The sequence below is a fragment of the Acidovorax sp. Leaf78 genome, from assembly GCF_001422735.1.
GTDB lineage: Bacteria > Pseudomonadota > Gammaproteobacteria > Burkholderiales > Burkholderiaceae_C > Acidovorax.
The window spans coordinates 1-56,785 of sequence record NZ_LMLZ01000012.1 but is presented as its reverse complement, the minus strand read 5'-3'; the positions used below and the strand labels follow the sequence as shown (position 1 = coordinate 56,785).

Below are 56,785 nucleotides of genomic sequence, written 5' to 3'. Positions count from 1 at the left end.
GGGCGTGCACGCCGCCACCCGCGCCCTGTGCGCACCCAACGTGTTCCGCACTTCGTTCAGCAACTCGCAGCCCACGCTGGCGCTGGGCAAGGCCATGGTCGAAAAGGGCCACAAGAAGGCCGTGTGGATCACCTGGAAGTACGCAGCCGGCGACGAAGCCTTCGAGGGCTTCAAGCAAAGCTACACCGCCGCCGGCGGCACCATCGTGAAGGAACTGGGCCTGCCCTTCCCCAACGTGGAGTTCCAGGCGCTGCTGACCGAGATCGCCGCGCTCAAGCCGGACGCAGTGGCCTGCTTCTTCGCGGGCGGCGGCGCGGCCAAGTTCATCAAGGACTACGCGGCCGCAGGCCTCAAGGACAAGATCCCGCTGTACGGCTCGGGCTTCCTCACCGAAGGCGTGCTCGATGCGGCGGGCCCCGCGGCCGACGGCATCATCACCACCATGCACTACAGCGATTCGCTGGACACGCCGCGCAACAAGCAGTTCCGACTGGAATACGCCAAGGCCTTCCGCAGCCAGCCCGACGTGTATGCCGTGCAGGGCTACGACACCGGCCTGCTGCTGGTGCAGGGCGCCAATGCCGTGAAGGGCGACCTGTCTGCCAAGCCCGCCGTCATCAAGGCGATGGAAAGCGCCACCATCGACAGCCCGCGCGGCAAGTGGACGATGAGCAAGTCGCACAACCCCGTGCAGGACATCTACCTGCGCCGCGTGGAGAACAAGGAAAACAAGGTGATCGGCGTGGCCGCCAAGGCGCTGGCCGACAGCGGCGCCGGCTGCCGCATGGGCTGAGGTGGGCGGACACGCTGCCCGACGCAGCGGCCCCGCCCTTGTTCTTCGGCACGCTGCGTGCACGACGGCACTGCCTGCGCGCGGGCGTGGCCCATGCGCGCAGGCGCTGAGCCAGGGCGTCTACCTGCCTTGCGCGGGACACACCGCACCATGACACACTCACCCGTGGATGACTCCACCGCGCAGGCCCGCAAGCCGCCCGCCGCACTGCACCCGCCGCCACCCTCACCACGCCCATGGACTTCGCGACCTTTCTGATTCAACTGCTCAACAGCGTGCAGTACGGCCTGCTGCTGTTCATGCTGGCCGCCGGCCTCACGCTGATCTTCGGGATCATGGGCGTGGTCAACCTGGCGCATGGCAGCTTCTACATGCTGGGGGCCTACCTGGGGTATTCGCTGTCGGGCTACTTCGGCAGCCTCACGCTGGCCATCCTGGGCGGGGCGGTGCTGGCCGTGGTGTTCGGCCTGGCGCTGGAGTGGCTGCTGTTCCGGCACTTCTACCACCGCGACCACCTCGACCAGGTGCTGCTGACCTTTGGCCTCATCTACATCTTCGAGGAGCTGCGCTCCATCCTGTGGGGCGACGACGTGCACGGCGTGGCCATCCCGAAGATGCTGGAGTGGTCCATACCGCTCACGGACACGCTGTCCTACCCGGTGTACCGGCTGTTCATCTCCGGGGTCTGCATCGTGCTGGCACTGGGCCTGTACCTGCTGATCTCCAAAACCCGGCTGGGCATGAAGATCCGCGCAGGGGCATTCAACCGCGACATGGCGGAGTCGCTGGGGGTGAACATCAAGCTCATCCATGCCGTCGTGTTCGCGATCGGCGTGGGCCTGGCCGCCGTTGCGGGCATGGTGGCAGCGCCCATCTCCAGCGTCTACCCCAACATGGGTTCGTCGGTGCTGATCATGTGCTTTGTGGTGGTGGTGATCGGCGGCATCGGGTCGGTGCGCGGCGCGCTGATCGCGGCGCTGCTGGTGGGCCTGGTGGATACGTTCGGCAAGGTCCTGCTGCCTTCGGTGGCCGGGATGCTCGTCTACATGCTGATGGCAGCCGTGCTGCTGTGGAAACCTGAAGGCCTGTTCAAACAATGAGCACCCCCCGCACCAACATCGAGGTGCTGCCCCGAAGCGCGCAGCTCGTCCTGGCCATGGGCCTGGTGGCGCTGCTGGCGTTTCCGTTCGTCGGCAGCGACTTTTATGTGCAGATGGTCACGCGCATGATGATCATGGCCATCTTTGCGATGAGCCTGGACCTGCTGCAGGGCGTGACCGGGCTGGTGTCGCTCGGCCATGCGGCGTATTTCGGCGTGGCCGGGTATGCGCTGGCCTTCCTCACGCCCGCCGATGCCCCGGTGAGCCTGTGGTGGACCCTGCCGCTCGCCGTGGCGGGCGCAGGTCTTGTCGCGCTGATCATCGGCTTCTTCGTGGTTCGCACCCACGGCATCTACTTCATCATGGTCACCATGGCGTTCGCGCAGATGGTGTTCTACCTGTTCTTCGACAACAAGGTGCTCGGCGGCTCGGACGGGCTGTACATCAACTTCCGGCCCGACGCATCCATTTTCGGCTGGCTGCCGTTCGACCTGGAAGGCCGCAAGACCTTCTACTACTTCACGCTCGCGCTGGTGGTCATCGTCTACGTGCTGCTGCGCCGCCTGCTGTGGAGCCCGCTGGGCCGCGCGCTGGCGGGCGTGCGCATCAACGAGCACCGCATGCGCGCCATGGGCTTCGGCACGCGGGGCTACAAGCTCACCGCGTTCACCGTGGCTGGCGCGCTGGCCGGGCTGGCGGGCTACCTGTGGGGTGCCCAGACGGGCTATGTGAACCCCGAGCTCATGGGCTTTCACATGAGTGCGCACGCGATCATGATGGTCATCCTGGGCGGCATGGGCAACTTTGCCGGGGCCATCGTGGGCGCGTTTGCTTTCGAGATCCTGCTGCATGTGTTCAAGGACATCACCAAGCACTGGCAGTTGCTGATGGGCAGCTTCATCGTGCTGGTGGTGCTGGCCGCGCCGCGCGGGCTGCTGGGCATGCTGAATTGGCGCCGGGCTAAGGCACAAACCGATGCACCGGAGGGCACGCACCATGGCCGATGACGTGTTGCTGTCTGCCCGCAACCTGACCAAGCGCTTCGGTGGCCTGGCTGCCGTCCACGGCGTGTCGGTGGACCTGTGGCGGGGCCGCATCCACGCGGTCATCGGCCCCAACGGCGCGGGCAAGTCCACGCTAACCAACCTGCTCTCGGGCGACTTGCCGCCCACGTCGGGCCAGGTGCAGCTGGGCACCACCGACGTGACGGGCTGGGCGCCCGAGCGCATCTCGCGCCAGGGCCTGGGGCGCAGCTACCAGAAGACCAACATCTTCATGCCGCTGACGGTGCACGAGAACGTGCGCCTGGCCGCACAGTCGCGCGACCCGCAGCAGCCCTGGAACCCGCTGCGCTGGTGGCAGGACACGCGCCACGCCGCTATCAATAACAGAGCGCTTCACGCCCGCCTGGAAAGCGCTATGGAGCTGTCGGGCCTGAAAGACCGGCGCACGGCCATCGCAGGCACCATGAGCCACGGCGAGCAGCGCCAGCTGGAGATCGCGATGACCCTGGCCACCGAGCCCCAGGTGCTGCTGCTCGACGAACCGCTGGCCGGCATGGGCGTGGCCGAGGCCGAGCGCATGGTCGGCCTGCTGCAGCGCCTCAAACCCGCGCACGCCATCATGCTGGTGGAGCACGACATGGACGCCGTATTCGCGCTGGCCGACCGGCTTACCGTGATGGTCAACGGCGAAGTCATCGCCCACGGCACACCCGCCGAGGTGCGCGCCGACGCCGGCGTGCAAGCCGCCTACCTGGGCGAGGACCACTGATGTTGAAACAACACCCCCCTGAGTCGCTTCGCGCCCTCCCCCCGCTCTCGCATTGCTGCGCAATGCGGGCAGGGGGACGCAGCCAGCGCGGCGGGGCGGCCCTTGCGCGGCTGCCCGCGCATGGGCCGCGCCAGTTTGGCGGGCTGCGGGTAGTGCGCCGCGCAATGGGATCAATGAGATGAGCAACATCCCCTGGATCGATGCCCGCGGCATCCACACCTTCTACGGCCCCAGCCACATCCTGCACGGGGTGGACTTTTGTGTGGGCCGCAGCGAGACCATCGGCCTCATGGGCCGCAACGGCATGGGCAAGAGCACGCTGCTCAAGTCGCTGATGGGCCTGGTCCCGCCGCGCTCGGGCAGCGTCACCGTCGCCGGGCGCGACATGACCGGCCGGCCACCCTACGAAGTGGCGCGCCTGGGGATCGCCTACGTGCCCGAAGGCCGCGGCATCTTCGGCAACCTGAGCGTGGTGGAGAACCTTCAGATGGCCGCCCGCGCCGGCACGCGCGGCCAGCGCGACTGGACCTACGACCGCGTGCTGGAGACTTTTCCGCGCCTCAAGGAACGTCTAGGACACGGCGGCCAGCAGCTGAGTGGCGGCGAGCAGCAGATGCTCACCATTGGCCGCGCGCTCATGACCAACCCCGACGTGCTCATCCTCGACGAGGCCACCGAAGGCCTGGCCCCGCTCATCGCACGCGAGATCTGGCGCATCTGCAGCCTCATCAAGGACAGCGGTATCAGCAGCGTGATCGTGGACAAGAACTGGAAACACGTCACGCAGATCACCGACCGCAACGTCATCCTGGTCAAGGGCCAAGTGGTGTTCGAGGGCAGCTCCGACGCGCTGCAGGCGCAGCCTGCGCTGCTGGAGCAGTACCTGGGCGTGTAATCGTTGAGCGGAGTCCGGGCGTGTAGCATCCGGCGCTTCGGCCTGCGGCCCCACGCCAAAGGCGCACACACTCCATCGCCCAACCGTCTGCGCTGCCTGCGCTGCCTCATGAGCACCACCATCTTCTTTGCCATCGCTCTTGCCGCCCTGGTTCTGGTCAATGCCGCCGCCACGCGGCGCGTGCTGCGGTCCGACGAGTTTTCTCACAGCAAGGCGCTGCTCGTGATGGGCGTGTGGATCGTGCCGTTCATGGGCGCATTCCTGGCCTTTCACCACCTGCCCGCACCCGCGCAAGCTGCGGCGCGCCGGCAGGCGGCAGCAACGCCAACCACAGCGGCACACGCCACCGTGGCGCCCACCAGCATCGAGCTCGCGGGCAGCGCGCCGTTTGACGTGCTGGCCCACCTGCACACCGTGCCTGGCGGCTTCGTGCAACTGGACTGGCAGGCCGTGGACGAATGGGCCACCGGGCCGGGGGCCGCCGAGCCTGTGGTGACCGAGGCGATCAACCAGGTCCGCCGCGCATGGCTCCTGCACTTGCGCGACGCGCTGGGCGGCCGGGTGCAGCCCCATCCTCACCTGCACGAGAGCGAGGACGTCTACATCCTGTCCGCCCTGGAGCCTGCCGTGGCGCGCGCCACCGCGCAGTTCGTGAGCAAGACGCGCCAGCGCATCCTCAAGGTGCTCGACGGCGTGGCCCACTTTCATGCGGGCGAGAAAAGCGTCGTGCTGGTGCTGGACAGCGAAGACACCTACTACGACTACGTGGCCCAGTTCTACCCCGATGCTGGTGAGTTCGCGTTCAGCGGCGGCATGTTCATCCACCACGGCTGCCCGCACTTCGTGGTGGTGCAGGCCGACCTGGCGGCCATCGAGCCCGTCATCGCCCATGAGCTGACCCACAGCGCCCTCTCGTATCTGCACCTGCCCACCTGGCTGGACGAAGGCCTGGCCGTGAACACCGAGCAACGCCTGGCCGGCGCCGCACGCGGGCAGCAAACGCCCCAGGCCATGCACCAGCGGCACCAGCGCTTCTGGACCGCCGAGCGCGTGCAGGAGTTCTGGACGGGCGACTCCTTTCACCGCACGGACGACGGCAACCAGCTCTCCTACGACCTGGCCCGCATCGCCGTGGCGCAGATGGCAGCCGGCGATTGGGCCGCGTTCACCCAGTTTGTGACGACCGCGAGCCGCAGCGATGCCGGGGCGGCAGCGGCGCGTGATGCGCTGGGCTTGGACCTGGGCGAGTACATCGGCACACTGGTACAGGCCGATGAACCCGCCCGCTGGGCGCCCCGCCCCGACGCCTGGCATGCCGCCCAACCCGCGACGGCAGTCGCATCCCTCTCCCACCAACCGGCCCCCGTAGAATGGCCCGCTCTCTCCCATCAAGGAAGTCCATCCCGTGTCTGACCGCCTCGCCGTTCTTCCGCAGTACCTCATCCCCAAGCAAGCATTGACGGCCCTGGCCGGCAAGTTTGCATCGGCGCAGCTCGGGGGCCTGACAACCTCGGTGATCCGCCGCTTCGTGGCGCGCTACAACGTGAACATGGCCGAGGCTGCGAACCCCGACATCACGAGCTATGCGTCGTTCAACGACTTCTTCACGCGGGCATTGAAAGACGGGGCACGCCCGCTGGCCGATGCCGACCTGATCTGCCCGGTGGATGGCGCCATCAGCCAGTTCGGGCCCATCGCCAAGGACCAGATCTTTCAGGCCAAGGGGCACTCGTACTCCACCACCACGCTGGTGGGCGGCGACGCAGCCCTGGGTGCGCGCTTCGAGAACGGCCACTTCGCCACGCTGTACCTGAGCCCGCGCGACTACCACCGCATCCACATGCCCTGCGCGGGCACGCTCACGCGCATGATCCACGTGCCGGGCGACCTGTTCTCGGTCAACCCCACCACCGCGCGCGGCGTGCCGGGGCTGTTTGCGCGCAACGAGCGCGTGGTGTGCGTGTTCGAGTCGGATCGCGGCCCGTTCGTGCTGGTGCTGGTGGGCGCCACCATCGTCGGCAGCATGGCCACGGTGTGGCACGGCCAGGTGAACCCACCGCGCCCCGGCAAGCTGCGCCAGTGGGACTATGCGGCTGGCCAAGTGAACTTGAAAAAGGGCGAGGAGATGGGCCGCTTCCTGCTGGGCTCCACCGTGGTGATGCTGTTCCCGCAGGGGCCGCTGCAGTTCAACCCGCAGTGGGCACCTGTACGGCCGATTCAGCTGGGCGAAGCGATGGCGCAGCGGGCCGCGGCCTGACCTGTAGTGCCGCCACCGTGTCTGCCATGGACACGGTACGGCGCAGACATCAATCCGGTACGCGGTTCAACTGGAATGCGCTGGGCTCCAGGCTCAGGGTGTCCGGATGCACGGGTGATTCGTGCCCCACCAGGTGCACCAGCAGCCCGCCGCGGCGCACCACCACGTGGCTCACCGTCTCGCGGGTTTGGCCCACGTGGACGATCGCGCCGGGTTTGAACAGGGGCATGTAGTAGTAAGCCGCAGTCTCCATCAGGATGCGGCTCCTTCCGCAATGGTGGCCAGGTGGCGCACCCCGCGGCTCGCAGAGAGCCGCTCGGCCCATACTAGCACCGATAAACGCCCAGAAGCACCGGCAGCCTGTAACACCGCCCTGTCGCAAGGTAAAGCTGGGCGTGACTGCACCACTGCTCAGCGCGCGGCTTGACGCAGCGCAAAAGCCAGAGCCGCCTGCAGCATGCGCTGCAGGTGTGGCTGCACGCCGGCTGCCACATCGGGCAGGTAGTCGAACGGCAAGGCCTCCTGCATGTAGCTGCACTGGGTCATCTCCAGTTGCACCGCGTGGATGTTGCGCTCAGGCTGGCCGTAGTGACGCGTGATGTGGCCGCCCTTGAAGCGGCCGTTCAACACGCCGGTGTACCCGGTGGCGGACTGGGCGATGTCCAGCAGCTCGGCGGCCAGCGCCGGGTCGCAGCTGGCACCCTCGGCCGTGCCCAGGTTCAGGTCGGGCAGCTTGCCGTCGAAGAACCGCGGCAGCACCGAGCGGATGGAGTGGGCGTCCCACAGCACCGCCACGCCGTGTTGCGCGCGAATGCGGTCGAGCTCGGCGCGCAGCTGCGCGTGGTACGGCGCCCAGACCGCATCGCGGCGCGCGGCGACTTCGGCGTCATCGGGCACGTCGCCATGCGCGTAGATGGGCGTGTCGTCGAAGGTGTCCACCGGGCACAGGCCCGTGACGCTCTGGCCGGGGTACAGGCTCGCGCCGTCTGGCGGACGGTTCAGGTCCACCACGTAGCGCGAGTGCGTCGCCACCAGGATGGACGCTCCCATGTCGCGCGCAAAACCGTACAGGCGCTCCATGTGCCAGTCGGTGTCGGGCACCTGGCGGGCTTCGTCGGTGAAGCGCGCGGCCAGTTCAGGCGGCACGTAGGTGCCTGCGTGGGGCATGGAGACCAGCAGTGGCTGGGTGCCTTGGTGGAACAGGAAGGGGGGCGGTGGTGTGGTGGTGGTGGTGGTGGTGGTGGTCATGGTGTGGAGTGCGGTGGTTGCGGTGAGGTCGATAGGTGTTGTGGCGAGCACCCTGGCTTCGACAAGCTCAGCCCGAACGGTGGGGGGAGAGAGGCCGAACGTGACTGCCCTGGCTTCGACAAGCTCAGCCGAAGCGGTCTGAGAGCATCGACAGCGCATCCCATCTCAGGCGTCCGTCGCAATGGTGGCGGACCGGGCGGCCACAAACGCGTGAGCGGCGGCTTCATGCAGTGCGTGGCGGCCTTGCGCGACGCGCTGCACGCCCGCCACCCACAGGCTGTCGATGGCCGAGGTGCGGTGGCTGCCGAACACATGTGCCGAGAGCATGCTGTGCGAGGGCAGGTCGCGCAGCGCCACGTGCTGCGCGTCCAGCACCACCAGGTCGGCCTGCTGGCCCGCAGCCAGCCCTGCAACGGCGCGGCCCGCGGCCTGCGCGCCGCCGGACACGGCCTGCAAGTTCATGGCCGTGGCCACCTCGGCCTGGGTGTTGCTGGCCAGCACGTTGCGCTGGCGGCGCGACAGGCGCTGGCCGTACTCGAGCATCAGCAGCTCTTCGGCCGCGTTCACGCACGCATGGCTGTCGGAGCCCACGCCCCAGCGGCCGCCGTGCTTCAGCCACAGCGGCATGTCGAAGATGCCGTCGCCCAGGTTGGCTTCGGTGGTGGGACAGATGCCGGCCACGGCGCCGGTGCGCGCGGCGGCGGCGTATTCATCCGGTGTCATGTGCGTGGCGTGCACCATGCACCAGCGTGCGTCCACAGTGGCATGGTCGAGCAGCCACTGCACCGGGCGCTGGCCGCTCCAGGCGATGCAGTCGTCGACCTCCTGCGTCTGCTCGGCGATGTGGATGTGGATGGGCGCGTGCGGGTTCAGGGCGGTGAGGCCCTGCACAGCGGCACGCAGGCTGTCGGGCGGCACGGCGCGCAGCGAGTGCGGCGCCAGGCCCAGGCCGGCCCCTTGCGCTTGTGCAGCGGGCGCCAGGCGCTCCAATAATAAGAGCATGCTGTCGGTGCTGCGGATGAAACGGGCCTGGTCCGCCCGCGGCGGCTTGCCACCGAAGCCGCTGGTCTGGTACAGCACGGGCAGCAGCGTGATGCCAATGCCCGCGTGGCGTGCGGCGCGCAGCAGGGCCAGTGACATTTCGGCATCGGTGGCGTACGGCGAGCCGTCCTGGTTGTGGTGCACGTAGTGGAATTCGCACACCGAGGTGTAGCCGGCCTCCAGCATCTCCACGTACAGCCAGGTGGCGATGGCCTCCAGCGATTCGGGCGTGATGCGGGCGGCAAAGCGGTACATCAGGTTGCGCCAGCTCCAGAAGCTGTCCTGGCTCTCGCCGCGGTACTCCGTCAGGCCGGCGAACGCGCGCTGGAACGCGTGCGAATGCAGGTTGGGCATGCCCGGTATCACCGGGCCCGCGGCCACCGGCGTGCCTGCGGGCGCCGCAGCATCGGCGGCGATGTGGGTGAAGCGCCCTGCCCCATCCCACTGCAACAGCACGTTGCGCGCCCAGCCGGTGGGCAGCAGCGCATCGGCGGCGAAAAGGCTGCGCGGTGTATCAGGCGCCATGGGGTGCCTCCTGGTGCGTGTGGATGCCGAGCCCGTCGGCCGCCACGCGCCCCTGCCGCACGATGGTGCAGGCAGGCTTGTGGCCGTACCAGTAGGCCAGCTCGGCAGCGTCACCCAGCGGCCACAGCACGAAGTGGGCGGGCCGGCCGGCGGCGATAAGGCCGTGCGTGTCCTGCAGGCCCAGCGCGCGGGCGGCGTGCGTGGTGATGCCGGCCAAAGCCTCGGGCACCGTCAGGCGAAACAGCGTGCACGCCATGTTGGCCATGAGCAGCAGGCTGAGCGCGGGGGATGTGCCGGGGTTGTGGTCGGTGGACACGGCCATGGGCACACCGGCTTCGCGCAACTGCGCGATGGGTGGCAGGTGCGTGTCGCGCAGCGTGTAGTAGGCGCCGGGCAGCAGCACGGCCACGGTGCCGGCGGCCTTCATGGCGGCGATGCCGTCCTGCGACAGGTGCTCGATGTGGTCGCACGACAGCGCACCGTAGCGCGCGGCCAGGGCCGCGCCGCCCATGTCAGAGAGTTGCTCGGCATGCAGCTTCACGGGAATGCCGAGCTTTTGCGCAGCCTGAAACACCTGCTCCGTTTCGGCCAGCGTGAAGGCGATGCGCTCGCAGAACACATCCACCGCATCGACCAGGCCTTCGCCCGCGAGCGCGGGCAGCATCTCGTTGCAGACCAGGTCGGTGTAGTCGCCACTGCGGCCTGCGTATTCGGGCGGCAGCGCATGCGCGCCGAGGAAGGTGGTGCGCACCGTGACGCCGAAGGCTGTGCCCAGGCGGCGGGCCACGCGCAGTTGCTTGCGCTCGTGCTCCAGCGCCAGGCCGTAGCCGGACTTGATTTCGATGGCGCAGACGCCTTCGTCGAGCAGGGCTTGCAGGCGCGGGGCTGCCAGGGCAAAGAGTTCGTCTTCGGACGCCTCGCGCGTGGCCTTGACGGACGACACGATGCCGCCGCCGGCCTGGGCCACTTCTTCGTACGTGGCGCCCGCCAGCCGCATGGCGAATTCGTTGGCCCGCTGGCCGCCATAGACGAGGTGGGTGTGGCAGTCCACGAGCCCGGGAGTGACCAGGGCACCGCGGGCATCGTGGCGGGGGAGGTCTGCGTAGGGGGCGGGCAGCGCAGATGCGGGGCCGACCCAGCGCACCGTGCCGCCTTGCACCACCACGCAGGCCGGCTCGCCGGGGGGCAGCGGGGTGTCGAACACGGTGAGTTCGGGCACGGGGCGCAAGTGGTGCCAGATGCCGTCGGCGCTGGGAGGTGGAAGCTGGGTCATGGTTACTATGTTTTTGATAGCTGCTAGCGCTTTACCATCAAGCGGTAGAAGCTCATTTAACTCAATTTTTGACCTGTGAAGAGCGTTCAGGCTGGCTTTGCAAATGCCTTGCCGTTTGCAGAGAGGGATCGCCCCCGCCACCGTGTTCGAGTGCTATCCAGGCCAGTACCGGCTCGGCACCCTCGCCGTGATGCACAGGCTCGACGCACGCGCCCTGCCCGGCCGTCCACCAGAAGCCCTGCCCCGCTTGCATCACGCGCGGACCTTGCCAGCGGCCCTGCAACACCATGCACAACCCAGCCGTTGCAGGTGGTGGTGGCGCTTCAAGCAGCACCCGCAAAGAGCCGCTCCACACGCCTCGGCGCAGCATCAGGTTGAAGTCCTTGGACGTGCCCCCCAGCATGGCTCCGTCCACCGCGTCATCGCCAGAAAAGGCAAAGGGCTCCCAGCGCTGGTCCAGCGACTGCTCCCAGTCGGTACTGCGCAGGTGCAGCCCGTCCCCGCCGAGCAGCATGATCTGGCGGTCCATGCCCGGGAAGACCGAAAACGGCCCGGGCTTGTCGACGGTGGCCAGGCTCACGCGCCACTCGAAGCTGTTCATGTCCGCGCCGGGCGGCCAGCAGGCCAGCTCTTGCGTGCTGCCGCCGCCGTTCTTCCAGGGGGTGCTGGGGGTGGTTGCGAGGTCAAAGAAGTTCATGGGCAGATTGTGTGGTGGTTAACGATGGGCCCTGGCTTCGACTGGCTCAGCCCGAACGGACGGGCGCCTGCACGGCCCCCGCACATTCCCTCACTTCACCATCGGCAGCTTCAGCCCCTGCTTCTTGGCCGTCTCCACCGCCAGTTCATACCCCGCATCGGCATGGCGCATCACGCCGCTGCCGCAGTCGTTGACCAGCACGCGCGCCAGGCGCTCGGCTGCGGCTTCGGTCCCGTCGGCCACGATGACCATGCCCGAGTGCTGCGAGTAGCCCATCCCCACGCCGCCGCCGTGGTGCAGGCTGACCCAGGTGGCGCCGCCCGAGGTGTTGAGCAGCGCGTTGAGCAGCGGCCAGTCGCTCACGGCATCGGTGCCGTCCTTCATGGCTTCGGTCTCGCGGTTAGGGCTGGCCACGCTGCCCGTGTCCAGGTGGTCGCGGCCGATGACGATGGGGGCCTTGAGCTCACCGCTCTTGACCATCTCGTTGAAGGCAAGGCCCGCGATGTGGCGCTCGCCCAGGCCCAGCCAGCAGATGCGTGCGGGCAGGCCCTGGAAGGCGATGCGCTCGCCGGCCATGTCGAGCCAGCGGTGCACGTGCTTGTTCTCGGGGAACAGCTCCTTGATCTTGGCGTCGGTCTTGCGGATGTCCTCGGGGTCGCCCGACAACGCCACCCAGCGGAACGGGCCCTTGCCTTCGCAGAACAGGGGGCGGATGTAGGCAGGTACGAAACCGGGGAAGTCGAACGCGTTGGCCACGCCTTCGTCGAAAGCCACCTGGCGGATGTTGTTGCCGTAGTCCACCGTGGGGATGCCCATTGACTGGAAGCCGAGCATGGCCTGCACGTGCACCGCGCACGAGCGGGCTGCGGCCTGCTTCAGGGCTTCGTGCTGGGTCACGTCCTGCTGCGCGGCGCGCCACTGCTCCACCGTCCAGCCTGCGGGCAGGTAGCCGTTGACCAAGTCGTGGGCCGAGGTCTGGTCGGTGACCAGGTCGGGCTTCAAGCCGCCGGCCCGGGCACGTTTGACCAGCTCGGGCAGCACGTCGGCCGCGTTGCCCAGCAGGGCGATGGAGATGGCCTCCTTGGCTGCCGTGTGCTGCTGGATCAGCTCGAGCGCATGATCGATGTCGCGCGCCTGCTTGTCCACGTAGCGCGTGCGCAGGCGAAAGTCGATGCTGCTTTGCTGGCACTCGATGTTGAGCGACACCGCGCCCGCGAACGTGGCTGCCAGCGGCTGCGCGCCGCCCATGCCGCCCAGGCCCGCGGTCAAAATCCACTTGCCTTCGAGCGAGCCGCCGTAGTGCTTGCGGCCGGCCTCGGCAAAGGTCTCGTAGGTGCCCTGCACGATGCCTTGCGTGCCGATGTAGATCCAGCTGCCGGCCGTCATCTGGCCGTACATGAACAGGCCCTTCTGGTCCAGCTCGCTGAAGTGCTCCCAGTTGGCCCACTTGGGCACCAGGTTGGAATTGGCCAGCAGCACGCGGGGCGCGTTGGCGTGGGTCTTGAACACGCCCACGGGCTTGCCGGATTGGATGAGCAGGGTTTCGTCGTCGTTCAGGTCCTTGAGCGAGGCGAGGATCTGGTCATAGCACTCCCAGTTGCGCGCGGCGCGGCCGATGCCGCCGTACACCACCAGATCCTGCGGGCGCTCGGCCACCTCGGAGTCCAAGTTGTTCTGGATCATGCGGTAGGCGGCCTCGGTGAGCCAGCTCTTGCAGGTGAGCTGGTTGCCGCGCGGCGCGCGGATCACGCGGCTGGCGTCGTGACGGGGGTCGGTGCTGGAGGAAGCTGCGGCAGCAATGATGGCGTCGTTGGCGTTCATGGTGGGCTCCTGGGTGAATGGGGATGGCGGTGAACGGTGGATGGGGTTTGCAGGGGGTCGGTGAGGTGCTTGGCGCGTGTCACCCACCCCGTTCGCCCTGAGCTTGTCGAAGGGCTCGCACAGGCAGGGCCCTGGCTTCGACAGGCTCAGCCCGAACGGTTGGGAGAGTGGATACGCGCATGAGGCTCAAGCAAAGCTGGGCAGGCACTGCGTCAGCGCTGCGGGCCAAGCGGACTGCTGGGCCCAGTCGCGCATCGCCTCGATGTCCGTGGCGAGGTAGCGGTCCTGCTCCAGGTAGGCCACGCGCTGGCGGATGGCGGTGAACTGGTCTTCCACCAAAGGCGATGACTTCAAGGCACGGTCGAATTCCATGCCCTGGGCAGCGGCCATGGCCTCGATGCCCACCATCACCGCCGCATTGCGCACCATGTCGCCCAGGCGCCGCGCGCCGTAGGTGGCCATGGAGACATGGTCTTCCTGGTTGGCCGATGTGGGCAGGCTGGTCACGCTGCTGGGGTTGGCCAGGCATTGGTTCTCGGCCGCCAGCGCGGCGGCGGTGACCTGCGCGATCATGAAGCCCGAGTTCACGCCGCTGTCGCGGATCAGAAATGCGGGCAGGCCCGAAAGGCCCGGGTCCAGCAGCAGCGACAGGCGGCGCTCGGAGATCGCACCGATCTCGGCCACGGCCAGCGCGATGATGTCGGCCACAAAGGCCACGGGCTCGGCGTGGAAGTTGCCGCCGGAGATCACGTCCCCGTTGTCAAACACCAGGGGGTTGTCGGATGCCGCGTTGGCCTCGATGGTCAGCACGCGCGCGGCGTGGTGCAGGTTGTCGAGGCACGCGCCCATCACCTGTGGCACGCAGCGGATGGAGTATGGGTCCTGCACGCGGCCGCAGTTCGGGTGCGAGGTGTCGATGGCGCTGCCGTCCAGCAAGGCGCGCACGGCGGCCGCCACGGCGATCTGCCCGGCCTGGCCACGCGCTTCGTGGATGCGTGCGTCAAACGGCTTGACCGAGCCCTTGATGGCCTCGAGCGACAGGCAGCCCGCGACCAGCGCGGCCGCGAAGACGCTTTCTGCGCCGAACAGACCGGCCAACGCGAGCGAGGTGGACACCTGCGTGCCGTTGAGCAGCGCCAGCCCTTCCTTGGGGCCCAGCACGAACGGCGCCAGGCCGATGGAGCGCATGGCGTCAGCCCCGGACACCACCGTGCCGTTGACCTTGGCCTGGCCTTCGCCGATCAGCACGCAGGCCAGGTGCGCCAGTGGCGCCAGGTCGCCCGACGCACCCACCGAGCCCTTGGCCGGGATCACGGGCAGCACGTTGGCATTGGCCATTGCCAGCAGCGCATCCACGATCTCGGGCCGGATGCCGGAATGCCCGCGCGCCAGGCTGATGGCCTTGGTCGCGAGGATGAGGCGCACCACATCGTCGGCCAGCGCATCGCCCGTGCCCACGCTGTGCGACAGCACCAGGTTGCGCTGCAGTTCGGCCAGGCGCTCGTGGGCGATCTTGGTGCTGGCGAGCTTGCCGAAGCCGGTGTTGATGCCATAGACCACCTGGTCTTCGTCCACGATGCGCTGCACCGTGGCCAGCGATGCCTGCATGAGTGCGCGTGCGGACGGGTCGAGCGACAGCTGCCCGGGCGCAGCGTAAATGCTGCGCAGCGCGGCCAAGGATACGTGGCCAGGGTGCAGGGTGATGGAGGCCGAAGCGGTTGTTTTGGTCATTGGGATCATCCTGTATATACAAGTAGGTACAAGCGAAAAATCAGTCAGTCAGTCAACGCTGGTCGGTCACTCAGCCCGTTCGCCCTGAGCTTGTCGAAGGGCTGCGGTGTTCGCGCCCTGGCTTCGACAGGCTCAGCCCGAACGGGTTGGGGGTGCGTGGGCTGGGGAGGAACATGGGCATCTCGTTCACCCTGCGACAGGATTACCGTCAGCCCGAAAGCGGCTGCCCAGGCGGTAGCGGGTGGCGGGGTGCAGGCAGCGCACCACGGTGATCGGCACACCACGCGACCAGGTGCGGCGGGTGAGCAGCAGGCAGGGCTCCTGCGGCGACATCTCGAGCAGCGTGGCCTGCTCGGCAGTGGGCATGACGGCGTCGACCACGTGCTCGATCTGGTCGAACGGCACGTTGCGCACCAGGTATTCGGAGGGCTGCAGCAGCGTGAAGTCCTGCGCGGCGAACTGGGGCACCTGGCGCGGGTTCACGTGGCGGTCTTCCAGTTGCACGGGCACGCCGTCTTCGCGGTGGATGCACAGCGAATGGAACACCGACTCGCCCGTGCGCAGGTCCAGCGCGGCGGCCACTTCCAGTGTGGCCGAGATGCGCTCCACCGCCAGCACGTCGCAGCGGTAGTCATGCCCGCGTTGGCGGATCTCGCCGGCCAGGTTGGCGATCTGCAGCAGCGTGGACTGGGGCTTGTCTTCGGCCACGAAGCTGCCCACACCGGCCACGCGCACGATGCGGCCCTGCTCCACCAGTTCGCGCAGCGCGCGGTTCACCGTCATGCGCGAGATGCCGAACTGGGTCACCAGCTCGTTCTCGGACGGCAGGCGGTCGCCCGCGCGCCAGATGCCTTCCTGGATCTTGCGCGAGATGTGGTCCTTGACCTGCTCGTACAGCGCCATGGCCTGCGCGGGTGCGCCCACGGCCACGACCGCCTTGGCTGAGGCGGCACGGGGCCCGCTTCGCGGAGCATCTGCGGGACGGCGGGAAGGACGGGCGCTCATAAAGCCTTAATGCAGGTCCGCCGCCATGGACTCGGCGCGGATCTCTTCCGTCAGGCGCGCCTTGAGGTCCATGAACTCGGGGCTGGTCTTGATCGTGTAGTGGCGCGGGTGCGGCAGGTCCACTGACAGCTCGGTCTTGATGCGGCCGGGCCGGGCGCTGAACACGGCCACGCGGTTGGCCATGAAGATGGCCTCGTCGATGTCGTGGGTGACGAACAGCACGGTCTTGCGCTCGGCCTCCCAGATGCCCAGCAGCAGCTCTTGCATGAGCACGCGGGTCTGGTTGTCGAGCGCGCCGAAGGGCTCGTCCATCAACAGGATTTTGGGGTCGTTGGCCAGCGCGCGCGCAATGGCGGTGCGCTGCTGCATGCCGCCCGACAGCTGCTTGGGAAAGTGCTGCTCGAAGCCGCGCAGCCCCACCTTGGCGATGAAGTACGCGGCGCGCTCTTTCTGCTGCGATTCGGGCATGCCGCGCTCGCGCAGGCCGAAGCGGATGTTCTGCTCGATGGTGAGCCAGGGGAACAGCGTGTAGCTCTGAAACACCATGCCGCGCTCGGGCCCGGGGCCTTCGACCGGTGCGCCATCGAGCAGCACGCGGCCGCTGGTGGCGTGGTCCAGCCCCGCCACGATGCGCAGCAGCGTGGACTTGCCGCAGCCCGACGGGCCGAGGATGGTGACGAAATCGTTGTCCTTGACCTCGAAGTCGACCGGCTGCAGCGCCTGTGTGCGCTGGCCCTTGGCGGTCTCGAAGACGCGCGAAACGGCTTGTATGGAAACGCGGCTCATCGCACAAAACTCCAGGCAAACAGACGGTGGTTGAGCGCCTTGAAGGCGAAGTCGGACACCAGCCCGATGAGGCCGATGATGATGATGCCGAAGATGATCTGGCCGGTGTTGAGCAGCGACTGGCTGTCGGTGATCATGTGGCCGATGCCGCTCGACGACCCGATCAGCTCGGCCACGATGACGTAGGTCCAGGCCCAGCCCAGCACCAGGCGCAGGGTCTCGGCGATCTCGGGCGCGGCGCCGGGGATGAGCACGCGGGTGACGATGCCCTTGTGGCCCGCACCCAGCGTGTACGCAGCCTCCACCAGGTCGCGCCGCGCGCCACCCACGGTGACGGCGACCATGAGCGTGATCTGAAAGACCGAGCCGATGAAGATGACGAGGATCTTCTGCGTCTCGCCAATGCCGGCCCACAGGATGAGCAGCGGAATGAAGGCCGACGCGGGCAGGTAGCGGCAGAACGAGACGAAGGGCTCGAAGAACGCCTCGATGCCCTTGTATGCGCCCATCGCGATACCCAGCGGCACGGCGATGACGGCGGCCAGGATGAAGCCGCCGAACACGCGCCACACCGTCATGCCGATGTCCTTATGAAAGCCGTACTCGCTGAACAACAGCCAGCCTTCCTTGGCCATGGTGACAGGGCTGGCCAGGAAGGTGGGCGACACGAAGCCGCCCAGCGTGAAGAACGCCCACACCAGCACGAACAACACAAAAAAACCGAAGCCCAGCAGCCAGCGGGCGCGGGCACTCACAGGCTCCAGCGGAGCGAGCGAACGCCGGCGCACAGGGGCTTGGGGCTCGGTGGCGGACAGGGGTTGCACAGCAGACATAGCGCAGTTTTTCTAGGGTGTGGAGTGGCCAAGACAACTCAGCGAAGCGGCTCTGGCTAGGCGCAGCCTCGCAGGCAGTACGTTAGTACGACAAGAGGTTGCAACGACGCCAGAGGAGTTGTGTTGGCCGCGCCTGTTACTTGATGAAGCTCGCGTCGAACGTGACCGCCAGATCCTCATTCGCCTTGCGGATGATGCCGGCCTCCAGCAGGATGGCCGTGGCGTCCTTCATGAAAGTCTGCAGCTCGCCAGCAAAGAACTTCTGGTTGGCAGCCTTGTCCTGCCAGCGCAGGAAGGACGACGACTTGGCGAACTGCTCGCCCGTCTGCTTGACGGCCGCGCCCATGATCTCGTTGGACTTGGTGGGGTCGGCCTTGATCATGTCGAGCGCCTGGAAGTACGAATTGGCCAGGGCCTGCGCGGCCTTGCCGTTGGCCTTGAGCCAGGTGGGGTCGCAACCCACGGTGTCCATCACCATCGGGTAGTCGAGCGTGGTGGCCAAAATCTTGCCCGACGCAGGGTTGTCGCGCACGGTGGAGAGGTAAGGCTCGTACGTCATGGCAGCGTCGTTTTGCCCTGCCACGAAGGCCTGCGCAGCCGCCTGGGGCGACAGCGTGGTGGTCTTCACGTCCTTGAGGCTCATGCCGTTCTTGCTGAGCATCCAGGCCAGGCCAAAGTACGGGGCGGTGCCGGGCGCATCCACGCCGATGGTCTTGCCCTTCAGGTCTGCAAAGCCCTTGATGTCGCCGCGCACCGCGATGCCGTCGGCGCCGTAGGACTTGTCCATCTGGAAGATCTGCACGATGGGCACGCCGTTGGCGTTCCAGGCCACATGCGTCTCGACCGTGGTGGCAGCGCACTGGATGGACTTGGACGCCAGGGCCAGGTGGCGGTCCTTCTGCGGGATCATCTTGATCTCCACATCGAGGCCGTTCTTCTTGAAGATGCCCGCCTTGTCAGCCAGGGTGAGCGGCGCAAAGCCCGTCCAGCCGGACATGCCCAAAACAATCTTGGTCTCTTGCGCCTGGGCCGGTGCAGCCAGTGCCATTGCGCAAGTCGCTGCCGCTGCCAGCGACGTCCATTTCACAACCGATCGAGTCATCATCTGCTCCTGTTTGAAGAAAGTACCTTTGCCCACTCCGGCCGGGTCGCACCCGCTTCCAGCCGCCATGATGACAGTCCGAGCATACCTGTATATACAGGGTAAACGCTAAAACTGCGCCTCAAAACAGCGGGGTGCTTTGTCTCAGCAAGAACGAGGCCAGGTGGTTAAGAAAGCATGCGCTGGTGCCAGGAATTCGCAATGCTATTTTATTGATAGCAATAAAACCTATGCCAGAGAGCGGTAGGAGGCATTTTGTTTGCATTCACGATTTGCGCATGGGCGGGCACTGGGTGCGCGGACCTCGCGCTGTGGCGCACCAACACCGCGCAAAGCCAGGCGTTTTGGCCAGAGGGAAGGCCAAGCCGCACAGGTGTTGTGCTCTGACGGGTATGCCTGTCTATGCGACGCCGCGCAGCGCGCCACGGCGCACCTGTCTTGCCTCGCCTTTCCTCGCATTGGTACAGCGCCGGGCCTCTTCGCTGACTAGGACCGCAAGGAGTTCGCAAGGCCGCTCTGCCCCGGTGCCTCACCCTTTGGCCCCGCCCCGCTCAGTCCACCACCGGCAGACGCACCGTGACCGACAGACCCGGTTCGGCATTGCGCATGTGCAGCGTGCCGCCGTGCGCCTGTGCGACCAGGCGGCACAGGTACAGGCCCAGCCCCACGCCGCCCGTGGTGCGCTGGCGGGCCGTGTCGGGCCGGTAGAAAGCCTGCGCCAGGTGGGGCAGGTGCTCAGGCGGAACGCCGGGGCCGTGGTCGCGCACTTCGATCTCGATGGTGTTGTCCACACGCCGCAGGTAAAGCTCTGGCGGCGGTGCCGCAGGGTCGCTGTGCCGCAGGCTGTTGTCCAGCAGGTTGCGCAGCAGCAGGCGCAGGCGGGATCGGTCGAGCGATAGCGCTTGCAGGGCCTCGTCCGGCCCCCCAGCATGCAGCACGATGGACGCCGCACTGGCATGGCGCCTGCCCAACTCGCCGATCACTTCGCGCGCCAGGGCGGGCAGGTCCGTGGGCTCGCGGTGCAGTGCGGCGTGGCGGCCGGCCAGGCGTTCGCTCTCCAGCAAGTCGGTGATCAGGCCGGCCATCTCGCCCAGGTCGCGCATCAGCGCCAGGCGCTGGGTCTGCACCTCGGGGCTTTCGGGCAGCAGTTCGGTGTTCAGGCGGGCTCGGGTGAGCGGGCTGCGCAACTCGTGGCTCATGGCCAGCAGCAAGGCACGCTTGGCCTCCAGCATCTGGTGGATGTCGTCGCCCATGGTGTTGATGGTGGCGGCCAGTTGCCCCAGTTCGTCGGGCCGGTGGGCGTGCCGCACGGGGATGGCCTGCGCGAAGTTGCCCTCGCCAAAACGCTGGGCGCCCATGCGGATGTCGTCCAGCGGCCGCAGCAGGTGGCGCACATATACATAGGCCAGCGCGGTGAGCAGCAGCAGCACGGTGAGCGTGCCCCATGCGATGCGCGGGCGCTTGTCCCAAGACAGCGCGTTGAGCCCGAATTCGATGCTGTGCCCGTCGGCCGTGATGCGCTGCAAGAGCCGCCGGCCCTGGTCATCGCTGCCGTGGCCGTTCCAGTGGTCTTCGCGCTGGAACTTGTCGCTCATCCAGTCCGGGCGCGGCTGGTCGGGGTGGGATTCCCAGTGGACCACGGGCCCGTCGATGCGCAGCGTGATGGGCAGGCGCTTGGCAATCGCCTGCGCGCGTTCGATGCTGGGGGGGTTGCCGATCTCGGCGGTCAGGCGGTCCACATAGTCCATCAGCAAGGGGCGCGCAGCCTCGCGCCAGCCGACCGACACGGCTTTTTGCACTCCGCCCATGAAGGCGATGGCCACCGTCACGGCCAGTGCCATGAACACCAGCACCAGCCGGATGCGCAGCGAATACCCCACCGCCCGGCTCGCGCGGCGGTGCCAGGGGCAGTCGTGCTCCACGCCGGGGATGTCTTCTGCCCTCAGCCGTCGCCGCCACCTCATGGCGCGGCTGCCCGCCGCAGGGCCAGGGAGTAGCCGGCGTTGCGCAGCGTCTTGATGCAGTCGAGCGGCTCGAGCTTCTTGCGCAGGCGGCTGACCACGATGTCGACCGCACGGGTGTACAGCTCGGCCTCGTGCCCGCGCAGCTGGTTCAGGATGTCGTCGCGGCTGAAGACCTTGCCGGCGTCGCGCGCCAAGAGGTGCAGCAGGTCGAACTCCGTTCCCGTCAGTTCGACGACGGTGCCCTGGCGCTGCACGCTGCGGCGAGCCGCGTCGATGACCAGGCCTTCGAACTCCAGCACAGCCGTTGCGCCCCCCTGCCCCGGTGCGCGGCGCCGCCGCAGCACGGTCTGCAGCCGGGCCACCAGTTCGCGCGGCTCGAAGGGTTTGGGCAGGTAGTCGTCCGCGCCCAGCTCCAGCCCGACCACGCGGTCCATCACCTCGCCGCGCGCGGTCAGCATCACCACCGGCAGGTCGCCCTGCTTGCGGATGGTGCGGCACAGCTCGAAGCCGTCCATCTCGGGCAGCATGACATCGAGAATGGCGGCATCAAAGCCGCCGGCTGCCAGGCGCGCAAGCCCGTCGCTGGGCCGCAGCGCGTGGATCAGTTCCAGCTCGAACCGCTGGAAGTACACCGTGAGCGGCGGCCCGAGCTGTTCGTCGTCGTCGATGAGGAGGATGCGGTGCATGCGCGATTCTTACATTGGCAGGGTGCGTGCAGCCAGAGGCTGGTGGCCGCTGGGCGCAATGCTCCAGGGTTGCGCAGCTTCCTCGGCCATGCCCCAGTCCTGGCGCTCGCTCCCGCGCACGGCGATGGCTGGCTGCGCCGGCGCTGAACCGTGGCCCTGCCAGGCGGTAGGTGCGTGGTCTGCAGATGCGTCCAAATCTGCATCGGCATCTGTATAGGCGTATTCGTCCGCAGTTGGCGGCACTGCACTCAATGCGCGGTGCCGGCGGATGAGGTCACGCAGCCGCCGCTGCACCGGAATGTGCAGCGCGTCGAAGGCGTCGGCCGCGGCCAGCAAGGCGGGCAGCGCACCGATGGCACTGCCGGGCTGGCGGGCCACCAGGCCCAGCGCGTGCTCGCGGTCGAAGCGCGGGCCCCACACCAGCGACATCAGCTCGTCGTGCGGCTCGGGCATGCCGCCCAGCAGTGCCGGGCCGTGCTGGCGCAGTTGTCCTGCAAGTTGGTGGATGGGTTGCAGCAATGGAGACATGTCGAAGCCCCTTGTCTCAGCCGCGGGCCATCCAGCCCTTGCGCCGCTGCATCAGATCGCGCACTTTCTGCTGCTGGTCGGCATTCAGGCTGTCGTAGAAGTCTGCCAGCGCGGTGATCACCTCGGGGCTGTTGGCCTGCACAGCGCGGGTCTTTTCGTCCATCAGCGCCTGGGCACGGGTGCGGTCGAACTTGTCGCCCGCCATGATGGCCTGCACTTCGGCGCGGGGGTCCGACGTCTTGCCGACGAAGGCGGTACGCTGCGCCTCCAGCTTGTCGGCCAGCACGTTGAGCTTGAGCTTCTGTGCGTCGGTCAGATCGAGCTTGCTGCTCACACGCTCTACCACCTTGCCGCGCATCTCGGCCATCTTTTCGGGCGTCATGGCACCGTGGCGGTGAGGGTGACCACTGGAGCAAGCCGTGAGCCCACCCACCATGATCGACGCGCCGAACAATCCCACCAGGGTTTTCTTGATCCAGGGTTTCATGATGCAGTCCTTTCACGGACGGTGTTGAACATGACCCTGATGGTGCCGGGGCAGCCAGCGGAGGTGGTCTCGGCGCAGTTTCGGTTTATTTCGCTTTGTATCTGGGGCTATTTGAAAGCCCGGAGTCGGACTAACGGCAGAAAAGTCTGCGTAGCCGTCAGCCCATGAGGCTTGCACTTGCTTGCAACAACCGCGAACGGGTTGTCTATGTCTTGCAGTTGATATCGCCTATCGCATCACAGCAGTGAGCACGGCCAGCCTTTGGGCGATGCTGATGGCATCACTGCGCATCTGGGCCAGAGGCACCGCACCGACCGTGCAGCCTTCGAACCACACGTGAAAGCCTGTCACCCCAGACGGCTCCGTGCAGGCACCATATGCCTCTATGGCGTGCTCGACGCTGGGATGAAGGCTGGGCTCGCCCAACAGTTCTTTGCCTTTGAAGACCCGGGCCTGGTATTGCGCTGCACCGTGCGCCCGGATGTGGAGAGTGGGAACCAAGGAAGATGTTGCACTTCAGCCGTCAGGCGCTGGGTGAGTTACCCCATCGCCTGGGTCTGGCGGCAGCCCAGGTCAGAGAATTGAAGCTCGCGCTCCACGCCGTGGCTGTCACCGTAATACGACGGCAGATCGTCGGTCTGCTGGCGTTGTTGAATGACGTCGGAGGGCTGGCCCATCTGAAACGATGGCAACTCAGGCCAGGCTTCCAGATGGTGGGAGGAGGAGAAGGCAGAGAACGACATGGTGAAATCCTCGCAATGAATTCGTGCTGACTTCGCAATCAGATCGATTGCGTCGCGGTTCAACCATTGGCGCACCGGGCGTATTGCAAGGGTGTCAGAGCGGCATGCAGGAGTGCGTAGGAATTGACCTACCCAACCCTGCTGCAGTCGGACTGACCTTCACACTCGCCGCCCATGCACCAACCGCCTCTGACGCTATCAAGCCGCTTTCGCCAGCTCAGGCGCTTCAATGCCCAGCGCATCGCCCTCGCCCGCCAGCAAGCCAATGCAATCCAGCGCCGTTGGCGGATCGCAAGGTTCGGCATACACCCGCATGGCGATGTCTTGTGCTGCCGGAGAAAAGTAGAGCCAAAGGTTGTCGTTTTCCTTGTCGTAGCAGGAAAACAAGGCACGGCCCGAACCGGGTGGGCACATCAGAAATTTGGACATGAACATCTGCTGGATGCGCAAGGTGGGCTCGAAAGCCTGATCGTCGTTTCCGAGGGTCAGTTTGTGCCAAGTGCTGCTCATAAGGTGCCTTTCGCCTGGCCAAGCCAGTGTTACGGATGACCCATGGTAGAGACAGCACCCTCGACTACACCCTTCTTGTGCAGCGCATCAATTTGTAGGACGGATTCTCTGCTGAGCGGGCCCTGACCGAGCCCCCCAGAGACGCATGCCCTATCAAGTCAATCGTAGGACGTTTCGAGGTCGCGGTAGGCCTCGCCGCGGTGAGGAATGCGCAGTCGGGCGCCATGCGCGCGCAGGGTGGCACAGCCCAGCCCGGTCACATAAAGGACCTGGGCCTTTTGACAAGGCGAGTCGACCGAGGGGAGTTGAACTTCCACCATTCCTGCAGCATGCAGGACGCGCAGTTTGTCGATGTTGACCGCATCCAACTCGACCAGGGGGAGCGCGTCGCGCTCCAGTTCTCTCAGATACTCCATTGGCATGGTGACCTCCGGCGTGAACGAGCATTGATTTTGCGGCGGCCATGGGCCAGCTTCAAGAATTGATACACGTGGCTACAACATGGCCAGAAATGGACAGCCCGCCCCCAATGACCAGCCCGCGCCGCTTGCCGCTACACGCCATCGAAAAAACCACACTCCTCACGCAGCTATGCTGGCTTTTGTGTAACCAAAAACCGCAGCCGTTAAATATCTTCAATGTAAGAATTCGCTGACATGGTCACAGGCATGGACCGTACTTTCAGGGGTCAATCCTGTGAATAGCATTTCGCTTTTCCAAGGGGAGGTGCAATGCCCATTCTGGTCATCTTTTTCGGCATACAGGTCGTCGCTGTAGCGGTGGCCGCAGCCATTGCCGGCCTGTAAAACGCGTGGGCTTGACCACAATCGGTTCGACTCGTCTTCGCGTCCAACTTGCCATGTACGCACCGTCGTAACCTAGCGCCGGCGCGCAGCCAGGGAGCAATGACAAAACTTTCTGGACTGCCCATAGTGCTGTGGGCAGTCTGGGAAAACGATGACACCCCCATTGCCCCAACAGGCGCATGCTCTGCAGGAGCCTGGTGCGCAGATGCTGTGCACTTGGCCTCCTCGATCTTTATGGGCATTACTGTCACCCTCGCCAGGAACATATCGGACAAGGACTTCCAGCAAGTGGAAGATTTGGTCCGGCATCTTCAAGGCACCGACTACAACTTCAGCGGCCGCGCGATCTGGGTTGAACGTGGCGCGGTCACCGCTGTCCACGACCCCAAGGATGCATTGCGGGCCGCGTTGCTGCAGTTGATGGTCGACGGGATGCTGCGCGTGGGGTGACCGCGGCCGGTCCTGGTGTTGGTGCAGCCTTGTCAAACTGGCGTGCCAGAATGATCCGATACAAGGAGACATCCATGCACCAGGGATTCCAACCAGCGCGCCGCGCTGCACTCGTCACGCTCGCTGGCGTGTTGGCCGCGTGTGGCGGCGGAGGCTCGTCAGGCTCTGATGCCCCACCCGCTGAGCCGGTGGGCCAAGTCATCAATTCGTCCATCAAGTCAGCCTCCACGGGCAGCACCTATGCCATCCAGGTGTACCTTCCCCCGGGCTATGCAGGCGGCACAGCGCAGTTGCCTGTTATCTACGCCACCGAGGGCGACGCGCCCTACGGCGCGGCGACCCCTGGCACGGGCGGCTCCAGCCGGTCGCGCTTCGATACCTTCAAGGAGTCGATGCAGCGCCGGGGAACGGCAGCGATTCTGGTCGGCATCGGAGGTACCGCTTGGCGCAACACCGACTTTCTGCAGCCAGGCGCGTCCAAATACCTGGACTTCATCGTCAAAGAACTCGCGCCCGCCGTGGAAAGCCAGTACCGCGCCGACCCCAAGCGCCGTGCGCTGTCCGGCCTGTCGCACGGCGGTTACTTTGTGATCGCAGCCTTGGTGCTGGAGGCACAAGCGGGCCGGTCGCCGAGCTTTTCGCACTACCTGTCCACGGAGGTCAGCGTGGGCGAACACAGTGGTCCCGCGGGGCTGCTCGCGTTTGAAAAAACCATCGATGGCAAGCCCTTGCCAACCACCCTTTTCATCGCTGGCGCACAGAACGGAAACCATCCGTTGCTCGGAATCCCGCTGTACAACCAGATGGCCGCGCAAACCCTTCCCGGTCTGGTCCTCATCAAAGCCGAATACAGCACATCGCATGTGGGTGCCGACGTACCCGCATTTGAAGAGGCGCTGAGGCGGTTTTATTCTTGAAGGCTGAGGAGGGGTTGCCGGGCCTTTACGTCGTGAGCGAGATGGCAAAGCACGCAGCGATATGCGAGCCGCATCTCGAACGAAACCGTGTGCACACCCCTGAGTTGGGTGCGATCTACCCATCCACCACAACTGACGATGAGTCGTAACGCATGTCGTGGGCACCACGACCTTGGCCGACGCAGACAAAGCCTTTCAACACGTGCACCTTGAAGTGGAATCGCGTTCCTGAGCGGCCTAGTGAAGCCCTAAGAGGCAGCCCGCACACACGGGTGCGGGCTGCCTCGGTTCGATATGAGCCACGCAGACACTTCGTTGAGTGTTTGCCACATCGGTAGAACTCCTACATACGCCCACCTGAATGTGGCGCATGCTCCAATTCGCTGGGTTTCTACAGTCCAGCGTCACACTGCGGACTGGCAGTGGCTACCAAGCTCCTTGTGTCCATCATCATCACCATCGCGCGTGCAGTTCAGGACGACCAGTTCGGCGAGGTTCAAGCCCTGACCCGGCAGTTGTACCTCCACGACGGAAATTTTCAAGGACGTGCCATGACCGTCGAACGCGGCGCAGCGACCGTAGTCACCGACTCCCAGGACATCCTGCGCGGGGCGCTTCTGCAACTCATGGTCGAAAGTGTGCTGGCGGCCGAATAGAACGTGGCCGGGGCGCTTTCGGCGGGCGCCGGAGGTTGGCGCAGAAACATCCTTGCCTTGCTTCCTCGGTTTCGTCGTAGAAATCTGCAAGACACACGTTTCAAGGCAAAGAAAAACCGCCACAGCCTGGGTTGACCAGAGTGTGGCGGTGTCTTGTATGGTGGAGCTGGCGGGAATTGAACCCGCGTCCGCAAGCCTTCATCGGGCAGATCTACATGTTTAGCGGTCTGATTTGAATCTCGCTACCGTTGTCGCGCAGTCGCACGCTACAACAGCCGCCAGTACCCTATTTTCTTGCTTCAACCCAAGGTACCCGGATCAAAGCCAGCCCATGTAATTATCCTTGCAGCCGGGAGGCGCTGATTGCTCAGAACCCCCTTGCCCAGCCCATCGGCCAACTGTTGCAAGGCTCACTGGCAATTAAGCAGCGAGTGCGAAACGTTCGTCGTTTGCAGTTAGTTTTTTAAATCGAGATTTACGAGCGTGACTCAAGCTCGACATGCACCACACCGATTCCGAACCCACGTCGAAACCAGGACAGCCCCAGAGCACCTATTTTAGGCGCCTTCGAGCAATTGCAAGAGCTCGGAGGGAGATTTAATTGCCGCATGGGCGCCCCATGCGAGGGGGTCGCTTTTGGCGCCCAGGTAGCCGTACATCGCTGCGACCGTTCCCATGCCTGCAGCCAGCCCTGCAGCGATGTCGCGCTCGTCGTCACCTACATAGATGCAATGCTCCGGCGCAATATTCAAGCGCGCGGCAGCTTCGAACAGGGGCGCTGGGTGGGGCTTGGCGTGGGGCGTAGTGTCACCGCTGACCACGGCGCCGGCAGTGGCGAACAACGGTATGGCACGGGTCAGGGGCTCGGTGAAGCGGGCGGCTTTGTTGGTGACGACTCCCCATGCAAGGTTGCGCTGAAGCAGCTGCGCAACCAGCTCTGGAACTCCATCGAAAATGCTGGTGAGCTCCGTCATGCGGGACTCGTAATTCACGAAAAACTCTTCACGCATGGTCAAAAAGTCCGGGTGGTCCGGCAACATGCCGAAGGCCTCCCCCAGCATTCCGCGGGCGCCCGCCCCAGCCGTGGGTCGATACCGCTCCAAAGGCAGGGAAGGCAAACCCCGGTCCACGCGCATTTTGTCGGCCGCGGCACCCAGGTCGGGGGCGCTGTCGATCAGCGTGCCGTCCAGATCAAACAGAACAGCTTGAATGTTGTTGAACATGGATAAAAACGACTCAAGCGCCACGCCGGGTTGCGAAAAGATAGTTGACGCTGGTGTCGGCGCTCAGCCAATAGCGCTTGGTCAGCGGGTTGTACTCCAAGCCCCGCGTGGTTTGAATATCGAGCCCCGCGCCGCGGCAGCTGATTGCCAACTCGCTGGGTTTGATCATCTTGGCGTATTCATGCGTGCCCCGCGGCAGCATATTGAGCACATATTCAGCGCCCACAATGGCCAGCAGAAATGCTTTTGCATTCCGATTGATGGTCGAAAAAAATACCCAGCCTCCCGGTTTGACCAGTTGAGCACAGGCCTGTACCACAGACGCTGGATCTGGAACATGCTCCAGCATTTCCATGCAGGTGACCACATCGAAGCTTCCGGGCTGCTCTTTCGCCAAGCTTTCCACACTGATTTCGCGGTATTCGATATGGGTAGTCTCGGCTTCGAGCGCGTGCAACTGTGCCACACGCAATGCTTTGGTCGCCAAATCGATACCCAAAACCTGTGCGCCCTTGCGCGCCATGGAGTCTGCCAGGATGCCGCCGCCGCATCCTACGTCGAGCACACGCTGGCCTGAGAGCGCGCACAGGCCGTTGATCCACTCAAGGCGCAAAGGATTGATCTGGTGTAAAGGGCGGAATTCGCTTTCCGGGTCCCACCAGCGGTGGGCAAGCTCAGAGAATTTGGCCAGTTCGGCCGGATCTGCGTTGACTGTTTCACTCATGCCGTTGATTTTCCACGATGGAGAGAAAGAAGCGAAAACCCCAAACGCAAAAAAGCCCCGTTACCGGGGCTTTTTGTGCATCAGAGCAATCCGAAGATTACTGAGCGGCGCGCGTGCCAACCACTTCGATTTCCACGCGACGGTTCTTCGCACGGCCTTCGGCAGTCTTGTTGTCAGCCACAGGTTGCTTTTCGCCCTTGCCTTCGGTGTACACGCGGTTCTTTTCGATGCCCTTGGACACCAGATAAGCCTTCACGGCTTCGGAACGGCGGACCGACAGCTTCTGGTTGTAAGCATCGGAGCCCACGGAGTCAGTATGACCCACGGCGATGATCACTTCCAGGTTGATGCCCTTGACCTTGGAGACCAGGTCGTCCAGCTTGGCCTTGCCTTCTGCCTTCAGCACCGACTTGTCGAAGTCGAAGAACGCGTCAGCAGCGTAGGTCACCTTGGTGGCCACTGCTGGAGCGGGTGCTGGTGCTGGTGCGGGAGCAGCAGCAGGTGCAGGTGCAGCGCCAGGAGCTGGTGCAGCGGCGGCAGGAGCGGGAGCAACGATTGCGCCGTCGCAGCCAGGAGCTGCCGTAGCAGGCGTCCAATTAGCATTGCGCCAGCAATATTCATTGGTACCGTTCTTCCAGACCAGTTGGCCAGAAGCATCACGCCAGTTGTCAACGGTTTGTGCGCCAGCGGCGGTTGCGAGCGCTGCAGAGGCAAACAACATCGCCACTTTGTTCAGTTTCTTCATGGTTCTCCTCTTGGGGAAAAAGCCGCAGCCGCGCTGCGAATCAGGACGCTTGGGGTGACCACCACCCGAAGCGTTCAAACGATTGTGCCATACGTAACAGGGCAAAAGCGGTGGCACCCGTGTACGCTCCGTAGGACAAAACCGGAATTGCCACGATATGTTGCTGAGGCGCTACACGCTCTTACCTCTAAAATGATTCTCCTTTGCCGTCACCGCCGCCTCCAATGACCCAGTTTGCCAAAGAAACCCTGCCCATCAGCCTTGAAGAGGAGATGCGCCGCAGTTATCTCGATTACGCGATGAGCGTGATCGTGGGTCGGGCCCTGCCCGACGCTCGCGATGGCTTGAAGCCGGTGCACCGCCGTGTGCTGTTTGCGATGCATGAGCTCAATAACGACTGGAACCGCCCTTACAAGAAGTCGGCCCGTATCGTGGGGGACGTGATCGGTAAGTACCACCCGCATGGCGACTCGGCGGTGTACGACACGATCGTCCGGATGGCGCAGGATTTTTCGCTGCGCCACATGCTGGTGGACGGCCAGGGCAATTTCGGCTCGGTGGACGGCGATAACGCCGCTGCGATGCGGTATACAGAAATCCGCCTGGCAAAGATTGCCCACGAAATGCTGGGCGATATCGACAAGGAAACTGTCGATTTCGGCCCCAACTACGACGGCAGCGAAAAAGAACCGCTCGTATTGCCCAGCAAATTGCCCAATCTGCTGGTCAACGGATCGGCCGGTATTGCGGTCGGCATGGCGACCAATATTCCGCCACACAACCTCAACGAAGTGGTGGATGCCTGCCTGCACATGCTGCGCCACCCCGAGGCCACCATCGACGACCTGATGGAGATCATTCCGGCGCCCGACTTCCCCACCGCCGGCATCATCTACGGCATCAACGGCGTGAAGGACGGCTACCGCACGGGCCGCGGCCGCGTGATCATGCGCGCCAAGTGCCATTTCGAGGACATCGACCGCGGCCAGCGCCAGGCGATCATCGTGGACGAGCTGCCCTACCAGGTCAACAAGAAGACGCTGCAGGAGCGCATGGCCGAGCTGGTGCACGAAAAGAAGATCGACGGCATCAGCCACATCCAGGACGAGTCCGACAAGTCGGGCATGCGCCTGGTGATCGAGCTCAAGCGCGGCGAAGTGCCCGAGGTGGTGCTCAACAACCTGTACAAGCAGACGCAGCTGCAGGACACCTTCGGCATGAACATGGTGGCGCTGATCGACGGCCAGCCCCGCCTGTGCAACCTCAAGGACCTGATCGTCGTCTTCCTGCAGCACCGCCGCGAAGTGGTGACGCGCCGCACGGTGTTCGAGCTGCGCAAGGCGCGCGACCGCGGCCATGTGCTGGAAGGCCTGGCCGTGGCCCTGGCCAACATCGACGACTTCATCGCCATCATCCGCAACGCACCCACCCCGCCGGTGGCCAAGTCCGAACTGATGGCCCGCTCGTGGGACAGCAAGCTGGTGCGCGAGATGCTCACCCGCAGCCGCGAAGACGGCGGCGTGATCAACGCCGACGACTACCGCCCCGACGGCCTGGAAAAGGAGTTCGGCATGGGCCAGGACGGCCTGTACCGCCTGTCCGAAACGCAGGCCCAGGAAATCCTGCAGATGCGCCTGCAGCGCCTGACGGGCCTTGAGCAAGACAAGATTGTGGCCGAGTACAAGGAAGTCATGGCGGTCATTGAAGACCTGCTGGACATCCTGTCCAAGCCCGAACGCGTCTCCACCATCATTGGCGACGAGCTCACGTCGATCAAGACGGAGTTCGGCCAGCACAAGCTGGGCGCCCGCCGCAGCATCGTCGAATACAGCGCGCAGGACCTCTCGACCGAAGACCTGATCACGCCCACCGACATGGTGGTGACGCTGTCCCACACCGGCTACATCAAGAGCCAGCCCTTGTCCGAATACCGCGCCCAAAAGCGCGGCGGGCGCGGCAAGCAGGCGACGGCGACGAAGGAAGACGACTGGATCGACCAGCTCTTCATCGCCAACACGCACGACTACATCCTGTGCTTCTCCAACCGCGGCCGCCTGTACTGGCTCAAGGTCTGGGAAGTGCCCGCCGGCTCGCGCGGCTCGCGCGGCCGCCCGATCGTCAACATGTTCCCGCTGCAGGATGGCGAAAAGATCAACGTGGTGCTGCCGCTGACCGGCGACATGCGCACCTTCCCGGCCGACCGGTACGTGTTCATGGGCACGAGCATGGGTACCGTGAAGAAGACGGCGCTGGATGAATTCAGCAACCCGCGCAAGGGCGGCATCATCGCCGTGAACCTCGACGACGGCGACTACCTGATCGGCGCAGCGCTGACCGATGGCAAACACGACGTGATGCTGTTCAGCGACGGCGGCAAGGCGGTGCGCTTCGACGAGAACGACGTGCGCCCCCTGGGCCGCCAGGCCCGCGGCGTGCGCGGCATGATGCTGGAAGACGGCCAGAGCGTGATCGCCATGCTGGTGGCCGAAGACGAGACGCAAAGCGTGCTCACCGCTTCCGAAAACGGTTACGGCAAGCGCACCAGCATCGTCGAATACACGCGCCATGGTCGCGGCACCAAGGGCATGATCGCCATCCAGCAGACCGAGCGCAATGGCAAGATTGTCGCCGCCACACTGGTGCATGCCGACGACGAGATCATGCTGATCACCGACAAGGGCGTGCTGGTGCGCACCCGCGTGTCCGAGATCCGCGAACTGGGCCGTGCGACTCAGGGCGTGACCTTGATTGCGCTGGATGAAGGCTCCAAGCTCAGCGGCCTGCAGCGCATCGTGGAGAACGATGCCAACGTGGCCGACATCGATCCAGAGGCTGATGCCAATCCAGATGCAGGTACCGATGTCGACGGCAATTCGGATGGGAATGGCTCCACGGATTCCGACACACCGCCGGCGTCAGAAGGCTGAAGCCCGCCCCCCCCAAGCCCCACCCCACCGGGGGGCCTGCCGAGCATGCAGAGCAGGCCACTCGATTGCTATTAAAAATGTAGCTGCCAGCGCTTATACAGCAAGCGGTGGCAGCAATTTTGACTTGACTGACTGCCAGACCATGACCCGCCCCTACAACTTCTCGGCCGGCCCGGCCGCCATCCCTGCCGAAGTGCTGGAGCAAGCCGCTGCTGAAATGCTGGACTGGCACGGCAGCGGCATGGGCGTGATGGAGATGAGCCACCGCGGCAAAGAGTTTTTGTCCATCTACGAAAAGGCAGAAGCCGACCTGCGCGAGCTGCTGGCCGTGCCAGCGAACTTCAAGATACTGTTCATGCAGGGCGGCGGCCTGGCTGAAAACGCCATCGTGCCGCTGAACCTCTCGCGCGCTGGCGTGGTCGACTTCGTGCTGACCGGCAGCTGGAGCCAGAAGTCGCAGAAAGAAGCCCGCAAGTACGCCGCTGAGGTGAACGTGGTCGGCTCGGCCGAGGACACGGGCTTTACCACCCTGCCCGACCCCGCCACCTGGACGTTGAGCCGCGGCGCCAGCTACCTGCACATCTGCAGCAACGAGACCATCAACGGCATCGAATTCCACCAGTTGCCCGACCTCAAAGCGCTGGGCAGCGATGCGCCCCTGGTGATCGACTTCTCGTCGCACGTGGCCTCGCGCAGCGTGGACTGGACGCGTGTGGGCCTGGCTTTTGGCGGCGCTCAAAAGAACCTGGGCCCTGCCGGGCTCACGCTGGTTGTGGTGCGTGAGGACCTGCTGGGCCACGCCCTGCCCGCCTGCCCCAGCGCGTTCGACTACCGTGTCGTGGCCGACAACCAGTCGATGTACAACACGCCGCCCACCTGGGGCATCTACATTGCCGGCCTGACCTTCCAGTGGCTCCAGCGCCAGACCGAAGGCAGCCTGACCGGCGTGGCCGCCATGGAGCAGCGCAACATCGCCAAGGCCGACCTGCTCTACAACGCCATCGACAGTTCACAGCTGTACGTGAACAAGGTGGCCGCCAACTGCCGCTCGCGCATGAACATCCCGTTCTTCCTGCGCGACGAAAGCCGCAACGATGCGTTCCTGGCCGGTGCCAAGGAACGCGGCCTGCTGCAGCTCAAGGGCCACAAGTCCGTGGGCGGCATGCGCGCCAGCGTCTACAACGCCATTCCGCTGGCCGGCGTGCAGGCACTGGTGGACTACATGCGAGAATTTGAACAAAAACACGCCTGAACGAACACTGGCCCACTCTGGTTCTCGCGACAGCGCACAGACATCTCCCCATCCATGAATACTCCGCAAGCCTCACCCGACCTCGCCAGCCTGCGCGTGCAGATCGACTCCATCGACCAGCAACTGCTCACGCTGCTCAACCAGCGGGCTCTGGTGGCCGAACAGGTGGGTGAAGTCAAGAAGCGTGAAGGCACGCCGTTCTTTCGCCCCGACCGCGTGGCGCAGGTGATCGAAAAGATCCAGACGGCCAACCCCGGCCCGCTCAAGGGCCCCCATGTGGCGGCCATCTGGCGCGAGATCATGTCCGCGTGCCTGGCGCTCGAATCGCCCCAGCGCGTGGCCGTGCTCGGCCCCGAAGGCACGTTCTGCGAGCAGGCGGCCATCGAATTCTTCGGCGGTGCGGCCGACCTGATGTACTGCGCCAACTTCGACGAAGTGTTCCACGCCACGGCCGCCGGCAGCGCACAGTACGGCGTGGTGGGCGTGGAGAACTCCACCGAAGGCGTGGTCACGCGCTCGCTCGACTTGTTCCTGCACACCCCCACGCACGTGGTGGGCGAAGTGAGCCTGCTGGTGCGCCACAACCTGCTACGCACGAGCAACTCGCTCGACGGCATCGAAGTGGTGATGGCGCATCCGCAGGCGCTGGCCCAGTGCCAGGCCTGGCTGTCCAAGCACCTGCCACATGCAGAGCGCCGCCCGGTGTCGAGCAATGCCGAGGGCGCCCGCCTGGCCACCACCAACCCCGGCTGGGCAGCACTTTCCAGCGAGCGTGCCGCCACGCAGTTCGGCCTGCACATCGTGGCGCACGCCATCCAGGACGACGCCTACAACCGCACGCGCTTCGCCATCATCTGCCTGCCGCACACGCTGCAGACGCCGCCCCCGTCGGGCAAGGACTGCACCAGCCTCGTGGTGTCGGTGCCCAACCAGCCTGGCGCGGTGCACGACCTGCTGGTGCCGCTCAAGACGCACGGCGTGTCCATGACGCGTTTTGAATCGCGCCCCGCGCGCACCGGCCAGTGGGAGTACTACTTCTACATCGATCTCGACGGCCACCCTGCCCAGCCCCATGTGGCACGGGCCCTGGAAGAACTGCGCAGCCTGTGCGCGTTCTACAAGGTCCTCGGCACCTACCCCGTGTCCTCGTAAGGAGCCGCCAGCATGTTTGAACAATTGGGACTGATCGGCTGCGGGCTCATGGGCGGCTCGTTCGCCTTGGCCATGAAAAAGGCCGGGCTCGTCAAGCGCGTGGTGGGCTACAGCAAGTCGCCCTCCACCACCGACCGCGCGCGCCAGATGGGCGTAATCGATGTAGAAGCTCCCTCGGCCCTGCTGGCCGTGGCAGGCGCAGACGTTGTGCTGCTGGCTGTGCCGGTGGCCGCCACCGAAGCCACGCTCAAGGCCATCAAGCACCTGGTCACCCCGCAGATGCTGATCATGGACGTGGGCTCCACCAAGGCCGACGTGGTGCAGGCTGCGCGCCGTGCACTGCGCGACCAGGTGGGATCGTTCGTTCCCGCGCACCCGATCACGGGGCGCGAGGTGTCGGGCGTGGAGCATGCCGAAGCCGACCTGTACAGCGGCCGCCAGGTCATCCTGACGCCCACCGAACGAACGCTGACTGTGCAGTTGCAGAAGGCGGGCGAGATCTGGACTGCGCTGGGTTGCCGCGTGAGCAGCATGTCGCCCGAGTCGCACGATGCCGCGTTTGCGGCCGTGAGCCACTTGCCCCACGTGCTGGCGTTCGCCATGATGAACAGCATCACCGGCCAGAACGAAGGCGACGAGTTTTTGTCGCTGGCAGGGCCGGGCTTTCGCGACTTCACCCGCATCGCGGCCAGCGACCCCAAGGTCTGGCGCGACATTTTGCTGTCCAATCGCGAAGAGCTGATCGCCCAGTCCAAGCTGTTCCGGCAGGCCCTGCACAACATCGAAGAGGCCATGGAAAAGAGCGACAGCCAGTCGCTGGAAGACATGCTGACGCTGGCGAGCGAAACGCGGGCGCATTGGCGCATGGGAGCAAAACGCAAGTAGCCCCCCTGAGTCGCCTGCGGCGCCTTCCCCCAAGAGGGGACGCACCCGGTGGCCTGGCGGAGCCAGTTCCACGGGTGCACTCGCCTGGGGCGCGCCGGTTTCGAAGGGCGTGAGGGGTGCGCAGGGTTTGGCGGATGACTGCCAATGACTCGGCCTGCGGCCTTCGTGCCCTGGCTCAATACGCCGGGCTGGTTAATGCTCTCTTGAGCGATGGACGAATCACACTGATGTACAGCACTGCTTTCCTAGACCTGCCTCCCTTGCAAGCCGCTGCGGGCGAAGTCCATCTGCCGGGCTCCAAGAGCATTTCCAATCGGGTGTTGCTGCTAGCGGCGCTGAGCAATGGCACCACCGCTGTGCACGACCTGCTGGCGTCGGACGATACGCGTGTGATGCTGGATGCGCTGCGCCAGATCGGCTGCACCGTTGACGAAAACGGCAGCACCGTGCACATCACCGGGCTGGGCGGGCGCGCGCCGCAGTCGCCTGCCAAGCTCTTCATGGGCAATGCGGGCACGGCCATGCGGCCGCTGACGGCGGCGCTGGCGCTGCTGGGGGGCGAGTTCGAGCTGTCTGGCGTGCCGCGCATGCACGAGCGGCCGATTGGCGATCTGATCGATGCGCTGCGCCAACTGGGCTGCCGCATCGACTATCTGGGCAACGATGGCTATCCGCCGCTGCGCATTGCGCATGCCGACGGAGTGCCTGCGCTGGCGCTGGCCGCGCCGATCCGTGTGCGCGGGGATGTGTCCAGCCAGTTCCTCACCGCGCTGCTCATGGCACTGCCCTTGGCAGCGGCCACGCAGCCCATCGTGATCGAGGTGGTGGGCGAGCTGATCTCCAAGCCCTACATCGCCATCACCCTGCAGCTGCTGGCGCGCTTTGGCATCGTGGTGGAGCACCAGAACTGGCAGCGGTTCACCATCCCGGCCGCCAGCCGGTACCAGTCACCTGGCAGCATCCATGTCGAGGCCGACGCATCATCTGCTAGCTATTTCATAGCGCTTGGCGCCATCGCACCCGGCGGTAGCGGGCAAAAAGGCATCAAGATCAGGGGCGTGGGGCTGGACTCCATCCAGGGCGACATCCGTTTTGTCGAAGCGGCCCGCGCCATGGGTGCCGTGGTCACCGGCGGCCCCAACTGGCTGCACATCGAGCGCGGCGCGCCCGGCCAGGGCTGGCCCCTGAAGGACATCGAGCTGGACTGCAACCACATCCCCGACGCCGCCATGACGCTGGCCGTGATGGCGCTGTACGCCGAAGGCACCACCACGCTGACCAACATCGCCAGCTGGCGCGTGAAGGAAACCGACCGCATCGCCGCCATGGCCAACGAGCTGCGCAAGCTGGGCGCCACCGTGGACGAAGGCGCCGATTTCATCCGCGTCACGCCGCCGGCCAGGGTGCAGGACTGGAAAGCCGCCAGCGTCCACACCTACGACGACCACCGCGTGGCCATGTGCTTCTCGCTCGCGGCGTTCAACCCCGCCCAGGTGCCGGTGCGCATCGAAGACCCCAAGTGTGTGGCCAAGACCTTCCCTGACTATTTCGAGACGCTGTTCTCGGTGTCGCACGCGGCCACGGCCCACATCCCGGTGATCTGCATCGACGGCCCCACGGCCTCGGGCAAGGGCACCGTGGCTGCGGCCGTGGCGCAGCGGCTGGGCTACCGTTTTCTGGATTCGGGTGCGATGTACCGCATCACTGCGCTGGCCGCGCTGCGTGCCGGCCTGGCCATCGACACCGCCCACGAGAGCCGCATCGCGGCCATGGCCCAAACCCTGCCCGTGCGCTTTGAGGGCGGCAAAGTGTGGCTGGGCCGCGACGATGTGACTGCAGACATCCGCACCGAAGAGGCGGGCATGAACGCGTCCCGCGTGTCGGCCCTGCCCGCCGTGCGCGAGGCGTTGGTGGCCCTGCAGCACAGCTTCAGGCGCCTGCCGGGCCTGGTGGCGGACGGCCGCGACATGGGCACGGTGATCTTCCCGCAGGCCCCGCTCAAGGTGTATTTGACGGCCAGCGCAGCCTGCCGCGCGGAGCGCCGCCATAAACAGTTGATTTCAAAGGGTTTTTCAGCTAATATCGAAGACCTCCGTGCGGACCTGGAGGCGCGCGACCTGCGGGACAGCTCCCGTACCGTTGCACCGCTCAAGCCCGCGCAGGATGCTCTGGTCCTGGACAACTCCACCTTGACGATTGATGAAGCCGTCGATCAGGTGTTGGCCTGGTGGCAAGAGCGCCAGCCCTTCGCAGCTTCTGCGCAAGGCTGAAACGTGCAGGGTCTGGTGAAAGCCGGGCCCCGCAGGCAGTGCCGAAAGGCCTTGTCACAGGCCCACGCAACCCCTCTCGCGCGCCAGCGCACAGGTTGTGTGGATCGATAACCTAACCCGCGGTTTTACCGCAAAAAACCACCGCAAGCAGCTATAAAAACGGTAGCAATAGTGCTCCCGGAATCCTGTTTGTGGCAAGGAAACACATGTCCGAATCTTTTGCCGCCCTTTTTGAAGAATCTTTGACGCGCACGGAAATGCGCCCAGGTGAAGTGATCACCGCTGAAGTCGTGCGCGTCGAGCACAACTTCGTCGTGGTCAACGCCGGCCTCAAGTCCGAAGCCTACGTGCCGCTGGAAGAGTTCAAGAACGACAAGGGCGAAGTCGAAGTCCAAGTGGGTGACTTCGTGTCGGTGGCCATTGGCTCCATCGAAAACGGCTACGGCGACACCATCCTGTCGCGTGACACCGCCAAGCGTCTGGCTTCGTGGATGAGCCTGGAAAAGGCCCTGGAATCCGGCGAATTCGTCACTGGCACGACCAGCGGCAAGGTCAAGGGCGGCCTGACCGTTCTGGTCAACGGCATCCGCGCATTCCTGCCCGGTTCGCTGATCGATACGCGTCCGATCAAGGATCTGACGCCGTACGAAAACAAGACCATGGAATTCAAGGTCATCAAGCTGGACCGCAAGCGCAACAACGTGGTGCTGAGCCGCCGCGCTGTGGTGGAAGCCTCCATGGGCGAAGAGCGCGCCAAGCTGATGGAAACCCTCAAGGAAGGCTCCATCGTTCAAGGCGTGGTCAAGAACATCACCGAATACGGTGCGTTCGTGGACCTGGGCGGCATCGACGGCCTGCTGCACATCACCGACATGGCATGGCGCCGCGTGCGTCACCCTTCCGAAGTGGTGACGGCTGGCCAGGAAATCACGGCCAAGATCCTCAAGTTCGACACCGAGAAGAACCGTGTCTCGCTGGGTCTGAAGCAAATGGGCGACGACCCATGGATGGGCGTGAACCGCCGCTACCCACAATCGACCCGCCTGTTCGGCAAGATCACGAACATCGCCGACTACGGCGCATTCGTGGAACTCGAACCCGGCATCGAAGGCCTGGTGCACGTCTCCGAAATGGACTGGACCAACAAGAACATCGCTCCCGCCAAGCTGGTTTCGCTGGGCGACGAAGTCGAAGTCATGGTCCTCGAAATCGACGAAGACAAGCGCCGCATCAGCCTGGGCATGAAGCAGTGCAAGGCCAACCCATGGCAAGAATTCGCACAGGACACGAAGCGCGGCGACCGCGTCAAGGGTCCTATCAAGTCGATCACCGACTTCGGCGTGTTCGTGGGCCTGGCTGCCGGCATCGACGGCCTGGTTCACCTGTCCGACCTCTCGTGGAACGAACCCGGCGAAGCCGCTGTTCGCAACTACAAGAAGGGCCAGGAAGTGGAAGCCATCGTGCTGGCCGTGGACGTGGACCGCGAACGCATCTCGCTGGGCATCAAGCAACTGGACGGCGACCCATTCACGACCTTCGTGACCGTGAACGACAAGGGCCAGACGGTGACCGGCAAGGTCAAGACCGTGGACGCCCGTGGCGCTGAAATCGACCTCGGCGAAGACATCGTGGGCTACCTGCGCGCTTCGGAAATCTCCCGCGACCGCGTGGAAGATGCCCGCAACGTGCTCAAGGAAGGCGACGAAGTCACTGCTGTGGTGGTCAACGTGGATCGCAAGACCCGCAACATCCAGCTGTCGATCAAGCAAAAGGACATGGCTGACGAACAAGGCGCCATGGCCAACCTGAGCCAGCAATCGAGCCGCGAAAGCGCCGGCACGACCAGCCTGGGCGCCCTGCTGCGCGCCAAGCTGGACAACTCGGAAAAGTAAGACACTGACCCGTCAACGAGCTGCTGCGCGATGATTCATTCGTGCAGCGGTTTCGTTGAAAAACGGTCAGACAGCGGGCGCCTCGGCGCCCGCTCTTTTTTCAAGAAGCGATAGATACCACCTGCCCCTGGGCAGTCTGCCTATGTCCCAAGACTCCATGACCCGCTCAGACCTGGTTGAAGAACTGGCCGCACGATTCGGCCAGCTCACCCATCGCGATGCCGAATTCGCCGTCAAGACGATCCTGGACGCCGTGGGCGACGCGCTGGTGCGCGGACACCGGATCGAGATCCGGGGCTTTGGCAGCTTCTCGGTCAACCACCGCCCTCCCCGCATGGGCCGCAACCCCCGCAGCGGCGAAGCCGTGGCCATCCCGGAAAAACGCGTCCCGCACTTCAAGCCCGGCAAAGCCCTGCGCGAAGCCGTGGACAAGCGCACCGCAGAGATGGAAGTCAGCTCTGCGCCTGCCACCCATCAAATTTGATAGCAGCTTGCGCCGTACAGGCAAGCGGTAGCGGATTTTTCAAGCATTGCCAGATAGCCCGTCCTGCCTGTCAGGCCCGCGCATCTGCCCATTCACAATATCCAGCCGCCCCGCACCGCACTGGTGCTGGCAATAGCGGACTGGCTCTTAGAATCGCCCCACCACTGGGGAGACCGATGAAATACCTCCTGTGGCTGCTCAAGGCAGCCATTTTTTTTACGCTTTTCGCCTTCGCGCTGAACAACCAGCAGGATGCGACCGTCCATTTCTTTTTTGGCACCCAATGGCGCGCTCCACTCGTGCTGGTGGTGCTGACCGCTTTCTCCGCCGGGCTGGCAGTGGGCGTGCTGGGCATGGTGCCCCGCTGGTGGCGCCACCGTGCGGCGGCACGGCGTGCACAGGCCAGTGCCATCAATGCCACGCCTGCGGCCACCGCCGCCACCCCTGCGGCCGGCAACACACCGCCTGCGCCCCCTCCACCGCCCGACCTGCCCTCCGTCCATGGAATTTGACCTGACCTGGATCCTGCTGGGTCTGCCCGTTGCGTTCGTGCTGGGTTGGCTGGCATCGCGATTCGACCTGCGCCAGCTGCGTGCCGAAAACCGCCGGGCCCCCAAGGCCTACTTCAAGGGACTGAACTTCCTGCTCAATGAGCAGCAGGACCAGGCCATCGATGCTTTCATCGAGGCCGTGCAGAACGACCCCGACACGTCGGAGCTGCACTTCGCCCTGGGCAACCTGTTTCGCCGCCGCGGCGAGTACGACCGCGCGGTGCGCGTGCATGAGCACCTGCTGTCGCGCGGCGACCTCTCGCGCACCGACCGCGAGCGCGCCCAGCATGCCCTGGCGCTCGACTTCCTCAAGGCCGGCCTGCTGGACCGCGCCGAAGACGCCCTGCACCGGCTGGAAGGCACCCCCTTCGAGGCCCAGGCACGCCTGGCGCTGCTGGCCATCTACGAACGCTCGCGCGACTGGCCCCACGCCACCGCCATCGCGCGCAAGATGCACGATGCCGACCAGGGCGACTTCAGCACGCGGCAGGCGCACTACCTGTGCGAGCAGGGACTCGCCCTTAGCGCCCAGGGCGACCTCTCGGGCGCACAGGCCCTGCTGGAGCAGGCTGTCGCCGCCGCGCCCGAAGCCGCCCGCGGGCGCATCGAGCTGGCCCGGCTGCAGCGCCTGATGGGCCAGCCTGCAGAAGTGCTTAGCACCTTGCGCACCCTGGGCGAGCGCAACCCCGCCGCAGTGCCACTGGCAGCCCCGATGATGGTGGAGGCCGCCAACGCCACCCAGCGCGTGCCCGAGGTGCAGGCGCTGCTGCAGGCCCACTACGCGCAGGCGCCGTCGCTCGATGTGCTCGAAGCCATCGTCGCCATGGAAACCGCCGACGAAGCCACGCGCGATACCGCGCGGCAGCGCTACGTGCAGCACTTGGACAAGGAGCGCTCGCTGGTCGCTGCGGCCAAGTGGCTGGCGGGCGAAAAGCTGGAGCATGAAGAATTCCACCCCCAGGTGCAACGTGCGCTCGACCATGCCGTCAAACCGCTGACCCGCTACCGATGCGCGGCCTGCGGCTTCGAGGCACGCCAGCACTTCTGGCAGTGCCCGGGTTGCCAGACCTGGGACAGCTATCCCGCCCGCCGCGTCGAAGAGCTCTGACCAACGCGTGCCCTGAACTGAAGCACCCGACACCCTCCCTCCCAGAAAACCGCAGGACCCCCACCATGCTGAAGAAACTGCTCGCCCTCATCGCCACCCTGTGCGCTGCCGCTGCATTCGCTGCGGTGGACGTGAACACCGCCACCGAAGCCGAGCTCGACGGCATCAAGGGCATCGGCCCCGGGCTGTCGGGCCGCATCCTGGACGAACGCCGCAGCGCGCCGTTCAAGGACTGGAGCGACTTCATCGGCCGTGTGGGCGGCGTGGGCAACAAGAGCGCGGTGAACTTCTCCAAGGAAGGCCTCACCGTCAACGGCAAGAAGTACAGCGCCGCAGCCGCCGCCAAGGCCGAAGCCAAAAGCAAGAGCAACGCCCACCCGAAGAAGCACGACGGCGCTGCGGACGAGCGCAAGGCGAAGGCCCCTGCCACGCCCGCCTCAGCCACCGCTACCCCGGTGACTGCAGCCCAGGCCCCTGCCGCGGCCCCTGCGGCCAGCGCTAGCAAAAACTAAGCACACTCTCCAAGCTGCAAGCCCGCCTCCGCGGGCTTGTTTTTTTGGCGCTCTGCACAGCCCCACGGCAAGGCCTGGGCAGGGTCTTTGAGTCATGCCCCTAAAATCGTTGGGGCATGCCCCTGATCACCCTCATCCTCCTCCCCTTCATCGGCAGCCTGCTGGCGGCAGTGCTGCCTGCCAATGCCCGCAACACAGAGTCCACGCTGGCGGGCCTGATCGCCGTGTTCTGCACCGTGCAGGTGGCGCTGTGTTTTCCGCAGATCGCGGACGGCGGCGTGCTGCGGCAAGACATCGAATGGCTGCCCGCCCTGGGCCTGAACCTCGTCATCCGCATGGATGGCTTTGCCTGGATGTTCTGCATGCTCGTGCTGGGCGTGGGCAGCCTGGTGGTGCTGTATGCGCGCTACTACATGTCGGCCGCCGACCCGGTGCCGCGCTTCTTCTCGTTCTTTCTGGCGTTCATGGGCGCGATGGTCGGCGTGGTGCTGTCGGGCAACATCATCCAGATCGCGTTCTTCTGGGAGCTGACCAGCCTGTTCTCGTTCTTGCTGATCGGCTACTGGCACCACCGCAAAGATGCGCGGCGCGGTGCGCGCATGGCGCTGACCGTCACCGGCACCGGCGGCCTGGCCATGCTGGCGGGCATGCTGGTGCTGGGCCACATCGTGGGCAGCTACGACCTGGACCACGTGCTCGCGGCGGGCCAGCTCATCCAGAGCCACCCGCTGTACACCACCGCGCTGGTGCTGATCCTGCTGGGCGCACTGACCAAGAGCGCGCAGTTCCCCTTCCACTTCTGGCTGCCCAACGCCATGGCCGCGCCCACACCGGTGTCGGCGTACCTGCACTCGGCCACCATGGTCAAGGCGGGCGTGTTTCTGCTGGCGCGCCTGTGGCCGGCGCTGGCGGGCACGGAGCAGTGGTTCTGGCTGGTGGGGGGCGCAGGCCTGTGCACGCTGCTGGTGGGCGGCTACGCGGCCATGTTCCAGAACGACCTCAAAGGGCTGCTGGCGTATTCGACCATTTCGCACCTGGGCCTCATCACCCTGCTGCTGGGCCTGAACAGCCCGCTGGCCGCCGTGGCCGCCGTGTTCCACATCATGAACCACGCGACCTTCAAGGCCTCGCTCTTCATGGCCGTGGGCATCGTGGACCATGAAAGCGGCACGCGCGACATCCGGCGGCTGTCGGGCCTCAGGCGGATGATGCCCATCACCTCCACGCTGGCCATGGTGGCCAGTGCGGCCATGGCCGGCGTTCCGCTGCTCAACGGTTTTTTGTCCAAGGAAATGTTCTTTGCCGAAACCGTGTACGTGAACACGACACCCCTGCTCGAATGGCTGCTGCCCGTGGCGGCCACCATCGCGGGCGTGTTCAGCGTGGCGTACTCGCTGCGCTTCACGGTGGATGTGTTCTGGGGCCCTGCGGCCACCGACCTGCCGCGCGAACCGCACGAGCCCCCACACTGGATGCGCGTGCCCGTCGAGCTGCTGGTGCTGGCCTGCCTGGTGGTGGGCGTGCTGCCGTCGTGGTCGGTCGGTGCGTACCTGGCCGCCGCAGCGCGACCGGTGGTGGGGGGCGAGCTGCCCGTCTACAGCCTGGCCGTCTGGCACGGTTTCAACACGCCCTTCGTGATGAGCCTGATCGCATTGGGCGGCGGCATTGCCCTATATGCGCTGCTGCGCCGCCAGCGCGAGAACGGCACGGTCGACGCACCGCCGCTCATGTACCGCATCAGTGGCCAGCGTGTGTTCGAGCACACGCTGGCCACCATCAGCCAGGCGGGCCGCCACGGCCGCAGGCTGCTGGGCACCGGGCGCCTGCAGTGGATGATGCTGTGGCTCGTCGGTGCAGCGCTGCTGGCCTGCGTGCTGCCCCTGTGGTCGCGGGGCCTGCCGATTGGCGACCGCACGCAGCTGCCGCTGTCGCCCGCCTTCGCGCTGCTGTGGCTGCTGGGCGCGCTGTGCGCCATGGCGGCGGCCTGGCAGGCAAAATACCACCGCCTGGCCGCCCTCACGCTGCTGGGTGGCGCGGGGTTGTGCGTGTGCCTGACCTTCCTGTGGTTCTCGGCCCCAGACCTGGCGCTCACGCAGATCGTGGTGGAGATCGTGACCACCATCCTCATCCTGCTGGGCCTGCGCTGGCTGCCGCGGCGCGACGAGACGCTGCGCAAGCCCACGCTGGCCGAAGAACGCCGCACCCAGCTGCGCCGCTACCGCGACATGGCCCTGGCGCTGACCGCCGGCGCGGGCATGGCCCTGCTGTCGTTCGCGATGATGAGCCGGCCCTTCCCCGACAGCACCTCCACCTTCTTCCTCGAAAACGCGCTCAGTCAGGGCGGTGGCACCAACGTGGTCAACGTCATGCTGGTGGACTTCCGCGGGTTTGACACCTTCGGCGAGATCGTGGTGCTGGGCATCGTGGCGCTCACGGTGTATGCGCTGCTGCGGCGCTTTCGCCCGGCACGCGAAGTCATGGACCTGCCGCCGCAGCAGCGCGCGTTGCCCGCCGACGTTGACACCGACCTGTCCAACCCGCGCCAGACGGCCGATACCGCCGTGGGCTACCTCATGGTGCCCGCCGTGCTGGTGCGCCTGATGCTGCCGTTCGCCACCCTGGTGTCGATGTACCTCTTCATGCGCGGGCACAACGAGCCCGGTGGCGGCTTCGTGGCCGGGCTGGTGTTCTCGGTGGCGCTGCTGCTGCAGTACATCGTCTCGGGCACCTCGTGGGTGGAGGCGCACCTGCCCCTGTACCCGCGCCGCTGGATCGGCGTGGGCCTGCTGGCCGCGCTGGCCACGGGCCTGGGCGCCTGGGTGTGGGGCTACCCCTTCCTGACCAGCCACACGGCCCACCTGCACCCGCCCTTCGTGGGCGAAGTGCATGTGGCCAGCGCGCTGTTCTTCGACATCGGCGTGTTCACCCTGGTGGTGGGCTCGACCATGCTCATCCTCACCGGCATCGCCCACCAGTCGGTGCGCAGCCACCGCTACAACAACGCGCGCCCTGCCGAAGAGGCACAGGCCGCCGAACCATCCGACGTCGCAACGCAGGGAGAAGGCCCATGGAACTGATACTCGCCCTGGCCATCGGCGTGCTCACCGGATCGGGCGTGTGGCTGCTGCTGCGGCCCCGCACTTTTCAAATCATCATGGGGCTGTCGCTGCTGTCGTACGCGGTCAATTTGTTCATCTTCAGCATGGGCCGCCTGGGCTTGGCCATCGACAAGGAGCCCGTGCTGCAGCCCGGCCTGCCCAAGGACCTGGCCCACTACGCCGACCCCATGCCCCAGGCGCTCACGCTCACCGCCATCGTGATCGGCTTTGCCATGACCGCGCTGTTCCTGGTGGTGCTGCTGGCGTCGCGCGGCATGGCCGGTACCGACCATGTGGATGGCACCAGCTCAAAAGACTCCCAGGAAATGCCGTGATGAAGAACACCCCCCTGAGGCGCTCTCCCGCTCCGTGCAGTCGCCAGAGGCGACGGCCCTTCGAGGCCGTCCAAGCCTGCGCAGGCAGGCTTGGAGCCGCGGCTCTCAGCCCCCGCTCTCGCAGCGCGGCGCGCTGCGGGCAGGGGGACGCAGCCCTCGCTCCGGGGCTGCCCTTGATAGGCTGCTCTGGCTTGGAGCGTGCCAGTTTCCATGCGTTGCGCCTTGGACACCTGACATGACGTCTATGCAATTTCTGCTGGAGCGGCTGATGCCGCACCTGATCCTCGCGCCCATCGCGCTGCCCATGCTCACGGCCGGGCTGATGCTGCTGCTGCGCGAAGAGCGCCAGCGCACCAAGGTCACGCTCAATATCGTCTCGACCCTGATGGGCCTGGTGATCGCGGTGCTGCTGCTGATACAGGCCAAGGACCCCGGGCTTCACAACAGCCTGGGTGTGTACCTGCCGGGCAACTGGCCTGCGCCGTTCGGCATCGTGCTGGCGGTGGACCGGCTGTCGGCCATGATGCTGGTGCTGTGCAGCACCGTGGCGCTGGCCACCGTGCTGTTTTCGGCGGCGCGCTGGCACCGGGCGGGGGTGCACTTTCACCCGCTGTTCCAGTTCCAGCTCATGGGGCTGGCGGGTGCGTTTCTCACGGCCGACCTGTTCAACCTGTTCGTGTTCTTCGAGATCATGCTGGCGGCTTCCTACGGTCTGCTGCTGCACGGCTCGGGGCGCCCGCGTGTGTCGGCGGGGCTGCACTACATCGCCATCAACCTCGCGGCGTCTTCGCTGTTCCTGATCGGCGTGTCCATGCTGTACGGCATCACCGGCACGCTGAACATGGCCGACCTGGCGCGCAGCATCGCCGGGGTGGCAGCCTCGGACCGCGGCCTGCTGCATGCAGCGGCAGCCATCCTGGCCGTGGCGTTTCTCATCAAGGCTGCCGTGTGGCCGCTCAACTTCTGGCTGGTGCCAGCGTACAGCGCGGCCACGGCTCCGGTGGGTGCGTTGTTCGCGCTCATGACCAAGGTGGGCGTGTACAGCGTGCTGCGCCTGTGGACGCTGCTGTTCGGCGCCGAGGCGGGCGACTCGGCCCAGTTCGGGAGCCAGTGGCTCATCGGCGGGGGCCTGCTGACCATGGCGTTCGGCGCCATCGGCATGCTCGGATCGCAGCGGCTGGGCCACCTGGCGGGCTTTGCGGCCATCCTGTCGTCGGGCACGCTGCTGGCGGCCGTGGGCTTCGGGCAGAACCTGCTCACCGCCGGGCTGCTGTACTACCTGCTCAGCTCCACGCTGGCCGTGAGCGCGCTGTTCTTGCTGACCGACCTGATCGACCGCTGGCGCAACGATGGCTCCAACCTGGCCGCGTACGAGCAGACGGACGACGCGCCTTTTCTGTCGGCCGACCTGGTGCCTACCGATGGCATCAACCTGGATGACCGCGAAGAAGAACTCATCGGCCAAGTGATCCCTGCGGCCGTGGCCTTTCTGGGCCTGGCCTTCATGGCCTGCACGCTCGTCATCGCGGGCCTGCCGCCGCTGCCCGGCTTCGTGGGCAAGTTCGCCATGATCCATGCGTTGCTCAACCCGCTGGGGCTGGCCTCGTCGCAAGGGTTCCACCTGGGCGCGGAAGGCTGGGCGCTGGTGGCGCTGCTCATCGGCTCGGGCCTGCTGGCGCTGCTGGCGCTGACCCGGGCGGGCATCCGCCATTTCTGGGCGGCGCATGACCGCACCGTGCCCAAGCTGCTGGTGCTGGAAGGCCTGCCCATTGCCCTGCTGCTCACGGCCTGCGGTGTGCTGGTGTGGCAGGCCGGCGCGGTGATGCGCTACACCCAGGCCACTGCCGACGCGCTGCACGCACCCGCGGGCTATGTGCGCGCCGTGATGACGGCCCAGCCGGTGCCCAACCCACCCCCACCTGCGGTCTTGCCAGGAGGTAGCGCACCATGAAGCCGTCGCGTACATCCCAACGCCCCTTCAAGCGGCTGGTGCCCGCGCCGCTGCTGTCGCTGGCGCTGCTGGGCCTGTGGCTGCTGCTCAACCGCAGCCTGAGCGCCGGCCACTTCGTTCTGGGCGGCGTACTCGCGCTGGCCATACCGCTGCTCACGGCCGGGCTGCGCCCGCTGCCAGTGCGCATTCGCAATCCTGGCGCGGTGCTGCGCCTGGCGTTCACGGTGGTGGCCGACACCACGCGCTCCAACCTGGCCGTGGCGCGCCTGCTGCTCGCACCGGGCCGCCGTCGGCATCCATCGGGCTTCGTGCACATCCCGCTCGACGTGCGGGACCCCAACGCACTGGCCGTGCTGGCCATGATCGTCTGCATCACGCCCGGCACCGCCTGGGGCGAGCTGTCGCTGGACCGCAGCGTGCTGCTGCTGCATGTGCTGGAGCTGGACGACCCCGCCCAGGTCATTGCCGATGTGAAGCAGCGCTACGAAGCCCCGTTGATGGAGATTTTCGAATGACCACCCCCGTCCTGAGTTGGGCCCTGCCCGTTGCGCTCTTCATGCTGGCGATGGCCATGGGCTGCGCGCTGATCCGTTTGCTGAAGGGCCCTTCGGCGCAGGACCGCGTGCTGGCGCTCGACTGCATGTACCTGAGCGGCATGCTGGTGATGCTGGTGCTGGGCCTGCTGTACGGCAGCAAGAACTACTTCGAGGCCGCGCTGCTGCTGGCGCTGTTCAGCTTCGTGGGCTCCATGGCCATGGCCAAATTTCTGCTGCGCGGCGAGGTGATCGAATGACGGACGCCGCCACCACCCTGCCCCTGTGGCTGGAGATCATCGTCGCCGTGCTGGTGCTGTCGGGCGCTGGCCTGGCATTGCTGGGCTCGTCGGGCCTGCTGCGCCTGCCCACGTTCTTCGAGCGGGTGCACGCGCCGTCCATCATCGCCACGCTGGGCTGCTGGCTGATCATGCACGGCACGGTGCTGTACTTCTCGGTGGCCGACCGCAGCCTGGCGCTGCATGCGCTGCTGATCGCCGTGTTCGTGGCGATCTCGGTGCCGATCATGTCGATCTTTCTGATGCGCGCGGCCCTGTTCCGGGCGCGCCAGATGGGGCATCCGCCGGTGCCACCCACGCTGAGCCAGCCCAAGCCCGAGGCCGAACCGGCATCGACAGCGCCCCAGGACGTGCGCGTCTGATGCTCCTGATTCGATAGCTGCTGGCGCTTGCAGGTCCAGCGGTAGGAGACTGTTAGGACCACAGTTCTCAAAACCTCCCCCACCCGTTCGGACCAGGGAATATGAAGCCCGAGGCCAGCCGCTCATCAGGTAGCTTGTCCCTTACTTCAAGCCGATGGCCCCGAACCCGCCGCCCCCTGGCGTGTGGATCTCGAACACATCGCCCGGCTGCATCTCGGCCTGGCCAATGTGGTCCAGCAGCTCGGTCTTGCCGTTGCTGCGCACTACCTTGTTGATGCCCACCGCGCCCGCGCCGCCACCGGCCATGCCGAATGCGCCGTGGTGGCGGCCGTTGGACAAGATGCTGGCCGTCATGGGCTCCAGGAAACGCACGCGGCGCACACCGCCGTCGCCGCCCTTCCACTGCCCGTTGCCGCCCGATCCCTTGCGGATCTCGTAGCCCTCCAGCCGCACCGGAAAGCGGAACTCCAGGATCTCCGGGTCCGTCAGGCGCGAGTTGGTCATGTGGCACTGCACCACGCTCTTGCCCGCAAAGCCGCCGGTGAGCTGGCCCGCCGCATCCCACACGCCACCCGCACCGCTGCCGCCCGAGATGGTCTCGTAGTACTGGTACTTGGCACTGCCGAAGGTGAAGTTGTTCATGGTGCACTGCCCCGCCGCCATCAGCCCCAGCGCGCCATACAGCGCGTTGGTGATGCAGGTGGAAGTCTCCACATTGCCCGCCACCACCGACGCCGGCGGGTTGGGGTTGAGCATGGAGCCCGGCGGGATGATGACCTTGAGCGGCTTGAGGCACCCCGCATTGAGCGGAATGTCGTCCTGCACCAGCGTGCGGAACACGTACAGCACCGCGGCCATGCACACCGCCGTGGGCGCGTTGAAGTTGTGCGTCTGCTGCGGGCTGGTGCCGGTGAAGTCGATCTCGGCGCTGCGGCTGGCCGCATCCACACGCACTGCCACGCTGATCTGCGCGCCGTTGTCCAGCGGCAGCGTGAACTGCCCGTCCTTCAAGCGTGTGATCACGCGGCGCACCGATTCCTCGGCGTTGTCCTGCACGTGGTTCATGTACGCGAGCACGACGGGCAGGCCGAACTCGCCCACCATGCGGCGCAGCTCCTGCTGGCCCTTTTCATTCGCGGCGATCTGCGCGCGCAGGTCGGCCATGTTCTGCTGCGGGTTGCGGCTGGGGTATTCGCCGCTTTCCAGCAGCGCGATCATCTCTGCCTCGCGCAGCACACCGCGCTCGACCAGCTTCACGTTGTTGATCTGCACGCCCTCTTCTTCGATGCGCGTCGAGAACGGCGGCATGGAGCCCGGCGTGATGCCACCCACATCCGCATGGTGGCCCCGGCTGCCGACGTAGAACGTGGGCTCGGCGTTGTCTTCCAGGTAGACCGGCGTGATGACCGTGATGTCGGGCAGGTGCGTGCCGCCGTGGTACGGGTCGTTCAGCACGAACACGTCGCCCGGCTGCATGCGGCCAGCGTTGTCACGGATGACGGTCTTGATGCTCTCGCCCATCGAGCCCAGGTGCACCGGCATGTGCGGCGCGTTGGCGATCAGGTTGCCTGCGGTGTCGAACAGCGCGCAGCTGAAGTCCAGGCGCTCCTTGATGTTCACCGAGTACGCCGTGTTCTGCAGCTGCAGCCCCATCTGCTCGGCGATGTTCATGAACAGGTTGTTGAAGACTTCGAGCAGCACCGGGTCCACCGTGGTGCCCACGGCGTGCTGCACGGCGCGCGCCACGGTGCGGTCCAGCAGCAGGTGGTCCAGGTCGGTCAGCTGCGCCTGCCAGCCGGGCTCGACGATGGTGGTGGCGTTCTTCTCGGCAATGATGGCCGGGCCGGGGACCACGTCGCCCGGGCGCAGGTCCTCGCGCACCACCAGCAGGGCGCTGTGCCACGCGGGCACGCCATCAATGCCGCCCGTGTACATGCGCACCATGCCGCGGTGCGGCGTCTCGCGCGCGGGCTGCAGCGTGTGGCGTGGCTCAACGGGTGCATCGCCGGGCACCACGGCCTCGACCGATACAGCCTCCACCACCAGGCCCTTGCCCTGCATAAGGAAAGCAAAGCGTTGGCGGTAAGCGCTTTCAAACGCCGCGGTGATCTCGGCCTGCGTGCCGAAGGGGACGATGAGCGCCGAGTCGCTGCCTTCGTAGCGCACATGCACGCGCCGGTGCACCACGGCCGTGCTGCTGCCGGCCTGCTGGCGCTCCAGTTCGGTGCGCGCGGTGGCGGCCAGTGCGTCGAGCGTGGCTTCGATGCCGGGCAGTGCGTCCGGCGCCAGCTTGATTTCCACCGCCTGCTCGCGGATCACGTTCTGGTCGGCCAGTCCCATGCCGTAGGCGCTGAGCACGCCGGCGAGCGGGTGGACGAACACCCGCGTCATGCCCAGTGCATCGGCCACCAGGCAGGCGTGCTGGCCGCCCGCGCCGCCAAAGCACTGCAGCGTGTAGCGGGTGACGTCGTAGCCGCGCGCCACGCTGATCTTCTTGATGGCGTTGGCCATCTGCTGCACGGCGATCTGGATGAAGCCGTGGGCCACATCCTCTTGCGAGCGGCCGCTTTGCACCGCCAGCTGCGCGAACTTCTGCGCCACCACGTCGCCGTCGAGCGCCTCGTTGGCCGCATGGCCGAAGACGTGCGGGAAGTGTGCGGGCTGGATCTTGCCCACCATCACGTTCGCGTCCGTCACGGCCAGCGGGCCGCCGCGGCGGTAGCTGGCCGGGCCGGGGTTGGCGCCCGCGCTCTCGGGGCCCACGCGAAAGCGCGCACCGTCGAATCCCAATATGGAGCCGCCGCCGGCGGCCACGGTGTGGATGCTCATCATGGGCGCGCGCATGCGGACGCCCGCCACCTGGGTTTCGAACTCGCGCTCGAACGCGCCGGCGTAGTGGCTCACATCGGTGGACGTGCCGCCCATGTCGAAGCCGATGACCTTCGCGTGGCCCGCCAGCTCCGCCGTGCGCGCCATGCCCACGATGCCGCCGGCCGGGCCGGACAGGATGGCGTCCTTGCCCTGGAAGGTGCCCGCATCGGTAAGGCCACCGGACGACTGCATGAAGAACAGCTTGACGCCCGGCATCTCGCTGGCCACCTGGTCCACGTAGCGGCGCAGGATGGGCGAGAGGTACGCGTCCACCACCGTGGTGTCGCCGCGGCTCACGAACTTCATCATGGGGCTGGTCTCGTGCGAGCTGCTCACCTGCGTGAAGCCCACCTCGCGCGCCAGCCGCGCTGCGGCCTGTTCATGCGCCGTGTAGCGGTAGCCGTGCATGAACACGATGGCCACGCTGCGCAGGCCCGCGTCGTAGGCGGCCCACAGGCGCTCCTTGAGGTGGGACTCGTCCAGCGGCTCGATCACCTCGCCCTGCGCGCCCACGCGCTCCTGCGCCTCGATCACGCGGCTGTAGAGCAGCTCGGGCAGCACGATGTGGCGGTCGAACAGGCGCGGGCGGTTCTGGTACGCAATGCGCAACGCGTCCTTGAAGCCCCGCGTGGTGATGAGCAGCGTGGGCTCGCCCTTGCGCTCCAGCAGTGCATTGGTGGCCACAGTGGTGCCCATCTTCACGCACTCGACCTGTGCAGGCGTCACCGGCTCGCCGGGCTTCAAACCCAGCAGGTGGCGAATGCCGGCCACCGCAGCGTCCTTGTACTGCTCGGGGTTCTCGGACAGCAGCTTGTGGGTGACCAGCGTGAACGTGCCGTCCGATTCGGGCCGGCGGCCCACCACGTCCGTGAAGGTGCCTCCACGGTCGATCCAGAACTGCCAGCGGGACATGGGGGAAGGTTGATGGGACATTTGCTACTATTTTGATAGCTGCTGGCGCTTGTTCATCAAGCGGTAGGGCAGATTTTTATTCAAACCACGGCGTGGCGGCGGTCACAGCGACGCCGCCGAGCGCGCCGCCTGGTCGTACATGCCCGACAGCACACGCAGCAACCGGGCCAGCTCGCCGATGTCGCGGTTCAGGGAGTCGTCGGCGTGCAGCGCATCGATGAGGCAGCTCTCGCGGATTTCGCGGTAGCGCTGCACGTAGGCGCGGCCCACGTCAGTGGCGGCGTAGGTCACTTCCTTGCCGTTTTTCTGCGAAGCCACCACGCCCAGGTTCTGCAGCTTCTTGAGCGCGTAGTTCACCAGGTGCGTGTCCTCCACATTCATGATGAAGCAGATGTCGGCGAGGCGCTTGTCCCGTGCGCGGTGCGTCACGTGGTGCAGCACCAGCACATCCAGTGGCGTGAGGTCTTTCAGGCCCGCCGCCGACATGCAGTGCGCCACCCAACGGTGAAAGGCATTGCCCGCCACGATGAGCCCGAACTCGAACTCGCTCAGCTCCGCGCTCTGCGCGGACACCAGGTGCGCCGACGACACGATGGGGCCGGAATCGCCCTTGGCCTTGGAGCCGGATTTCATGATGGACAGCGAACCTTGTGGTGGACGGGAAAAACTGGCACGGGTTATGCAAGCCATTGTAGGCACCATGGCAATAATTTGTTGGCAATTTGTCAGCGTTTAGGCAAAACACCTATGTCGCCATGGGTTGGTTTCTATACAGTCGCCGACAGTCCTTTCACCCCACGTCCTTACTTGCGGAGCTCTCCATGAAGCGTCGAATCCTCCCCGCCACAGCGCTTGGCCTGGCCCTGGCCTTCGGTTTCACCGCGTCCTCCGTGATGGCGCAGACCAAGTGGGACCTGGCCGCCGCCTACCCCGTGAGCAACTTCCACACCGAGAACCTGATGCAGTTCGCCAAGGATGTGGATGCCGCATCGGCCGGCAAGCTCAAGATCACGGTGCACGCCAACGCCTCGCTGTTCAAGGCCAACGAAATCAAGCGCGCCGTGCAGGGCGGGCAGGCCCCGGCCGGTGAAGTGCTGCTGGGCAATTTCGAGAACGAGAACGCGCTGTACGGCGTGGACGGCATCCCCTTCCTGGCCACCTCGTATGCGGACTCCAGGCGCCTGTACGAAGCGCAAAAGCCCTACCTCGACAAGCTGCTGGGCACGCAGGGCATGAAGCTTTTGTACGCCGTGGCCTGGCCACCGCAGGGCATCTATTCGAAGAAGGAACTGGCCTCGGTGGCCGACCTGCGCGGCATCAAGTGGCGCGCCTACAGTCCCGCCACCGCCAAGATCGCAGAGCTCATCGGCGCGCAGCCGGTGACCATCCAGGCGGCCGAGCTGTCGCAGGCGCTGGCAACGGGCGTGGTCGAGGCCACCATGACGTCGGGCTCCACCGGCTACGACAGCAAGATCTACGAAAGCATCAAGCTCTTTCACGACACGCAGGCCTGGCTGCCCAAGAACGCGGTCATCGTGAACAAGAAGGCTTTCGATGCGCTGGACAAGCCCAGCCAGGACGCATTGCTCAAGGCCTCGGCCGAGGCCGAGTCGCGCGGCTGGAAGCTCAGCGAGGAAAAGACCGAGTGGTACAAGAAGGCACTGATCGAAAAGGGCATGAAGATCGTGACGCCCGCGCCCAAGCTCATGGCCGACATGCGCCAGGTCGGCGAGATCATGCTGGCCGACTGGCTCAAGAAGGCCGGCCCGGACGGTGAAGCCATCGTCGCGAGCTACCGCAAGAGCAGTCCGGTCCCTGGCGTGCAGGCCAAGAAGTAGGCCCGCATCCATATGCTGCGCCGCTGGCTCGACCGCCTCTACCTTGCCGCAGGCGCCCTGGGCGCTGCGTTCATCGCCCTCATCTGCATCCTCATGATCGCGCAGAGCATCATGCGCGAGGTGGGCCTGCGCACCGGCGCCATCAACGACATCGTGGCCTGGTTCTGCGCGGCCGCGGCTTTCTTTGCGATGGCCCATGCATTCAAGCACGGCGACTTCGTGCGCGTGACACTGCTGCTGGAAAAGCTGTCCCCGCGCCGCTGCCGCCAGCTGGAGGTCGTGTCGCTCGCCATCGCATCGGTGGCAGTGGGCTACCTGATGTGGGCGGCCTGCAGCTACACGTACGAGAGCTGGGAGTTCAACGACATCTCCCAGGGCCTGCTGCCCATGCCGCTGTGGATTCCGCAGCTGAGCTTTGCGATCGGCTCGGTGCTGCTGTGGGTGGCCGTGGTGGATGAATTCATCATCGTGCTGCGCGGTGGCGTGCCGACCTTTGTGCGGGCTGTGGAAGAACGCCATGCCAAGGGTGACTTTTCGTCTGATATCTAGGAAGCCCCCCTGAGGCGCTGCGCGCCTTTCCCCCTGAGGGGGGACGCCTCCGGTGGCCCGGCGGAGCCGGTTCCACGGTGGCACTCGCGTTTGCCGCGCCAGTTTTTGCGGTGGGTGGGACGCGCGGCGCGATGGCCGCGTGGTGTGAATACCGATAACAACAGGCTGCATCGCGCATGGCGCCCTGCAGTCCAGAAAGTTCGATATGGATATCTTGATGGTGGGTGGCGTGTTGCTGCTGCTCATGCTGGTGCTGCTGTCCGGTGGCGTGTGGATTGCGATGACGCTGGCGATCTGCGGGTGGGTGGGGCAGGCGTTCTTTACGTCCACGCAGCCGGCCAAGAATTTGTTCTCGGCGTTCTGGGAGAGCAATGCGAGCTGGGAGCTGGCCGCCCTGCCGCTGTTCATCTGGATGGGCGAAATCCTGTTTCGCACCAAGCTGTCCGAAGAGATGTTCGAAGGCCTGCGCCCCTGGCTCAACCGCGTTCCGGGGCGGCTGATGCACACTACCATCCTGGGCTGCGGCATCTTTGGGTCGGTGTCGGGCTCGTCGGCCGCAACCTGCGCAACCATCAGCAAGGTGGCCCTGCCAGAGCTGATGAAGCGTGGCTACGACGAGAAGCTGGCGCTGGGCTCGCTGGCCACGGCCGGCACGCTGGGCATTCTGATCCCGCCGTCGATCACCATGGTGGTGTATGCGGTGGCGGCCGATGCGTCCATCATCCGCATCTTCCTTGCGGGCTTTCTGCCGGGCATTTTGCTGATGCTGCTGTTCTCGGGCTACATCGGCTGGTGGAGCCTGCGCAACCCCGACAAGGTGCCTGCGGCCGACCCGCCCTCCACGCTGCGCGAGAAGATTCGCAAGTCCGGCAACCTGATCCCCGTGGGCGTGCTCATCGTCTTCATCGTGGCCGTGCTCATCACCGGCTACGCCACCGCCACCGAATGCGCGGCCTACGGCGTGGTGGGCTCGCTGGGGCTGGCGCTCTGGAGCCGCTCGCTCACCTGGCAGAACTTCAAGGACGGGCTGATGGGCACCACGCGCACCAGCTGCATGATCATGTTCATCCTGGCCGGCGCCGCGTTCCTCACCAAGACCATGGCCTTCACCGGCATCCCGCGCGAACTGGCCGAGTGGGTCAACGCCATGCACCTGTCGCCGTTCGCGCTCATCAGCGTGCTGGTCATCGTGTACCTGGTGCTGGGCACGGCGCTCGACGGCATCAGCATGATCGTGCTGACCAGCGCGGTGGTGCTGCCCATGATCCAGCAGGCCGGGTTCGATTTGATCTGGTTCGGCATCTTCATCGTGCTGCTGGTCGAGATCGCCGAGGTCACGCCGCCGGTGGGTTTCAACCTCTTCGTGCTGCAGAACATGACGGGCAAGGACAGCAACACGATTGCGCGCGCTGCGATTCCGTTCTTCCTGTGCCTGGTCGTGTGCATCGCGATCATCACGGTGTTCCCGCAGGTCGTGACGATCTTGCCGGACCTGGTGATGGGCAAGGAAAAGTAGCCCCCCTGAGTCGCTTCGCGCCTTCCCCCCAAGGGGGACGCCTCCAGTGGCCCGGCGAAGGTTCTATGGTTCGAGTCAAGCGCTTGGGGTGATGCGATGAGCATCAAACGGCTTGCCCGATCGCCACACAGCAAAGGCAATGCGCAGCAGCTTGCGCGCCAGCACGACC

The 56,785-nt window shown here is 65.7% G+C and carries 52 protein-coding genes and 1 other RNA gene (1 of these 53 cut by a window edge); 29 read left to right on the top strand and 24 right to left on the bottom strand.

The window, feature by feature from the left end; all coding sequences use genetic code 11:
- From ASF16_RS08750 to asd, 7 genes are all read left to right on the top strand, one after another.
- On the top strand, positions 1-793 hold the 3' portion of the coding sequence (locus tag ASF16_RS08750; RefSeq protein WP_056165384.1) for an ABC transporter substrate-binding protein. The gene continues 395 nt to the left of window position 1, outside the view; 793 of the gene's 1,188 nt are visible here — the last part of the coding sequence; its start codon lies beyond the left edge, outside the window; its stop codon occupies positions 791-793.
- Between the two features lie 236 nt (positions 794-1,029).
- Complete coding sequence (locus ASF16_RS08745; protein ID WP_056165383.1) at positions 1,030-1,893, top strand: branched-chain amino acid ABC transporter permease; 864 nt, start codon at positions 1,030-1,032, stop codon at positions 1,891-1,893.
- Complete coding sequence (locus ASF16_RS08740) at positions 1,890-2,900, top strand: branched-chain amino acid ABC transporter permease (protein WP_056165382.1); 1,011 nt, start codon at positions 1,890-1,892, stop codon at positions 2,898-2,900. Before ASF16_RS08745 ends, ASF16_RS08740 begins: the two co-directional genes overlap by 4 nt.
- Entirely contained in the window at positions 2,890-3,666 is a 777-nt protein-coding gene (locus ASF16_RS08735) for an ABC transporter ATP-binding protein (RefSeq protein WP_056165380.1), read from the top strand. Before ASF16_RS08740 ends, ASF16_RS08735 begins: the two co-directional genes overlap by 11 nt.
- A 178-nt stretch (positions 3,667-3,844) precedes the next feature.
- Entirely contained in the window at positions 3,845-4,561 is a 717-nt protein-coding gene (locus ASF16_RS08730; protein WP_056165379.1) for an ABC transporter ATP-binding protein, read from the top strand.
- Between the two features lie 108 nt (positions 4,562-4,669).
- Positions 4,670-5,974, top strand: a complete 1,305-nt coding sequence (locus tag ASF16_RS08725; protein ID WP_056165377.1) for a hypothetical protein — start codon at positions 4,670-4,672, stop codon at positions 5,972-5,974.
- Entirely contained in the window at positions 5,967-6,818 is an 852-nt protein-coding gene (asd, locus tag ASF16_RS08720; protein WP_056165375.1) for an archaetidylserine decarboxylase, read from the top strand. Before ASF16_RS08725 ends, asd begins: the two co-directional genes overlap by 8 nt.
- Before the next feature lie 49 nt (positions 6,819-6,867).
- Here asd and ASF16_RS08715 read toward each other — a convergent pair whose 3' ends face one another.
- From ASF16_RS08715 to ASF16_RS08625, 18 genes are all read right to left on the bottom strand, one after another.
- Complete coding sequence (locus ASF16_RS08715) at positions 6,868-7,071, bottom strand: hypothetical protein (RefSeq protein ID WP_056165373.1); 204 nt, start codon at positions 7,069-7,071, stop codon at positions 6,868-6,870.
- Between the two features lie 158 nt (positions 7,072-7,229).
- Positions 7,230-8,066 carry an N-formylglutamate deformylase gene (gene hutG, locus ASF16_RS08710; RefSeq protein ID WP_056165371.1) on the bottom strand — a complete coding sequence of 279 codons (837 nt, stop codon included), beginning with the start codon at positions 8,064-8,066 and terminating at the stop codon, positions 7,230-7,232.
- A gap of 165 nt (positions 8,067-8,231) precedes the next feature.
- Positions 8,232-9,632, bottom strand: coding sequence for a formimidoylglutamate deiminase (locus tag ASF16_RS08705; protein WP_056165369.1), 1,401 nt, complete (start codon positions 9,630-9,632; stop codon positions 8,232-8,234).
- Positions 9,622-10,905, bottom strand: a complete 1,284-nt coding sequence (gene hutI / locus ASF16_RS08700) for an imidazolonepropionase (RefSeq protein ID WP_056165367.1) — start codon at positions 10,903-10,905, stop codon at positions 9,622-9,624. The genes ASF16_RS08705 and hutI overlap by 11 nt, the downstream gene beginning before the upstream one ends.
- 61 nt (positions 10,906-10,966) lie before the next feature.
- Complete coding sequence (locus ASF16_RS08695; RefSeq protein WP_082516812.1) at positions 10,967-11,602, bottom strand: HutD family protein; 636 nt, start codon at positions 11,600-11,602, stop codon at positions 10,967-10,969.
- A 90-nt stretch (positions 11,603-11,692) separates the two neighbouring features.
- Positions 11,693-13,423 carry a urocanate hydratase gene (gene hutU / locus ASF16_RS08690; protein WP_056165365.1) on the bottom strand — a complete coding sequence of 577 codons (1,731 nt, stop codon included), beginning with the start codon at positions 13,421-13,423 and terminating at the stop codon, positions 11,693-11,695.
- 186 nt (positions 13,424-13,609) lie between these two features.
- On the bottom strand, positions 13,610-15,154 hold the full coding sequence (hutH, locus tag ASF16_RS08685) for a histidine ammonia-lyase (RefSeq protein WP_056165364.1): 1,545 nt from the start codon (positions 15,152-15,154) through the stop codon (positions 13,610-13,612).
- Positions 15,155-15,340: 186 nt separating this feature from the next.
- A complete protein-coding gene (gene hutC / locus ASF16_RS08680) occupies positions 15,341-16,159 on the bottom strand; it encodes a histidine utilization repressor (RefSeq protein WP_056165362.1) in 819 nt (272 codons plus the stop codon).
- Between the two features lie 6 nt (positions 16,160-16,165).
- On the bottom strand, positions 16,166-16,945 hold the full coding sequence (locus ASF16_RS08675) for an ABC transporter ATP-binding protein (RefSeq protein ID WP_056165360.1): 780 nt from the start codon (positions 16,943-16,945) through the stop codon (positions 16,166-16,168).
- Positions 16,942-17,778, bottom strand: a complete 837-nt coding sequence (locus tag ASF16_RS08670; protein ID WP_056165358.1) for an ABC transporter permease — start codon at positions 17,776-17,778, stop codon at positions 16,942-16,944. Before ASF16_RS08670 ends, ASF16_RS08675 begins: the two co-directional genes overlap by 4 nt.
- Before the next feature lie 136 nt (positions 17,779-17,914).
- Positions 17,915-18,880, bottom strand: coding sequence for an ABC transporter substrate-binding protein (locus tag ASF16_RS08665; RefSeq protein WP_056166418.1), 966 nt, complete (start codon positions 18,878-18,880; stop codon positions 17,915-17,917).
- A 551-nt stretch (positions 18,881-19,431) separates the two neighbouring features.
- Complete coding sequence (locus ASF16_RS08660; RefSeq protein ID WP_056165355.1) at positions 19,432-20,844, bottom strand: cell wall metabolism sensor histidine kinase WalK; 1,413 nt, start codon at positions 20,842-20,844, stop codon at positions 19,432-19,434.
- Positions 20,841-21,530 (bottom strand): response regulator transcription factor, encoded by a 690-nt coding sequence (locus ASF16_RS08655; protein ID WP_056165353.1) that lies wholly within the window; start codon positions 21,528-21,530, stop codon positions 20,841-20,843. Before ASF16_RS08655 ends, ASF16_RS08660 begins: the two co-directional genes overlap by 4 nt.
- A 9-nt stretch (positions 21,531-21,539) precedes the next feature.
- Positions 21,540-22,058, bottom strand: a complete 519-nt coding sequence (locus ASF16_RS26705; protein WP_235507306.1) for a hypothetical protein — start codon at positions 22,056-22,058, stop codon at positions 21,540-21,542.
- Positions 22,059-22,074: 16 nt separating this feature from the next.
- Positions 22,075-22,545 (bottom strand): Spy/CpxP family protein refolding chaperone, encoded by a 471-nt coding sequence (locus ASF16_RS08645; RefSeq protein WP_056165351.1) that lies wholly within the window; start codon positions 22,543-22,545, stop codon positions 22,075-22,077.
- A gap of 539 nt (positions 22,546-23,084) precedes the next feature.
- Positions 23,085-23,288, bottom strand: a complete 204-nt coding sequence (locus tag ASF16_RS08635) for a hypothetical protein (RefSeq protein WP_056165348.1) — start codon at positions 23,286-23,288, stop codon at positions 23,085-23,087.
- 198 nt (positions 23,289-23,486) lie between these two features.
- Positions 23,487-23,798: a hypothetical protein gene (locus ASF16_RS08630; protein ID WP_056165346.1), complete on the bottom strand. Its 312-nt coding sequence runs from the start codon at positions 23,796-23,798 to the stop codon at positions 23,487-23,489.
- 158 nt (positions 23,799-23,956) lie between these two features.
- The gene (locus ASF16_RS08625) at positions 23,957-24,220 is read right to left on the bottom strand and encodes a hypothetical protein (protein WP_056165344.1); all 264 of its coding nucleotides are present in this window, start codon (positions 24,218-24,220) and stop codon (positions 23,957-23,959) included.
- Positions 24,221-24,820: 600 nt separating this feature from the next.
- On the opposite strand from ASF16_RS08625, the gene ASF16_RS08620 reads away from it, so the two are divergent.
- The 3 genes from ASF16_RS08620 to ASF16_RS08610 all read left to right on the top strand — a co-directional run bounded on the left by ASF16_RS08620 (position 24,821) and on the right by ASF16_RS08610 (position 26,627).
- Positions 24,821-25,054, top strand: a complete 234-nt coding sequence (locus ASF16_RS08620) for a hypothetical protein (RefSeq protein ID WP_156372003.1) — start codon at positions 24,821-24,823, stop codon at positions 25,052-25,054.
- A 74-nt stretch (positions 25,055-25,128) separates the two neighbouring features.
- The gene (locus ASF16_RS08615; RefSeq protein ID WP_162241063.1) at positions 25,129-25,971 is read left to right on the top strand and encodes an alpha/beta hydrolase; all 843 of its coding nucleotides are present in this window, start codon (positions 25,129-25,131) and stop codon (positions 25,969-25,971) included.
- A 440-nt stretch (positions 25,972-26,411) separates the two neighbouring features.
- A complete protein-coding gene (locus ASF16_RS08610) occupies positions 26,412-26,627 on the top strand; it encodes a hypothetical protein (RefSeq protein WP_156372002.1) in 216 nt (71 codons plus the stop codon).
- 158 nt (positions 26,628-26,785) lie between these two features.
- Here the strand turns inward: ASF16_RS08610 and ssrA are convergent.
- From ssrA to ompA, 4 genes are all read right to left on the bottom strand, one after another.
- Positions 26,786-27,172: a transfer-messenger RNA gene (gene ssrA, locus ASF16_RS25365) on the bottom strand.
- A gap of 12 nt (positions 27,173-27,184) precedes the next feature.
- Positions 27,185-27,850, bottom strand: a complete 666-nt coding sequence (locus tag ASF16_RS08605; protein ID WP_056166415.1) for an HAD family hydrolase — start codon at positions 27,848-27,850, stop codon at positions 27,185-27,187.
- A 13-nt stretch (positions 27,851-27,863) separates the two neighbouring features.
- Positions 27,864-28,574: a bifunctional 2-polyprenyl-6-hydroxyphenol methylase/3-demethylubiquinol 3-O-methyltransferase UbiG gene (ubiG, locus tag ASF16_RS08600; protein ID WP_056165338.1), complete on the bottom strand. Its 711-nt coding sequence runs from the start codon at positions 28,572-28,574 to the stop codon at positions 27,864-27,866.
- Positions 28,575-28,671: 97 nt separating this feature from the next.
- The gene (ompA, locus tag ASF16_RS08595; protein ID WP_056165336.1) at positions 28,672-29,319 is read right to left on the bottom strand and encodes an outer membrane protein OmpA; all 648 of its coding nucleotides are present in this window, start codon (positions 29,317-29,319) and stop codon (positions 28,672-28,674) included.
- Positions 29,320-29,543: 224 nt separating this feature from the next.
- Here ompA and gyrA point away from each other — a divergent pair, with 224 nt between their 5' ends.
- From gyrA to ASF16_RS08515, 16 genes are all read left to right on the top strand, one after another.
- Positions 29,544-32,246: a DNA gyrase subunit A gene (gene gyrA / locus ASF16_RS08590; RefSeq protein ID WP_056165334.1), complete on the top strand. Its 2,703-nt coding sequence runs from the start codon at positions 29,544-29,546 to the stop codon at positions 32,244-32,246.
- 142 nt (positions 32,247-32,388) lie between these two features.
- On the top strand, positions 32,389-33,498 hold the full coding sequence (gene serC, locus ASF16_RS08585; protein ID WP_056165332.1) for a 3-phosphoserine/phosphohydroxythreonine transaminase: 1,110 nt from the start codon (positions 32,389-32,391) through the stop codon (positions 33,496-33,498).
- A gap of 54 nt (positions 33,499-33,552) precedes the next feature.
- Entirely contained in the window at positions 33,553-34,650 is a 1,098-nt protein-coding gene (gene pheA, locus ASF16_RS08580) for a prephenate dehydratase (protein WP_056165330.1), read from the top strand.
- A 12-nt stretch (positions 34,651-34,662) separates the two neighbouring features.
- On the top strand, positions 34,663-35,535 hold the full coding sequence (locus tag ASF16_RS08575; RefSeq protein WP_056165328.1) for a prephenate dehydrogenase/arogenate dehydrogenase family protein: 873 nt from the start codon (positions 34,663-34,665) through the stop codon (positions 35,533-35,535).
- Positions 35,536-35,762: 227 nt separating this feature from the next.
- On the top strand, positions 35,763-37,805 hold the full coding sequence (locus ASF16_RS08570) for a bifunctional 3-phosphoshikimate 1-carboxyvinyltransferase/cytidylate kinase (protein WP_056165327.1): 2,043 nt from the start codon (positions 35,763-35,765) through the stop codon (positions 37,803-37,805).
- Between the two features lie 206 nt (positions 37,806-38,011).
- Positions 38,012-39,697, top strand: a complete 1,686-nt coding sequence (rpsA, locus tag ASF16_RS08565) for a 30S ribosomal protein S1 (protein ID WP_056165325.1) — start codon at positions 38,012-38,014, stop codon at positions 39,695-39,697.
- Positions 39,698-39,854: 157 nt separating this feature from the next.
- Positions 39,855-40,181: an integration host factor subunit beta gene (locus tag ASF16_RS08560; protein WP_056165323.1), complete on the top strand. Its 327-nt coding sequence runs from the start codon at positions 39,855-39,857 to the stop codon at positions 40,179-40,181.
- Between the two features lie 176 nt (positions 40,182-40,357).
- Positions 40,358-40,693 (top strand): lipopolysaccharide assembly LapA domain-containing protein, encoded by a 336-nt coding sequence (locus ASF16_RS08555; protein WP_056165321.1) that lies wholly within the window; start codon positions 40,358-40,360, stop codon positions 40,691-40,693.
- Entirely contained in the window at positions 40,683-41,840 is a 1,158-nt protein-coding gene (gene lapB / locus ASF16_RS08550; protein ID WP_056165320.1) for a lipopolysaccharide assembly protein LapB, read from the top strand. The genes ASF16_RS08555 and lapB overlap by 11 nt, the downstream gene beginning before the upstream one ends.
- Before the next feature lie 65 nt (positions 41,841-41,905).
- Positions 41,906-42,352, top strand: coding sequence for a helix-hairpin-helix domain-containing protein (locus tag ASF16_RS08545; protein WP_056165318.1), 447 nt, complete (start codon positions 41,906-41,908; stop codon positions 42,350-42,352).
- Positions 42,353-42,468: 116 nt separating this feature from the next.
- Positions 42,469-45,429, top strand: a complete 2,961-nt coding sequence (locus ASF16_RS08540) for a monovalent cation/H+ antiporter subunit A (RefSeq protein ID WP_056165316.1) — start codon at positions 42,469-42,471, stop codon at positions 45,427-45,429.
- A complete protein-coding gene (locus ASF16_RS08535; RefSeq protein WP_056165314.1) occupies positions 45,420-45,785 on the top strand; it encodes a Na+/H+ antiporter subunit C in 366 nt (121 codons plus the stop codon). The genes ASF16_RS08540 and ASF16_RS08535 overlap by 10 nt, the downstream gene beginning before the upstream one ends.
- A gap of 235 nt (positions 45,786-46,020) precedes the next feature.
- Positions 46,021-47,736, top strand: a complete 1,716-nt coding sequence (locus ASF16_RS08530) for a monovalent cation/H+ antiporter subunit D (protein ID WP_056165311.1) — start codon at positions 46,021-46,023, stop codon at positions 47,734-47,736.
- Positions 47,733-48,251, top strand: a complete 519-nt coding sequence (locus ASF16_RS08525) for a Na+/H+ antiporter subunit E (protein WP_056165309.1) — start codon at positions 47,733-47,735, stop codon at positions 48,249-48,251. Before ASF16_RS08530 ends, ASF16_RS08525 begins: the two co-directional genes overlap by 4 nt.
- Positions 48,248-48,529, top strand: coding sequence for a K+/H+ antiporter subunit F (locus tag ASF16_RS08520; protein WP_056165308.1), 282 nt, complete (start codon positions 48,248-48,250; stop codon positions 48,527-48,529). The genes ASF16_RS08525 and ASF16_RS08520 overlap by 4 nt, the downstream gene beginning before the upstream one ends.
- Positions 48,526-48,930, top strand: a complete 405-nt coding sequence (locus ASF16_RS08515) for a monovalent cation/H(+) antiporter subunit G (protein WP_056165305.1) — start codon at positions 48,526-48,528, stop codon at positions 48,928-48,930. The genes ASF16_RS08520 and ASF16_RS08515 overlap by 4 nt, the downstream gene beginning before the upstream one ends.
- 141 nt (positions 48,931-49,071) lie before the next feature.
- Here ASF16_RS08515 and ASF16_RS08510 read toward each other — a convergent pair whose 3' ends face one another.
- Together ASF16_RS08510 and ASF16_RS08505 are read right to left on the bottom strand one after the other, a co-directional pair.
- Positions 49,072-52,734, bottom strand: a complete 3,663-nt coding sequence (locus ASF16_RS08510) for a hydantoinase B/oxoprolinase family protein (RefSeq protein WP_056165304.1) — start codon at positions 52,732-52,734, stop codon at positions 49,072-49,074.
- 81 nt (positions 52,735-52,815) lie between these two features.
- The gene (locus tag ASF16_RS08505; protein WP_056165302.1) at positions 52,816-53,346 is read right to left on the bottom strand and encodes a winged helix DNA-binding protein; all 531 of its coding nucleotides are present in this window, start codon (positions 53,344-53,346) and stop codon (positions 52,816-52,818) included.
- Between the two features lie 188 nt (positions 53,347-53,534).
- Between ASF16_RS08505 and ASF16_RS08500 the strand changes: the two genes are divergently transcribed.
- From ASF16_RS08500 to ASF16_RS08490, 3 genes are all read left to right on the top strand, one after another.
- Entirely contained in the window at positions 53,535-54,551 is a 1,017-nt protein-coding gene (locus ASF16_RS08500; RefSeq protein ID WP_056165300.1) for a TRAP transporter substrate-binding protein, read from the top strand.
- Between the two features lie 12 nt (positions 54,552-54,563).
- Positions 54,564-55,100 (top strand): TRAP transporter small permease, encoded by a 537-nt coding sequence (locus tag ASF16_RS08495; RefSeq protein WP_056165298.1) that lies wholly within the window; start codon positions 54,564-54,566, stop codon positions 55,098-55,100.
- 205 nt (positions 55,101-55,305) lie between these two features.
- A complete protein-coding gene (locus ASF16_RS08490) occupies positions 55,306-56,616 on the top strand; it encodes a TRAP transporter large permease (protein ID WP_200912615.1) in 1,311 nt (436 codons plus the stop codon).
- The last annotated feature ends 169 nt before the right edge of the window (positions 56,617-56,785 follow it).

Excerpts from the sequence above, each read along its gene's own strand:
- ASF16_RS08745 (WP_056165383.1), top strand. The coding sequence starts at position 1,030 with ATGGACTTCGCGACCTTTCTGATTCAACTGCTCAACAGCGTGCAGTAC.
- ASF16_RS08740 (WP_056165382.1), top strand. The coding sequence starts at position 1,890 with ATGAGCACCCCCCGCACCAACATCGAGGTGCTGCCCCGAAGCGCGCAG.
- ASF16_RS08735 (WP_056165380.1), top strand. The coding sequence starts at position 2,890 with ATGGCCGATGACGTGTTGCTGTCTGCCCGCAACCTGACCAAGCGCTTC.
- ASF16_RS08730 (WP_056165379.1), top strand. The coding sequence starts at position 3,845 with ATGAGCAACATCCCCTGGATCGATGCCCGCGGCATCCACACCTTCTAC.
- ASF16_RS08725 (WP_056165377.1), top strand. The coding sequence starts at position 4,670 with ATGAGCACCACCATCTTCTTTGCCATCGCTCTTGCCGCCCTGGTTCTG.
- ASF16_RS08715 (WP_056165373.1), bottom strand. The coding sequence starts at position 7,071 with ATGGAGACTGCGGCTTACTACTACATGCCCCTGTTCAAACCCGGCGCG.
- hutG (WP_056165371.1), bottom strand. The coding sequence starts at position 8,066 with ATGACCACCACCACCACCACCACCACCACACCACCGCCCCCCTTCCTG.
- ASF16_RS08705 (WP_056165369.1), bottom strand. The coding sequence starts at position 9,632 with ATGGCGCCTGATACACCGCGCAGCCTTTTCGCCGCCGATGCGCTGCTG.
- hutI (WP_056165367.1), bottom strand. The coding sequence starts at position 10,905 with ATGACCCAGCTTCCACCTCCCAGCGCCGACGGCATCTGGCACCACTTG.
- ASF16_RS08695 (WP_082516812.1), bottom strand. The coding sequence starts at position 11,602 with ATGAACTTCTTTGACCTCGCAACCACCCCCAGCACCCCCTGGAAGAAC.
- hutU (WP_056165365.1), bottom strand. The coding sequence starts at position 13,423 with ATGAACGCCAACGACGCCATCATTGCTGCCGCAGCTTCCTCCAGCACC.
- hutH (WP_056165364.1), bottom strand. The coding sequence starts at position 15,154 with ATGACCAAAACAACCGCTTCGGCCTCCATCACCCTGCACCCTGGCCAC.
- hutC (WP_056165362.1), bottom strand. The coding sequence starts at position 16,159 with ATGAGCGCCCGTCCTTCCCGCCGTCCCGCAGATGCTCCGCGAAGCGGG.
- ASF16_RS08675 (WP_056165360.1), bottom strand. The coding sequence starts at position 16,945 with ATGAGCCGCGTTTCCATACAAGCCGTTTCGCGCGTCTTCGAGACCGCC.
- ASF16_RS08670 (WP_056165358.1), bottom strand. The coding sequence starts at position 17,778 with ATGTCTGCTGTGCAACCCCTGTCCGCCACCGAGCCCCAAGCCCCTGTG.
- ASF16_RS08665 (WP_056166418.1), bottom strand. The coding sequence starts at position 18,880 with ATGACTCGATCGGTTGTGAAATGGACGTCGCTGGCAGCGGCAGCGACT.
- ASF16_RS08660 (WP_056165355.1), bottom strand. The coding sequence starts at position 20,844 with ATGAGGTGGCGGCGACGGCTGAGGGCAGAAGACATCCCCGGCGTGGAG.
- ASF16_RS08655 (WP_056165353.1), bottom strand. The coding sequence starts at position 21,530 with ATGCACCGCATCCTCCTCATCGACGACGACGAACAGCTCGGGCCGCCG.
- ASF16_RS26705 (WP_235507306.1), bottom strand. The coding sequence starts at position 22,058 with ATGTCTCCATTGCTGCAACCCATCCACCAACTTGCAGGACAACTGCGC.
- ASF16_RS08645 (WP_056165351.1), bottom strand. The coding sequence starts at position 22,545 with ATGAAACCCTGGATCAAGAAAACCCTGGTGGGATTGTTCGGCGCGTCG.
- ASF16_RS08635 (WP_056165348.1), bottom strand. The coding sequence starts at position 23,288 with ATGTCGTTCTCTGCCTTCTCCTCCTCCCACCATCTGGAAGCCTGGCCT.
- ASF16_RS08630 (WP_056165346.1), bottom strand. The coding sequence starts at position 23,798 with ATGAGCAGCACTTGGCACAAACTGACCCTCGGAAACGACGATCAGGCT.
- ASF16_RS08625 (WP_056165344.1), bottom strand. The coding sequence starts at position 24,220 with ATGCCAATGGAGTATCTGAGAGAACTGGAGCGCGACGCGCTCCCCCTG.
- ASF16_RS08615 (WP_162241063.1), top strand. The coding sequence starts at position 25,129 with ATGCACCAGGGATTCCAACCAGCGCGCCGCGCTGCACTCGTCACGCTC.
- ASF16_RS08605 (WP_056166415.1), bottom strand. The coding sequence starts at position 27,850 with ATGTTCAACAACATTCAAGCTGTTCTGTTTGATCTGGACGGCACGCTG.
- ubiG (WP_056165338.1), bottom strand. The coding sequence starts at position 28,574 with ATGAGTGAAACAGTCAACGCAGATCCGGCCGAACTGGCCAAATTCTCT.
- ompA (WP_056165336.1), bottom strand. The coding sequence starts at position 29,319 with ATGAAGAAACTGAACAAAGTGGCGATGTTGTTTGCCTCTGCAGCGCTC.
- gyrA (WP_056165334.1), top strand. The coding sequence starts at position 29,544 with ATGACCCAGTTTGCCAAAGAAACCCTGCCCATCAGCCTTGAAGAGGAG.
- serC (WP_056165332.1), top strand. The coding sequence starts at position 32,389 with ATGACCCGCCCCTACAACTTCTCGGCCGGCCCGGCCGCCATCCCTGCC.
- pheA (WP_056165330.1), top strand. The coding sequence starts at position 33,553 with ATGAATACTCCGCAAGCCTCACCCGACCTCGCCAGCCTGCGCGTGCAG.
- ASF16_RS08575 (WP_056165328.1), top strand. The coding sequence starts at position 34,663 with ATGTTTGAACAATTGGGACTGATCGGCTGCGGGCTCATGGGCGGCTCG.
- ASF16_RS08570 (WP_056165327.1), top strand. The coding sequence starts at position 35,763 with ATGTACAGCACTGCTTTCCTAGACCTGCCTCCCTTGCAAGCCGCTGCG.
- rpsA (WP_056165325.1), top strand. The coding sequence starts at position 38,012 with ATGTCCGAATCTTTTGCCGCCCTTTTTGAAGAATCTTTGACGCGCACG.
- ASF16_RS08560 (WP_056165323.1), top strand. The coding sequence starts at position 39,855 with ATGACCCGCTCAGACCTGGTTGAAGAACTGGCCGCACGATTCGGCCAG.
- ASF16_RS08555 (WP_056165321.1), top strand. The coding sequence starts at position 40,358 with ATGAAATACCTCCTGTGGCTGCTCAAGGCAGCCATTTTTTTTACGCTT.
- lapB (WP_056165320.1), top strand. The coding sequence starts at position 40,683 with ATGGAATTTGACCTGACCTGGATCCTGCTGGGTCTGCCCGTTGCGTTC.
- ASF16_RS08545 (WP_056165318.1), top strand. The coding sequence starts at position 41,906 with ATGCTGAAGAAACTGCTCGCCCTCATCGCCACCCTGTGCGCTGCCGCT.
- ASF16_RS08540 (WP_056165316.1), top strand. The coding sequence starts at position 42,469 with ATGCCCCTGATCACCCTCATCCTCCTCCCCTTCATCGGCAGCCTGCTG.
- ASF16_RS08535 (WP_056165314.1), top strand. The coding sequence starts at position 45,420 with ATGGAACTGATACTCGCCCTGGCCATCGGCGTGCTCACCGGATCGGGC.
- ASF16_RS08530 (WP_056165311.1), top strand. The coding sequence starts at position 46,021 with ATGACGTCTATGCAATTTCTGCTGGAGCGGCTGATGCCGCACCTGATC.
- ASF16_RS08525 (WP_056165309.1), top strand. The coding sequence starts at position 47,733 with ATGAAGCCGTCGCGTACATCCCAACGCCCCTTCAAGCGGCTGGTGCCC.
- ASF16_RS08520 (WP_056165308.1), top strand. The coding sequence starts at position 48,248 with ATGACCACCCCCGTCCTGAGTTGGGCCCTGCCCGTTGCGCTCTTCATG.
- ASF16_RS08515 (WP_056165305.1), top strand. The coding sequence starts at position 48,526 with ATGACGGACGCCGCCACCACCCTGCCCCTGTGGCTGGAGATCATCGTC.
- ASF16_RS08510 (WP_056165304.1), bottom strand. The coding sequence starts at position 52,734 with ATGTCCCATCAACCTTCCCCCATGTCCCGCTGGCAGTTCTGGATCGAC.
- ASF16_RS08505 (WP_056165302.1), bottom strand. The coding sequence starts at position 53,346 with ATGAAATCCGGCTCCAAGGCCAAGGGCGATTCCGGCCCCATCGTGTCG.
- ASF16_RS08500 (WP_056165300.1), top strand. The coding sequence starts at position 53,535 with ATGAAGCGTCGAATCCTCCCCGCCACAGCGCTTGGCCTGGCCCTGGCC.
- ASF16_RS08495 (WP_056165298.1), top strand. The coding sequence starts at position 54,564 with ATGCTGCGCCGCTGGCTCGACCGCCTCTACCTTGCCGCAGGCGCCCTG.
- ASF16_RS08490 (WP_200912615.1), top strand. The coding sequence starts at position 55,306 with ATGGATATCTTGATGGTGGGTGGCGTGTTGCTGCTGCTCATGCTGGTG.